Origin of the sequence: Prevotella lacticifex (genome assembly GCF_019973375.1) — a bacterium.
GTDB lineage: Bacteria > Bacteroidota > Bacteroidia > Bacteroidales > Bacteroidaceae > Prevotella > Prevotella lacticifex.
Genome location: NZ_BPTV01000002.1, coordinates 583,585 through 641,255 on the forward strand (window position 1 = coordinate 583,585; position 57,671 = coordinate 641,255).

The following is a 57,671-nucleotide window of genomic DNA, read 5'->3' on the forward strand; positions in this document are numbered from 1 at the left end:
TGTCGCGCACGTAGAGCGGGATAATCGGGCTCTCGGTATCGCCAATCTCGAAGCCCTCCTCACGGAAGCGCTTCAGGGCGTACTTCGTCACGTCCCACAGGTGCTGCTGACGCTCGGGCTCGTTCTCGATGATGTGCAGGGCCTCCATGGCTGCTGCTGTAGCGGCAGGAGTGTCGCTGGCCGAGAAGATGTACGTGCGGCAGTTGTGACGGATGTAGTTGATAGTGTCCTTGTCGCCGGCGATGAATCCACCGACGGAGGCCAGACTCTTCGAGAATGTGCCCATGATGAGGTCGACATCATCGGTGACACCGAAATAGTCGCACACGCCACGGCCCTGCTTTCCGAAGACTCCGAGGCCATGGGCCTCATCGACCATCAGCGAGCAGTTGTATTTCTTCTTCAGTTCCACAATCTCCGGCAGCTTGGCCAGATCGCCCTCCATGGAGAAGACGCCATCGACGACGATGAGCTTCACGGCCTCGTGGGGGAGCTTTTTCAGCACGCGGTCGAGGTCCTCCATATCGTTGTGCTTATAGTGGAGCGAGGTAGCGAAACTCAGCCGGCGTCCGTCGACGATACTTGCATGGTCGCGGTCGTCGCAGATGATGTAGTCGCCACGGCCCACGACAGCGGGTATGACGCCTGCGTTGACGGCAAAACCCATAGAGAAGCACAGCGCGTCGTCCTTATGCTCGAAGGCGGCGAGCTCCTTCTCGAGCTGCACGTGGATGTCGAGGGTACCGTTGAGGAAACGGCTTCCGGCGCATCCCGACCCGTACTTGTCAAGAGCGCGATGGGCCGCGTCGATGACCCGCTGATCATTAGTCAGGCCCGTATACGCATTCGACCCGAACATAAGAATCTTATGCCCATCGATGTCGGTGACCTCCGTACTTTGTTTGCTTGTAATTTCCCGAAAATAAGGATATACACCAGCCTTCATGAATTTCTGAGGCTCGCGGTAATTCTTATACCTTTCTTGTAACTGTCCCATTTTAGTTATGAAAATGCGCAGCCACAGAGTGGCTCCACAATTTTTTAATTAGGCTGCAAAGTTACGAAATATTTGAAATATACGGCAACATTTTTCCGGAAATATTGAAAATCCATGAAATTTTTGCGTGTTTTCGCCTTAATGCGCAAGGATTTTCTTACCTTTGCATTTTCCGAATGGTATAAATCAAACCTATGAAGCACATAACATTCATCCTCAACCCCATATCCGGAACGGTGAGCAAGGCCGGCATTCCGGCCCTCATCGAGGAGCGTGTCGACAGGAGCAAGTTCACTTTCTCCATCGAGGAGACCCAGTATGCCGGTCACGGCACGGAGATAGCAGCTCAGGCTGCCTACCGTGGCGACGACATCGTCGTGGCTGTCGGCGGCGACGGCACCGTCAACGAGGTTGGCAAGGGGCTTATCAACACCGATACTGCCTTGGGAATACTGCCCTGCGGATCGGGGAACGGGTTGGCCCGCCACCTGATGATTCCGATGAACGCGGCGAAAGCCCTCGACATCATCAACGACGGCGAAATCCACAAACTCGACTACGGTACCATCAACGCCATGCCCTTCTTCTGCACCTGCGGCATGGGTTTCGACGCGTTCATAAGCATGAAGTTTGCCGAGGCCGGCAAGCGGGGTCTGGTGACCTACGTGCAGAAGGTACTTGAGGAGACAGCACGCTATAAACCAGAGACTTACGAGATTGTCGACAACGGTGGTTCAAGCCATTACAAGGCTTTCCTCATCAGTGTCGCCAATGCGTCGCAGTATGGCAACAATGCCTTCATAGCCCCACAGGCCTCGATGAGCGACGGTCTGCTGAACGTCATAATCATGGAGCCCTTCGATGCTTTAGAGGCCCCGCAGGTGGCCCTGGAACTCTTCAACAAAACCCTCGACAAGAACACGAAGATAAAGACATTCAAGACCGAGAGCATTCTCATCCACCGTTCTGAGCCGGGCCTTATCCACTTCGACGGCGACCCGAAGATGACCGGTGCCGATGTGGAAATCAGGGTCCATAAGGGTGGCATCAATATGGTGGTGAACAAGAACGCCAACAAGGCCGCGCGGCAGCCCAACGCCCTGCAGACGGCTTTCTCGGAGGTTTTCTACGACATCGACCGACTGCGTTCGTCGGTGGTGGCACAGGGGCGCAGACTCCAGGATGTCGTCCGCCGCACATTACAGATTTAACCCGACGATGTTCACATTCCGACAGTTTGCCGTCGACGACAGCATGACGGCCATGAAGGTGGGCACCGACGGCGTGCTCCTCGGAGCATGGGCCGCCGGCGGGACACGTATCCTCGACATCGGAACGGGCAGCGGTCTCATAGCCCTGATGATGGCGCAGCGATTTCCGCAAGCCCTCGTGACGGCCATCGACATCGATGCCGACGCGTGCCGTCAGGCCGTGGCCAACGCCGCGGCATCGCCTTTCGGCAGCCGGATTACGGTCGTCAACGCGTCGTTGCAGGATTTTGCCGCGACGGCCATGCCACAGTCGTTCGATGCCATCGTGAGCAACCCACCCTATTTTCAGAATTCCCTCCTCTCGCCCGATGCCCGCAGGACGGCCGCGCGCCACACCGCCTCGCTGTCGTTCCGCGACCTTATGGGCGGTGCCCGGAGGCTGTTGGCCGACGGCGGTGTGATGTCGGTCATCGGTCCCGCCGATGCCGAGTCCGACATGGAGGGTGAGGCCATCATCAGCGGGATGTCCGTAGCCGCCACCGTCGCCGTGAGTACCCGCCAAGGCAAGCGTCCCCGCCGTTTCATGGCCCGTCTCGTCAATGGTCCCGCCACCACCTACGACCACTCAGACGTTATCCTCACTGCCCCCGATGGCCGCCGGTCGGAGTGGTACCATGAGCTGACAAAGGAGTTTTATATTAGGTGAGGGGGCAGCGGCAAACGGCATAATGCGTAGAAAATATCCATAACATACATTCACCGTAGGACGGGAATATTCTTTATCTTCTGACAAAAACCAAATAAAATGCGTCGTAAACATTCACCGCAGGGCGGGAATATTCTTTATCTTCTGACAAAAACCAAATAAAATGCGTCGTAAACATTCACCGCAGGGCGGGAACATTCTTTATCTTCTGACAAAAACCAAATAAAACCACTTGCGTTTGCAAGGGCTTCGCCCATTGTCTCTTCTCCGTCACCGCCTTGCTCCGAAGCAAGCTTCGGCAAGCCGGCGACAGAGAAGAAACAGCCTTCGTGCCTCAGGCTTGCAACCGCAAGAAAAACCTGCAAAACCGCTGATGCCGCAAAATTCATACCATGGGAAAAGGTTGAGCTTGTGGACGGGTGAACCTATGAATAAGGATTGTGGACGGCACCTAACCCTGCCTACCCGCCCCTGCAAGTGGGTAGGTGCAGCACATGTAATCGCCGCCAACCGTTTTGCCTCCGTGATCCATTTGCAGGGGCGGCCTTTATGGCCGTCCGGTCGGTCGTCAGACCGAATACACGTCTTCCTTTGCATCTTCGAGGCGACCGAACGACCCCTAACCTGCATACTCTGCAAGGGCATTACGTTGGTAATCTATTGATAACTAATGTGTTGCACGCATCCACCGTAGGGGCGGGGTTTATCCCCGTCCTACCAACAGCGGACAAGATACAAAGCAAATTCCCCGCAGCAGCGAGGGAGGGGATAAGCCCCACCCCTACGGCGACAGAGTGTCGCAAGTGTCTTAGTATCAGCGGTTTACGCAGAATATTACGACTTGTCTAACGTCAGAAATAAATGCAGAGATTCGGTCGTCAGACCGAATAATCGTATTCATTTGTCGATTCGGGGCCAACTAACGGCCTAATCCTGCCCGCCTTTCGAAGGCGTTGGCTTGGTAATCCATTGATAACTAATGTGTTGCACGCATCCACCGTAGGGGCGGGGTTTATCCCCGTCCTACCAACAGCGGACAAGATACAAAGCAAATTCCCCGCAGCAGCGAGGGTGGGGATAAACCCCACCCCTACGGCGACAGAGTGCTGCAAGAGTCTTAGTATCAGAGGTTTGCGCAGTTTCTTAGATAGTGTTGTCATCGTCGGAAATAAATACAGAGATTCGGTCTGACGACCGACCGGACAGCCACGAGGGCCGCCCCTGCAAGCGGATCACGGAGACAAAGGGTAAAACAACGTTTATGGCCGTCCAAGCACCACGAATAAACGATGGCCGTTGGCAGGGCGCGGGTAGGCAGAATTATGGGCCGTTGGCAGCCAACGGGCAATTATCTTTGTAAATATAATTCATTCCTTTAATTTTCTTCCGTCATCATCGTAATTCACTGATTATCAAACCGTTTACAATAGGTATCGTTTTGCATTGCAAAACGGGCCATTTCACAACGCAAAACGGTACCTTTCGCGACGCGAAAAGGACCGTTTTGCAGGGCCAAATGGGCCGAATGGATTTTATGTAAAGATAATTCAGAATAAAACCGCAGTCATTAGAACAATATAGCTGGCTATAGCTCCTATAGTTTCTATAGTGGCTATCGCTCCTATAGTGGCTATTAGTTTCTATAGTGGCTATCGCTTCTATAGCACCTATAGCTTCCCATCAAGCCCTATAGCGCGCCCCGCCAATTTTATATTTATTATCAATAAGATAGGTGGTATTCGGTTTTTTATTTGTACCTTTGCACCCTAATAGAAAATTCAGTATAAACCAAGAAAGGAAAGATATATAACTTCAATGCGAAAGAAACAAAGCATTCAGATGATAGCCGACTACGATGGCGACGCCACCGATCTGCTCACCAGCGGCGGGGGCGGCGAAATGCCAATCCTCACCACGCGCAACGTGGTATTCTTCCCGGGAGTGCTCACCCCACTGCTCATCGGCCGCAAGAAGAGCCTCAACATCATCAAAAAGGCAGAAGACAACACGTTTATGGTCTTCGCCGTCTTCTGCCAGACCAACGAAGATACCGAGGACCCGGGCGAGAAGGACATCTTCCGCACCGGTGTGATGGCACGTCTCGTCAGGGTTATCGATGTGCCCGGCGACGACAACACCCGCACGGCAATCATCCAAGCCCTCGGCCGCTGCCGCCTGAAGTCGGCCAAGAAAGGCCGCAACTACCTCACCGGTGTCGTCTCGCCGGCCACGGAGAAATTCCCCGAAGATGACGACATAGAGTGGCTCACGGCCATCAAAAGTCTCAACACGGCCACGACGGAGTATATCCACAACAACGACGATATGCCCGACGAGGCCGAGATGGCATTCCAGAATATCCACAACCCGATAGTGCGGACCAACTACACCTGTTCGTCGCTGCCCCTGAGCATCAAGGACAAGATGCACCTCATCGAGATCGACAGCATCAAGGACCGCCTCTTCGAGCTGCTGAAGATTATGAGCCGCGAGAACCAGTTCCTCGACATGATGCAGAATATCCGCATGAAAACCCACGAGGAACTCGACGCCCAGCAGCGCGACTACTTCCTCCACCAGCAGATAAAGAACATACAGGCCGAACTCGGCGACGGTTCCGGCAACAGCGACAGCGACGAGCTCACCGAGAAGGCTAAGACGAAGAAGTGGTCGGCGGAGGTGAAGAAGGTCTTCGACAAGGAGATGCGCAAACTCGCCACCCTCAACCAGCAGAGTGCCGACTACAGCGTGCAGCTCAACTACTTGCAGACTATCGTCTCGCTGCCGTGGAACGAGTTTACCACCGACGACCTCAGCCTGCAGCGCGCCCGCCGCATCCTCGACCGCGACCACTACGGCATGGAGAAGGTCAAGGAGCGCATTCTCGAATACATAGCCGTGCTGCAGCTCCGCGGCAATCTCAAGAGCCCCATCCTCTGCCTCTACGGACCACCGGGAGTGGGCAAGACATCGCTCGGAAAGAGCATCGCCGAGGCCCTGAACAGGAAGTACGTCAGGGTGTCGCTCGGAGGACTGCACGACGAGGCCGAGATCCGTGGTCACCGCCGCACCTACATCGGAGCCATGCCGGGACGAATCATCCAGAGTCTGCAAAAGGCAGGGACGAGCAACCCCGTGTTCATCCTCGACGAGATCGACAAGGTGACGCAGAACACCATCAACGGCAATCCGGCATCGGCACTCCTCGAGGTCCTCGACCCCGAACAGAACAAGGCGTTCCACGACAACTATCTCGACATCGACTACGACCTCTCGCACGTGATGTTCATTGCCACCGCCAACGACCTCAACACCATTCCGAGGCCGCTCCTCGACCGTATGGAGATCATTGAGCTCAGCGGATATATCACCGAGGAGAAAGTGGAGATAGCCCGCCGCCACCTCATACCTAAGGAACTCTCCAACACCGGCCTCGACACCGTGCAGCCGAAGGTGACATTCACAAAGAAGGCACTCGAGAAAATAATTGAGAACTACACCCGCGAGAGCGGTGTAAGGCAGTTGGAGAAACAGATAAACAAGGCACTGCGCAAGCTCGCTTACCAGAAAGCCCTCGACGGCGAGATGAAGTACCACAGCGTGACTCCCGACAAGCTCGAGGAGCTCCTCGGCAAGCAGCCCTTCTACCGCGACATCTATCAGGGCAACGACTATGCCGGCGTCGTCACGGGACTGGCCTGGACAAGTGTCGGTGGCGAGATTCTCTTCATCGAGACATCGCTGTCGCGAGGCAACGGAAAACTGACCCTCACCGGCAACCTCGGCGATGTCATGAAGGAGAGTGCCATCATCGCCCTCGAATACGTCAAGGCCCATGCCGATGTCCTCGGCATCGACTACCGCCTCTTCGAGCAGTGGAACATACATATCCACGTGCCCGAGGGAGCCACACCTAAGGACGGACCGTCGGCGGGCATCACCATCGCCACGTCGATAGCGTCGGCTGTCACCCAGCGGAAGGTGCGCAAGAACACCGCCATGACGGGCGAGATAACGCTGCGCGGAAAGGTTATGCCCGTGGGAGGCATTAAGGAGAAGATTCTCGCTGCCAAGCGCGCCGGCATCACCGACATCGTCATGTGCCAGGAGAACCGCAAGGACATCGAGGAGATTCCTGAGAAATACCGCACAGGGGTGACCTTCCACTATGTCGAGAACGTACAGGACGTGTGGAATTTTGCCCTCACCGACGAGATTGTCGACAACCCCGTGCACTTCACCATCGAGGACAAGAAAGACGACAAGGAAAATAAGAAGTAGAGACGAAAAAAAATGACATTCGAACTGCAACACACTGACGATGCCTCCGACGCGCGCGCCGGAGTCATCACCACCGACCACGGACAAATCCTTACACCCATCTTCATGCCGGTGGGCACCGAGGGAGCTGTCAAGGCCGTTCACTTCGACGAGCTGCGCGAGGAAATCAAGGCCCAGATTATCCTCGGCAACACGTATCATCTGTATCTCCGGCCGGGACTCGACGTGCTGCGCGCCGCCGGAGGCCTGCATGGCTTCAACGGCTGGGAACGCCCCATCCTCACCGATTCGGGCGGCTTTCAGGTGTTCTCGCTGACGGGCATCCGCAAACTCTCGGAGGAGGGATGCGAGTTTCGCAGTCATATCGACGGATCGAAACATTTCTTCACACCGGAGAACGTTATGGACACCGAGCGCATCATCGGTGCCGACATCATGATGGCCCTCGACGAGTGTCCGCCGGGACTCAGCGACTACACCTACGCCAAGAACAGCCTCGCCATGACGCAGCGGTGGCTCGACAGGTGCATAAAGCGCTTCGACGCCACAGAGCCGCTCTACGGCTACCGCCAGAGCCTCTTCCCCATCGTGCAGGGATGCACCTACAAGGACCTGCGAGTCGAGGCAGCAAAGTTCGTAGCCGACAAGGGCGCTGACGGCAATGCCATCGGCGGACTCGCCGTGGGAGAGCCCACGGAGGTGATGTACGAGATGATAGAGGTCGTCAACGCCATCCTGCCGAAGGACAAGCCGCGATACCTCATGGGGGTGGGCACCCCGCAGAACATATTGGAGGCCATAGAGCGTGGCGTCGATATGTTCGACTGTGTCATGCCGACACGCAACGGCCGAAACGCCATGCTCTTCACCTACGAGGGAACGATGAACATGCGAAACAAGAAGTGGGAGACCGACTTCTCGCCGCTCGACGAAGGCGGATGCCATATCGACAGGGTGACGACGAAAGCCTACCTCCACCACCTCTTCAAGGCTAAGGAGCTGCTGGCCATGCAGATAGCCAGTATCCACAACTTGGCGTTCTACCTGCGGCTCGTCACCGACGCAAGGCAGCATATCATCGCCGGCGACTTCACGAAGTGGAAGGCTTCGGTCATCGACCAGCTCGGAAGGAGACGGTAAAAAGAAAACGGAAAAACAATGGACTATAGCAAGATTAGAAAATATCGCCGACTGCTGAAGGCCCGCCGACAGGCGCTGCGCGGAGCCCGGAGGTTGGGGAACCACATGCGATGGATGAAACCCGTGGTGAAAATCATGGCATGGATGCTGTCGTGGCTCAACCCGCGGCGATATATCAGTCTGCTCGACTGGTACATTATCAAGAAGTTCATCGGAACATACGTCTTCTCCATTCTCCTCATCATCTCCATAGCCATCGTCTTCGACTTCAACGAGAACCTCTCGAAGTTCACGCAGTACCATGCGCCGTGGAGGGCAATCATCTTCGACTACTACGCCAACTTCATTCCCTACTACTCCAATCTGTTCAGCCCGCTCTTCGTCTTCATTGCCGTCATATACTTCACCTCGAAGCTCGCCGGCAACTCCGAGATAATAGCAATGATGGCTACGGGAATGTCGTTCCGCCGACTCCTCCGGCCGTATATGTTCTCGTGTGTGCTCATAGCCCTGACGACGTTCTACCTCAACGCCTATGTCATTCCCCATGGCACCGTCATACGGCAGCAGTTCGAGAACCGCTATCGCCGAAACAAGGTCACCAACGCCGCCGACAACGTGCAGATACGCCTCTCGAAGAGCACCGTCGTCTACATGCAGCACTACGACGACCAGATTAAGCGCGGCTACGGATTCAGCCTCGACAAGTTTGAGGGCAAGAAGCTCGTAAGCCACATGACAGCCAGCGACATACAGTACGACACCATCGCCGAGTCGAAATACCACTGGACAGCCAACAACTGGAAGGTGCGTACGCTGCGCGGACTGAGGGAGAAAATCCAGATGGGAGCCGTCAAGGACACCGTCATCCCCATGGAGCCCGCCGACCTCATCTACTCGAAGGGGCAGCAGGAGACCTTCACGAGCCCGGAGCTGAAACGGTATATCAGCAAGCAGACGTCGCGAGGGGCGGCTAACGTCAAGCAGTACGAGGTCGAATATCACAAGCGAATAGCCATGTCGTTCGCATCGTTCATCCTCACCATCATCGGAGCATCGCTGTCGGCAAGGAAGAGAAAAGGCGGAATGGGACTGTATCTCGGTGTGGGATTCGCCCTGAGTTTCGCCTACATTATGCTCCAGACGGTCTCATCGGCTTTCGCCGTACAGGCCAACATGCCGCCGCCACTGGCCGCATGGACTCCAAACATTATCTTCGCGGTGATAGCTCTGTTCTGTTACCGCCAGGCACCTAATTAATTAATGAAATGAAATTTGAAGATTTAGACTTAAACGACGACGTGCTCGACGCGCTCTACGATATGCGCTTCGACAACTGCACGCCAATACAGGAAAAATGTATACCCGAAATCCTCAGCGGCCGCGACGTGCTCGGTGTGGCCCAGACGGGAACGGGAAAAACGGCGGCCTACCTGCTGCCGATACTCAGCAAGCTCGCCGACGGCGGCTATCCCGACGACAAGATAAACTGCGTCATCATGAGCCCCACACGAGAGCTCGCACAGCAGATCGACCAGGCCATGCAGGGATTCGCCTACTATCTCGACGGAGTGAGCAGCGTGGCCGTATACGGAGGCAACGACGGCAACCGCTACGACCAGGAACTCAAGAGCCTGCAGCTCGGTGCCGACGTGGTAATTGCCACTCCGGGACGATTCATATCGCATATCTCGCTCGGAAACGTGGACCTCAGCAAGGTGAGTTTCTTCGTTCTCGACGAGGCCGACCGTATGCTCGACATGGGATTCTCGGAGGATATCATGACCATCGCCAAGCACCTGCCGCCGACGTGTCAGACGATAATGTTCTCTGCCACAATGCCTAAGAAGATTGAGGACCTCGCCAAGACGCTCCTCCACAACCCCGTAGAGGTGAAATTGGCCGTGAGCAAGCCTGCCGAGAAAATCCATCAGATGGCATACGTCTGCCACGAGACCCAGAAACTCGGAATCATCAAACATCTCTTCAAGGACAACGACCTGAAGAGGGTCATCATTTTCTGCGGTTCGAAGATGAAGGTCAAGCAGGTCGCCGGGGCCCTGCAACGCATGAAAATCAACTGCGGAGAGATGCACTCCGACCTGGAGCAGGCCGAGCGCGACGATATGATGTTCAAGTTCAAGAGCGGACAGTACGACGTCATCGTAGCCACCGACATCATAGCCCGCGGTATCGACATCGACGACATCCAGATGGTCGTCAACTACGACGTGCCACATGATGCCGAGGACTACGTCCACCGCATTGGCCGTACGGCACGCGCCGAGCGCGACGGCAGTGCCATCACGCTCGTCAGCGACGACGATATGGTCTACTTCAATCAGATAGAGAAATTCCTTGAGAAGGAGGTCGAGAAGCTGCCGCTGCCCGAGGGCCTCGGTGAGGCACCCGAATATCGCAAGTCGTCGGCCAAGAGCCGCCGGCGCAAGGACCGCGACCGTCAGAGCCACAAGGACAAAAAGGAGAGAAACAACGACCGTCCGCGCTCGCAGCGCCGGCCGAAGGGTCAGGGCGATGGCGCAGCACAGCAGACCGCTGACAACGGTCAGAACCAGCCGAACGGCAACGATCGTCAGGAGAATAAGCCAAAGGATAATCAGCGCCGCGGACAGCAGAAGCGTAACGACCGCCGCAACGACCGTACCGAAAACGAGAATCCGGCTGACACACAGCGCAACAGCGAGGGCACAAAGCGTGGCCGCAACCAGAAACGCAACGATAATCCTAACAACGACAACCGCCGCAAAGGAAAGAGTCAGGACCGTAACGCCGCTACCGACAACGGTGGCGACAACAGCCGCAACGGCAGAAAGAACCGCGCTGCCAACAACGACAGCCGCAACGCTAACGGCAAGAACAGCCGTAACGCGAACGGCGAAAAGAACCGCAGTGGCGAGAAGAGCCGCAAGGGTCGCAACGGCCGCAGGAACAGTTCCAAGGACTCTCAGAGCCAGTTCCACTCGACAAAATACGACATCCGCGACGAGTTCGAAATCCCTGAGAAGAAGGAGTCGGGCCTCAAGAAGCTCATCAAGAAGCCTCTCAAGTGGCTCCACATCATCGGCCGAAAGTAGCAGGGCGCCCATAGGCCCCGGCCTATAGTTTCTATAGCTGCTATAGCCTCTATAGTTGCTATAGTTGCTATAGCCCCTATAGTTGCCTATCATCGCCTATAGCTCCTATAGTAGGGGTGGGGGTTATCCGAAGCTGCTGAAAAAGTACCTTTTTCAGAAATGTGCTATATAAATTCAATTCGCATTGCATATTCATACTGCCCATACAGCCCTGACGCCATGCCATTTTTGTACAAGTTTTGGCTTTCGACTAATGAAAAATTAACTGTGTTACGGGGCTTATAGAGCCTCTGTGGCTGTCTATAAGAAAGAAAGACTAAAATGGCTCCCGTTAGCCATTTTTTCGCGTTAATTTCAAAATTCGCATTAAATTATACGCAAAGATGGTCATGGCACCCTGTATTTTCATACTATAGATGCCATATGATAGAGTCTTGCGATAGCCGTATACGTTCTTTAGTATCGCGTTTACTTGTTCTACCTTAAATCGCTCCTTTATTCGTTCTCTAAATTCCGGGGTCTTGCAGAACTTCATTTGCTCTTCCTGTTCTGGGGTCTTTATCGGAATGGAGTAGTATCGCGTCTTTGAGCCTTGCTTGAGGCATTTGTCTTTGAGCTTGCAGCATTCGCACTTATCGGGGTCAAATCTAAACTGTAGTCTGTCATTGCCCTTACCTTTTTTCTTATATCTGATTATTGACTTGCCCACTGCTAAATGCCCGGCAGGACAAGTGTACATTCCAGCGTCCTTGTTGAGTTCAAAACCGTCATCCTTATTCTCATTGCTTTTGTACAGCATAGGATTCGGCCTTGCATAAAGGGTGAATTTCTCTTCCTTGGCAAGTTTCAGATTGTTGTCTCCTCCATAGGCCCCGTCGCCGAGCACGTCATCCACCTTCTTGTCTTCTTCGGTTGCGCCCAGATTGTTCTTGCTCTTTTGCACAAGGGTGCGCAGCTCTTTTCCATCAGCCTTCTCACCGGTAGTTATATTGGCCGCCGTGATTATCAACTCCGGGGTAGTCATAATTTCAGTCTTGTAGCCGAAGAAAGAATCTTCTGATTTATGACCGACACGGGCATCATTATCCTTTACCGATGTCGTAAAGTGGTCCTCGATGTCCTCTATCGTCTCCTCAAGAAGATTAACGTTCTCTACGACAATGGGTATGTCGCTCATGATTTTCTTTTCCCGAATAATGGATATAAGTTCGCGGCTGTACGCCATTTCAGCCTCAAGATTCTTGCCCGACGGCTTCTCCGGAAACATTTTCCGGTATGTGTCAGGCTCTTTAGTGTTGTCATATATGCTTGCTCTGAGCTTCCTGCTTCGAAGCTGGAGAATCTCGACGGGCGCAAATGGATTGTAGGTCGAGCACGTGTGCGTGGCGTCCACAATCAGGGTGCGGGATTTTATTACACCAAGGTCAACAGCCAGCGCAACACTCTTGGTAATCAGGAAATCAAGCAGATTCGAGTCGGCCAGACGCTGGCGACGGAAGACACTCAGCAGGCTGGGGTCTATTACAGGATCTTCAGGAGCGAGGTCAAGGAAATATTTGAATGCCATGTCAGACATACAACGTTCTATCAAACCTCTGTCCGACATGCCGTACAGGCATTTCAGGAACAAATATTTGAACATTCTGACAGGGTCTTCAGCAGCCCGCCCCATTTTGACATTGTATTTCTTTTCCACCTCTTCACGGACAAAATTGAAGTCAATTTTATCTTTCAGAATTCTGAGCTTATGAGTTTTTGGCACAACAACATCGTAAATTGTGCTATAAGAACTCAATTGGAGTTTGGTTTGTCGTGACAGCATATTCAAGTCATCTTAATACGTTGTAAAGATACTAATTTTCAGTCACATAGCCAAATTTTTCAGGGATTATTTTGAGGCCATAATTGCATAAATATAACATAGAGCACACAAATTGGGAGAGTTGCCGGACTTTTTCAGCAGCTTCGGGTTATCCCCACCCTTGCAGCTGCGGGGCGTTTACCTTGAATCTTGTCCGATGCTGGTAGGACGGGGATAAACCCCGCCCCTACGGTGGATACGTGCAACACATTAACTATCAACGGATTAACAACATAATACCTTTGAAGAGAAGGTGGGGTTAGGGGCGGTCGATTGCCCCGAATCGACAAATGAATACGATTATTCGGTCGAAAGACCGAATCTCTGCATTTATTTCTGACGTTTGACAAGTCGTAATATTCTGCGTAAACCACTGATGCTAAGCCGCTTGCAGCACTCCGCCACCGTAGGGGTGGGGTTTATCCCCACCCTCGCAGCTGCGAGGTGTTACCTTGATTCTTGTCCGACGCTGGTAGGACGGGGATAAACCCCGCCCCTTCTATGTTGCAAACCAAATAATTGACTTTTATTTATTTTTCTTTAACTCTGATTATCAGCATTTTAGCATTTGTTGTACTTTCGTATAGGGACACGAAGCCTTGGATAGTGACTTCTGTCCTATCAAGAGAACGCCCAAAGAACGGTTGTCATCAGGCGTAAGATTCATTAAAAAATCCCATCAAACCAACTTCTATCAGTGATACCCATTCGGGTTCACGGTTTACTGCTCAATTAATGACAGGAAAAGCGCCACAAACTACGAGAAAAGTGCAGTCATTAGCTCACCAAGGGGCGGGTAGCAGTCGCTTATATCGAAAGTGTTTTCTAGGATTTCCTTTATGATGTAACCTATTGGCATTCCTTGTAATCTTCGCCGTACTTGAACACGTGCCATAACCTGGTGGCAAGTTTTCTGGCTACGCGTATTACGGCCTGGTTCTTCTTCATGCGCTGACAGTACTTGCCGAAAGCTGAGGCCATTTCCCGGTCATAGCGTATGGTGGTCCATGTACTTTCAACGATCATTCTTCTTATCTTTTGGTTTCCACGGGGTGTTATCTCGCCAGCATTCTCGTTCTCGCCAGAATCATCCATGGTAGGAACGAGTCCGAGATAGCTTATGAATCTCCTCAATCCCGTAAAACGGTCTGGCGTAACGGCTTCCGTAAGGATAGTCATCGCCGTTATCATCCCTATGCCGGGAATAGCTATAAGGCGGTTGTAGGCCTCGGCGTAGGCCTCGCTCTTCGTCAGGATCCTTATCTCCCTGTTGGCCCGGAGAAGCAGCTTTCTATAGTACTCAAGCTCTTCAATCATCATATCAAGGGCAATCCTTTTGCCTGATAGAAGAGTGACTTCCTCCCTAAGCCATTTGATGAAGGCCCGTGTCCAGTGGGAGCGATAAGCGGCGAACGGTTCCGGGTATGAGACGCCGTTGGTATACAGCAGGTGTTTTATGCGGCACTTGACACGGCAGATGTCCTTCATTATCGTCTGTCTGGTCCGCATCAGTTCCCTGTCTCCGAGCTTATCCTTAGGCGGAAGGTAAACGGCTTTCAATTCGCCATTGCTTAACGAACGTGCGAGCTTGGCAGAATCCACCGCGTCCGTCTTCGACAGCCGTTCCTTCTGCGATGTCGGCACATCGGCGGCGTGAGTTATGATGCAGTCAACGCCAAGATCACGAAGCTCGTAGCAGCTTGAGTAACCGCTGAATCCTGACTCGTAGACAGCGTGGTAAATACCTCCTGGGTAATTCTTCTTCAAGTGCTCGAAGAGTGCCTTCGGACTCGCCGGCTGCGTGAAAGTCTTCTTGTAATTGCTGTCTTTCAGCAAAATGGTTACCGACCAAGTCTTTAAATGTACGTCAATTCCTACGTAAATGTTTTGTCCTTTGAAGGAAATTTTGTTACTTTGCAATTTCATAGGGTGATACCGTTTTAATTATTGTTATTTTTTATTTATCTCTGCAAAGATACGATAATTATTCGGTTAGCCCTACTTTTTTTTGCAGAATTAACGTCTCAGAATGTGAAGTCTCAAGGAAAAGGAGTAATCTCAAAACCATGAAAAACACAGAAGCCGAAGCAGCATGTTCTGATGCACGTGAGGGCGTTAGCCGATGCAAACATAGTAACTACGGTGGATGCGTGCAACACATTAGTTATCACTCGCTTAGTCCGGGGTTATTGACGATTCAGCCCCGTCGGGGCTGGTAGCGGATAGTTTGGGAACGTGTATATAATAATGTGGTCGTCAGGAATCAACGGGTAAATAAATCTATTCGGTCTTACGACCGACCGGACGGCCACGAGGGCCGCCCCTGCAAAGGGATCATTAACGCACATCGCAGCACAATGAATCAACAAAATATGTATACGGATTGCACAATGATTCCGTGAAATCTGTGTGACATACTCTCACGGGAGTTTTATTCTCACGGATTAAACAGATTACACGGGTTTTTCTTGAATGATTTTCTTCTGCTAATTAATCTGTGGAGATCCGTGGAATCTGTGAGACCTATTCTCACGGAAGTTTTTATTCTCACGGATTGAACAGATTACACGGATTTTTCGCAATGATTTTCTTCTGGCTGATTAATCTGTGGAGATCTGTGGAATCTGTGAGACATGTTCTCACGGGAGTTTTTATTCTCACGGATTGAACAGATTACATGGATTTTTTTGCAATGATTTTCTTTTGCTTGATTAATCTGTGGGGAGCTGTGGAATCTATGTGACCCTTGTGGCTCGTGAAGGTCACGCGGTGGTGAAATTAAAGAAGTGTTTGCGGATGAGCCATGTGCGGACGATCCAGGCGACGAGGATGGTATCGCTGACAATCTCATAGATAAGGCCCCACGGACTGGGGATGTCGGCGGCGAAGATGGTCTTCAGGAGCCACACCACAAGGTCGATGTTGAAAATCCAGTTCCATAAGCGGTCGCGGTCGGAGTAGATGACGCGGCGGAGGCCGTTGTCAGGGACTTCTACATCGGTCGTGGACTCTAAGAATTTATACATGCTCCTTATCGTTATCGCGTGGTTGCCGGGCGGCATCATGATGACGATGTCACGTCCCTTGGCGATGCCAACCATGCGTCCGTCGATGAGGATATAATGGGGTATGCGAGCCATCAGACTGCCTCTGACAGAGAGGATTACACCCGATTGTTCTGCGATGTTATTATTCATTGTTATTTTTCTGATATGGTGCCGCAAATAGCGTTGAGCGAGTGCGGCGGTTGTGCGGCGGAGGTGCCACGCAATAACAGCATGCCTCGAATTCATTGCCACCGTGATCCCTTTGCATTGGCGGCCAAATGATGGCATACCGCAAATCCATTGCCGTGCAGATTGCGTGCCGCATATATCTCATTATCAACCCATTGCCACCGTGATCCCTTTGCAGGGACGGCCTTTAGCCGTCCGGTCGGTCGTCAGACCGAATCTCATCAGTTCCTTCGGTCGGTCTTAAAGCCCTAATAAACGTTTATTTGCTTTGTTGAGCCAAGCTGACGACAACAGGGGTCGCACCCTGCAAGTGGATCATCAACGCCTGACCGTGGCTCACCGGCCCGCGTTCTAACTCAGTCCTACGATGCGCCCATCGACGACATCGATATTGACGGCCTGAGGAACGTTCGGCAGCCCCGGCATGCGCAGAATGTTTCCGGCTATGGGGACAATCATTCCCGCACCGCTGTTGATGACAATATCGGCGATGTCGAGGTGGAAACCGTCGGTAGGACCGTAGGCTTTCGGGTCGGTGGAGAAACTGTATTGCGTCTTGGCTATACACACCGGCAGATGCTCGAGGCCGAGCTGCTGGATGCGGAGGAGCTGACGGCGGGCCTTGCGCGAATAGCTTATCGTTCCAGCACCATAGATATTCCGGGCTACGGCCTCAATCTTCTGTTCCACGTTTTTGTCATCGTCGTAGAGCATGTGCAACGGCTCCGACGGCCGTTTGTTGATGGTCTCGACGACCTTTCGGGCCAGTGCCTCTGCACCGGCACCACCTTTCATGAACGCCTCGTTGACGGCAAAGGCCACATGGAGGTCCTCCTCGCAGTGGCGGCGCACCTCCTCGATTTCCTCGGCGGTATCACCGGCGTAGAGGTTGAAGGCGACGACGATGCTCTGTCCGAAATGTCGGATATTCGCCACGTGACGGTCGAGATTCCAGAAACCGTTGGCCACACCTGCCACATTCGGCTCCTTAATCTTCTCGTAGGGCACCCCACCATGCATCTTCAGGGCCTGGAGGGTGACAACGACGACGGTGACGTCGGGGGCGAACCCTGCCTTGCGGCATTTGATGTCGTAGAATTTCTCCGCTCCGAGGTCGGCACCGAAACCGGCCTCTGTGACGGCATAGTCGCCATAGGTGAGGGCTAACTTCGTGGCCATGATGCTGTTACAGCCGTGGGCGATATTGGCGAACGGTCCACCATGGACGAACGCCGGTGTGCCCTCGGTGGTCTGCACGAGGTTCGGTTTGATGGCATCGAGGAGCAGGGCCGTGATGGCCCCTTCGACATGCATGTCGCGGACGTAGAAGGGATTGTCGGAATAGTCGAAACCGAGGAGGATATTGCCGATACGCCTTTTCAGGTCGTCGACGCTGGTGGCGAAACAGAGGATGGCCATAATCTCCGATGCCGGTGTGATGTCGAAGCCCGACTCACCGATGATACCGTTGGAGTCGGGACCGAGACCAGTGATAATCTGTCGGAGGTTACGGTCGTTGACATCCATGACGCGCCGCCAGAGCACCGTTTTCAGGCGGAAACCGTCGGCGGCATGCTGATAGATGTAGTTGTCGAGGAGAACCGCAATCATATTGTTTGCCGAGGTGATGGCATCGAAGTCGCCGGTGAAGTGGAGGTTTATCTTCTCCATCGGCAGCACCTGGGCGTAGCCACCACCGCAAGCACCGCCCTTGAGGCCGAAGCAGGGACCGAGCGACGGCTCGCGAAGGGCTACGACGGCCTTCTTGCCGATGGCGTTGAGGCCGAGGGCCAGTCCTACGCTGACCGTTGTCTTGCCGATGCCGGCCTTCGTCGGCGAGATGGCAGTGACGAGAACGAGGTGATGACTGCGCATGCGCTCCTCGTCGATGGCATCGGGCGATACCTTCGCGATGTATTTTCCATAGGGTTCCAAGAGCTCTTCGTCGAGCCCCATCTCACGTGCTACTGAGGATATTGGCACCATCGTCGTCGACTGTGCAATCTCTATATCCGATTTCTGTGTCATTGCGTTTATATTGTTGTAACTGTATATTTCTTGCAAAAATAATGCTTTTCTTCCGTTCCAACAAGATATTTGGCGTCTTTTTGGCTCAGCGGATATATTATGTCACTGAAACAATAATCTCGCAATCAAATATCAGCGTGCTCAATAATCCAAACCAATAAAGCCCTCTGAAGATTACTCGCCTGTCACCTTGATAAATCAGAACCCGCTGTGGATTGGTGAAGGCAGTGACCTTCACCAATCCACGGGTATGCGTTAACCCTAAATCTCTATTCTGATTATCAGCTCATTACAGTTTATCTATGATTTGGTGTGACGCATTGGCAGTGTAACCTCCTTGAAAGAACTGTTGAATAGACAATCATAAATTGAGACCAAAACCAATAAAAAACCTGTTGTCAGCGCCAAGGACTTTCGCCCTTTGCCATTTGGGCTTTGAGGGTTTGTGAGAGGCTGGCCTCTCTCCGCCCTCAAAGCCCAAATGGCAGATCCTCCTCCGTCGGATCTTGGGGCTGACACAAAGGAAAACCATCAAAACAGGCAAACGCGACAGAGATTAGGTCTGTCGACCGACCGGACGGCCACGAGGGCCGCCCCTACAAGTGGGTCTCGTTGGCAACACATTGATAATTAATGTGTTGCACATATCCGCCGTAGGGGCGGGGTTTATCCCCGTCCTCGCAGCTGCGTTATATTTGCTTTGTATTTTGTCCGCTGTTGGTAGGACGGGGATAAACCCCGCTCCTACGGCGGCAGAGTGCTGCAAGAGTCTTAGCATCAGCGTTTGGGCAAGCTATTAGGTAGGGTTATAGGCCTTCAGAAGAAAATATAGCGATTCTTCGCGGCATGGTGCGTTTGCGGAAATATGTTGGCGGAGCGATGATTATGCCATGTCGAATGGAATTGAAATGAAAGAGCCGTTGATGCCGCAGGGAATATTTGGGGCAATCCGTTGGTGGGATGAAAATGTTTTAGTACTTTTGCGTTGTAAAAAACAATAAGAAATGAGAAAACTGACATTAGCCATTGCGGCGCTCTTCGCTTTCGTCATGGAGAGCAGCGCCTGCACCAATTTCATTGCTGCGAAAGGAGCCACCGTCGACGGCTCCGTGCTCTGCACCTATAACGCCGACGATTACGGTATGTTCACCAGTCTGTGCCACTATGCCGCAGGCACTCACCGCAAGGGTGAGATGCGTGAGATTATCGACTACGACACCCATGCCTCCCACGGATTCATTCCCGAGGCTCCGGTGACCTATAATGTCATCGGCAATATCAACGAATATCAGGTGAGTATCGGTGAGACTACCTATGGCGGCCGCGAGGAGTGTGTCGACACTACCGGTCAGATTGATTACGGTTCATTGATGTACCTCGCCCTGCAACGTTCGAAGACGGCCCGCGAGGCCATCGGCGTGATGACATCGCTGGCCGAGAAGTACGGCTACAACAGTGAGGGTGAGACGTTTACAATCTGCGACCCCAACGAGGCCTGGATTATGGAGATGCAGGGTTGCGGTGGCGACAAAAAGCAGAAAGTCGTCTGGGTGGCCGTCCGTATTCCCGATAATGCCATCAGCGGACACGCCAACTGCAGTCGCATCGGACTGCTGAAGGGCTATAACACTGAGGTTCTGCACTCGAAGAATGTCATCAGCTTCGCCCGTCAGAGAGGGTGGTTTAAGGGTAAGGACGCCGACTTCTCGTGGAAGGCCGCCTACTCGCAGATTGGCTTTGGCGACCGCCGCTGGTGTGAGGCCCGTGTGTGGTCGTTCTTCAACCACTTCAAGGATATGAGCCGGTGGACGGCGTGGGCTGCGGGTAAGGATGCGAACGCTGAGGACATGCCTCTGTGGATAGTTCCGAACCGCAAACTCTCCGTTGCCGATATGGAGGCCTGCATGCGCGACCACTACGAGGGCACACCTTTCGCCCTCGACAGCGATGTGGCTCAGGGCAACTGGGCTATGCCTTACCGTCCTACACCATTGGAATATGATGTCGACGGAAAGAAATACTTCAACGAGCGTCCTACGTCGACCCAGCAGACGGGCTTTACCTATGTGTCGCAGCTGCGCGGATGGATGCCCCGTGAGATTGGCGGCGTTACGTGGTGGGGCAACGACGACGGCAATATGATTGCCTATGTGCCAATATATTGCGGCAATACGGTTCAGCCGGAGTGCTTCAATACCCCCGGTGCCGATGCGGTGACATTCTCGGACAAGAATGCTTACTGGGTGTGCAATTGGGTTAGCAATATGGTCTATCCCCGCTACAGTCAGATGTTCCCGGCACTGAAGGCCGTCCGCGACTCGCTGGAGCGCAGTTGGTTCGACGAGCAGGCCGGTGTGGAGAAACATGCCGCTGAGCTCTATGCCACGAACAAGGCTGAGGCCCTGAAGTTCCTCAACTACTACAGCAACCGCCGCGGTGCCGAGATGCTCGACCGCTGGAAGCGTCTGGCCACATATCTTATAGTGAAATATAACGATATGGCCGTGAAACCGGAGAAGGACGGAAAGTTCCTCCGCACCAAGACTGGTATCGGTGTTCCCGTTCAGCGTCCCGGCTACAGCGATTATATGCGCCACGAGATTGTGAAGCTCACCGGAGATAAATATAAGGTGCCGGAGAAATAATAGAGAATAAAAAAGGGCGGGGATGCATCCCCGCCCTTTTTTATAGGTGGCTATAGGAGCTATAGGCGATGATAGGCAACTATAGGAATCATAGGAAGCGGCGGATGTGTGCTACAATGGCCTTAGTATCAGCGTTTTGCGAAGTTTTTTAGATATGGTTGTCATCGTCTGACATTAATGCAGAGATTCGGTCTGACGACCGAGCGGACGGCCCCTAACCCTGCCTACCCGCCCCTGCAACCGCACAGTGCAGCACAAGGGCGGACGGTTGTCATGCCAATCCGCGGCAGGATGGATGAGTGCAACTCATTAATTATCAACGGATTGACAATGCAATCATTTTATCATTAACATATTGTCAGCGGGATCAATTTGCAGGCGCAAATAGGCAGGTTTGAGGTCGGAATAAGGTGTGTTAATTCTCAGCGCATTGCCGCCATGCCCCCACTTTTGAACATTTCAACCCATTGCCAACGGGCTACTTCTTTATTCCGCCCACCATATCGTTGTTCTCGATGGTGGTGTCGACCTTCTTCACCGTGGCCTTGAGGGATCCGAAACGGTAGGAGATGCGTATGCCTAACTGCTGACGATTCCTTATGTCGCGCTGCCATCCGAGGAAATCGCCACGGACGGTGCGGCTCTTGTAGACGCTGTGGCGCTCGAAAGGACTGTCGGCGGCGATGAGCACCGTCAGTCTGTCGTCCTTGAGAAATGACCGCTGGATGCCGAAGAAGTGCCACCAGTAGTTTGAGTTGAGTGAGTAGACTGATGCCGGCGAGTGGCCTGCGTTGCCTCCGAAGCCCGCATTGAGTTGCAGTTTCCACGGCAGCTTTTGGTCGTAGTTAATCCAGTAGTAGACGTTCCATCCGTGGAGGGCGAGGTCGGCGTTAGGGTTTCGGTAGGAGTGGTATGCCGTTCCGCCGTTGAATGTCAGTGTTCCGCCTTTCCACGCGTTTACGGTGGCGTAGATATTCGTGTAGGCATCGCGCTGGCGGTTGATATTGCCGTAGGTGCTGACCGTCTTGTCGTTATCGACGAACATCACTGATGCTATCTGCGAGTTGGTGAAGTAGTATCCCGGATTGATGTTCAGCGTGATATTCTTACCTATATACATATATGTCATCTCGAGACTCTGGTTGCGCGCGCTGTTGAGTGCCGGATTGCCATAGCTCACCGTTGTAGGTGTCTCGATGCGTGTTGGGTTAAGATAGCTGATGCCCGGCCGGTTGATATTCGTCGCGTAGTTCAGCCGTAAGCTGTTGGCATCGTTGATTTTATACTGTACGCTTGCCGACGGGCACCAGTCGCTGAGGCTCTTGCTGAAGCCCTGCTGCGAGCCGTCGGGATAGGTGGCCTTCATGTGGCTGTACTCATAGCGCAGTCCGGCTCGCAGACTCCACTTGCCCATGGCGGCGATGCCCTCGACGTAGGCGGCTGCCACCTGCGTGGTGTGGTTGAAGTCGTTGCCGGTGTTAAGCGATTCGGCGTCGGTGTATTCGACGTGCGTCTTACTCTTGTTCGACCGGTTGATGTATTTTGCTCCCGTCTCCACCTTCAGCACCTTCCCGAATGGTCTGACGTAGTCGGCCTGTGCCGTATGCTCGAAGAACTTCTCGTTCTGCCGCTGTACGTATCCCGTATATGCGAAGGGCACCTGTCCGCTGAAGTTGCTGAAGTCGTGGTCGTTGTCGTTGTTCTGCCTCGTTGTCGACCCCATATAGCTCAGGGTGAGCACCTCGCCGTCGAGATGAGTCTTGTGCTGGTAGTCGAATCGTCCGTTGAAACTGTAGTAGTCGTAGTCGGGCAGGGTGCTGTGGTCGCTGTAGCCGTAGATGAGCTGTCCGGCGGCATCCTCGCGGCGCATGCTGCTGTTGTAGTTCTGGTGCAGCTTGTAGTAGTATCCTCCGGCGGACAGCGATATGAGGTTGAGTGAGTCGAGCTCGTAGCTTGCCGAGATGTCGCCGAAGTGGAAATCGACGGGTCCGTGTCCTGACGACTGTGTGATGTCGCGCTCCCCGCTCTTGACGTAGTCGGTGAGACCGGAGGATTCGCTTTCGCTCTGGCGTTTGCTGACGCGTGCGTAGCCGTAATTGACTGCTACAGTGAGCTTTCCGGTCTGCGTCGTAAGATTGAAGGCTGGCTGAAAGGATCCTATATGGTTGACACCGAGATTCACCGTACCGGCCACACCCTCGAGTCCGGCATTATCCTTCATGACGATGTTCAGGATGGCCGTTGTGCCCTCGGCGTCGTATTTGGCTCCGGGGTCGGTGATGACCTCGATTTTCTTTATCGTGTTGGCGGGGATGGACTTCAGAATCTGGCTCACCGTAGCCCCCTCGAACGACGGGTCGGGGTGTCCATTCTTGTAGATTTTGAACGATGACGAACCTTTAACCTTTATATTGTCCTGTCCGTCGACGGTGACGAGCGGCACCTTGCGCAGCATCTCGAGTACGTTTTTCGTTTTTGAGTCCTCATCGTGGGCTATATCGTATGTGAGTTTGTCGATGTCGGCCTTGACATATTTCCGTCGGGCCACCACCTCCACGCCCTTGAGGTCGTACTCCTTGCCGCCGATAGCGGTGGTGTCGGTGGTCAGGCTGTCGGCAGGTGCCGTTGTCTGTGCCGTAGCTGGTGTGACGAACAGTGCCGCGGCTATGGGTAGAAAAGTCAGTCTCATAATTTTTTTACAGTTTGTCGTTGTTTGTTTGTTGTTCTGTTGCGGCAGAGTAGTCTGCCCAGTGCTTGTCAACCTCGGTGATACTGATGTCGAGGAGACACATCTGGCGGAACACCTCCGGCAGTGCGTCGTGGAAGAAAGCCTTCCGCCGCGACTGCCTTATGCGGTCGGCGGCATTCTCTGCGACGAAGTATCCCAGTCCGCGCCGGTTGTAGATGATGCCGTCCTGGGCCAGGCTGTCGTAGGCTTTTACGGCAGTATTGGCGTTGACACCGAGGCTGACGGCATACTCGCGCACCGACGGTATGCGTTGGTCGGCGAGGAACTCCCCGTTGAGAATGCGGTCGGCGATGCGGTCGGCCATCTGCAGGTATATTGCTTTGTCGTTGCTGAAACTCATAGTCTGTTGGTTGGTTCACTGCTGCGGCCCACGGTGAGGTGGTCGGTATTGATGTCGCCCATACCCGAAATGCTCTTGTCCAGACTCTCAATGTCGCCCGAGAGATGGATATTGCCCATGCCGGCGATGGAGGTGCTGACCTTCTTGCAGTGGTGGAAAACGAAGTTGATGTCGCCCTGTCCGGCAATGTCGACATCGGTATTGTCGACGCCGGTGAGGGTAGCACTAAGGTTGCCCTGTCCGGCGATGGAGCTCTTGAACGTCCTGACACTCAGTTCCTTGAGCTTTACGGTGCCCTGTCCGGCAATATCTATTTCCATGTCGGGGGCCTTAAACGGCTTGTCGCAGGTGAAGGTCGACGAGCCCGCAATCTCGATTGACGACAGGTATGGGGCCTTGACGTAGACGGTGTAGTGAGGAAGACTGTTGTTGGCGAGGAAGAATCCCTTGCTCGGTTTCTTGTCGTATAAGCGCAGAATGCCATTATCTACCTCGATGCCGATACGCTCGCGAAGCTTCTCGGGGGCTTTAACGACGACGCTGAACGTGTCGGAAGGCTGATAATATACCGTTGTAGCCCCTGCGAGGGAGATTCCGCGGAAGTCGTTGACATCAGCTTTCCAACTTGTGGTGTTGCCATAATCAGTGGTGACCTTCTCGACGCGGCAGGCCGACAGCGTTACGATGGACGCAAGAGCTAAGAGCGCGAACAGAATCTTTTTCATAATGCAGTGTGTTAAGTGATTATATAATCTTGAATTTTATTGACTATTTGCCGGTTGATTCCGAACTTTAAAGATTGTGCCATTGATTGTTTACGGCCTGCATGCGGCTGTAGATGCGGAACGCTCCCCAGTAGCTGGCGATGATGCCGGCGACAAGGAAGGCCAAGAAGAGTATTTGGGCGGCAATTTGATAACCGTCGCCGGCGAAGACGACATTGTACTGGTCTGCACCAAAAATCTTGTCCAACGACATTGTTATGGTGAAACCGATGAGGGCAATGACCGTCGATACGATGATGGCTACTACGCCTTGCGCGATCATCGTCTTTATCCATGCGTGGCGGCGGAAAATTGTTCCGCAGAGGAGCATGAAACTATGGCCTAAGAGGAGGAGTAGGAGCGTAATAACGGTAGCAGCGTAGCCCCCGTTGCCGCTCATGAACCAATGGCCCTTGAATAGCGACAGGAACACCGAGTCGCAATTTCCGGCCACAATCAACGAGAAGATGGCCTGGATGGCATCGCCGGCGATAATGCCCAAGAGAGCGGCCAAGGGAATGATGACGACAAGGTGGAGATAGCGCGATAGAAACTTCTCCAACTTTGTGGCTGGCAGGGAGAAGAGGGCTATGCGCTGCCGTTTGTTGCCGATGTTTGAGGCTATGAGGGCTCCGCTCGTCATGAAGTAGACGAAGGCGAAGGCACAGATGAATCCCCCTAAATTGTCGGCATTGAAGGCCGACCGCGTCAGCGAGATGGTGAGCAGGGCCGGAATGATGATCGCGGCAGCACAGCCAGCGACCATGTAGAGGAGCTTCTTCTTCGACCAGGCAAACTGCCACAGGAGGAGGTTGATGAATCGGGTGGTATTGAAATTCTTCATTTTCGTATCGTTATATTATTAATGTGGGACGGAATTGATGTAGAAGGACAAGTCTTCAGCTAACTGTCAGAGTTTCAAGTGGTTGAGCGTTACAGCATCGAAGAGCAGCTCAAGGTTTATCTGCGTCTCGATTTCGTCGTTGTGGCGACGGAGGATGGCCGATTGTCCCATGGCACTCGGCTCAGCATAAACAACATCTGCCGAGTGGCTGTCGCCTTCGCTGATGGTGCGGAAGACGTAGTTGCGCGTAATATCGTCGATACCGGCGTTGAGGAGCACCTTGCTGTTGTCGATAATTATAATATGGTCGAGGAGAATCTCAATGTCGTGTACCTGATGCGTCGAGATGATAAGTGTGCGGTCATCGGTCATATTACGGGCCACAACGCGGCGGAAGAGGGCCTTCGACGGGATGTCGAGACCGTTGGTGGGCTCGTCCATGAGGATGAACCGGGTGCCGGTGGCGAGGGCAAAGCTCATGAACACCTTCTTCTTCTGTCCCATCGAGAGGGCCTTGAGGTTCACGTCGGGGGCTATCTCGAATTCGTCCAGACAGTTACGGAGAATCTCATCGCTGAACCGTGGATAGAATTTCCTGCTTACGGCGGCATATTCAGGCAGCCGCACATCGGGCATATCGTACTCCTCGGGAACGAGAAACATCTCCTCGAGCATCTCCGGCGAACGGTCGAAACTGCGGTAGCCGTCGACGTTGACGGTGCCCGCTGTGGGGCGGAGGAGTCCGTTGATGAGATAGAGCAGCGTCGACTTGCCGGTTCCGTTCTTGCCGAGAAGGCCGTAGATGTGGTTGCCCTCAATTCTCAGGTCGAAGTCGTTGAACACGCGGTGGCCTGAGCCAGGGTAGTGGTAGCCAAGATTGGTTATTTCAATCATAATCTTTTGTCGTTTTAATGATGCGTAATGGTGTACTATTTGAGTAATACACCGCAAAGGTAGTGGTAAATATTTGAGACTACAAAATATTTGCCGATTATTTAATTTACATTAAGGAATGAACGGTGATAATTTACGTTTATTAAGGTTTTTGTAATGAAATCAAAGGATTTTTGCGTTTGACAGACAGGAGCATAGAACCGATAGATACCCATAGCTGCTATAGAAACTATAGAATCTATAGCAACTATAGAATCTAAAGAGACTATAGTAACTATAGAGAACTATGGAAATCTAAAGAAAGCCACACGCCTCCCAGGCATTTCCGATGCTGCGGACTGCTGTCAGCCGTTGACGTCGTGGTCGGTCATGGCACAGACGCAGGAGTCGGACCATACATTCTCGGCAGTCTCAATCATGTCGAAGATGGTGTAGGCGGGAAGGATGATTCCCATTATTCCGACCGGTGCCCCGGTGCCCGTCATCAGCGACAAAGTGAGGAAATAGCATCCCATCGGCACTCCGGCATTGCCGACGGCGGCGATGACGGCAATGAAAAGCCATAGAATCATCTGTGCGAGGGTGAGCGTGGTGCCCCCGTTCTGCATGACGAAGAGCGACGTAACGAGGATGAACGCCGCACAACCGTTCATATTTATTGTCGTACAGATGGGCAGAACGAAGCGCGATACCTTCTGCGACACGCCTAAGCGTTTCTCGGCCGACGCCATCGTCACGGGCAGTGTCGCTGCCGAACTCTTGGTGAAGAAGGCCATCAGCACCGCCGGCGACATCCTTCCGAAGACGTGCAGCGGGTTCAGACCGCGTATAATGAGGAACAGGGGCAGGACGATGACCATCTGGATGAGATTGCCGCCGACGATAACCGCGATATACTTGCCCAACGACTCAGCAGCGATGCCTGCCGACACCTGGGCCGTCAGCTGGGCCGAGAAGGCCACGATGCCCAAGGGCAGGGCCCAGATGAGGGCGCGGATGAGCAGGAATAGGAGGTCCTGGAGACCGCCGATGACGTTCAGCAGGGCCGTCTTGCGGTCGCTCTTAGGGAGCTTTGCCAGTGCTATGCCCACGGCGAAGGCAATGATGAGCAACGACAGCACATTGCCGTCGAGGAACGGTTTGACGATATTATTGGGTATGACACCGAGGATATGGTCGTAGTAGCTCTCGCTGCCGAGGTCCTTGGGAATGGCACTGTTGCCCTGGGTGACCATTGCCGCAGGCAGGTTGCCGGGCTGAATGACGTTGAAGAGGATGAGACCGACAGCCGCCGCCACCGTGGTGGTGAGCAGCGTGTAGGTGACGGCATGGGCGAAGATGCGGCCGGTGTCCTTCTGCTCGCCAAACTTCGCTAATGTCGTTATCACGGCGAGAACGATTGTCGGAACGGCCACAAGCTGGAAAAGCCGCGTGAAAATGGTGGCTATGAACGTCATCAGCTCGTCGAGCCACACGACATGGAGGAGTCCTAACGCACAGCCTGCCACCGAGGGCACCTATCCACAGGGCGAGCTGACGCTTCTGCCGTAATTTTGCGTTGCTGGTATCGTTGTTTGTCGTTATGTTCTGTGCCATTTTTTCAGTATCTGAAACAAATATTTTTCCGCATGCAAAGGTACGAAAATTGTCAGCATCCACAATACCACCGTCGTGGTATTTTCGTCTGCCGATGATGTGGAATGCCTATCGCGAAAGGTTAATTATTCATAAAAACACAATATTCCGCCGGTTGTAACGCATCAGGAGAACAAAAAATCACTATCTTTGCATCGAAGCTTCAATTAATTAAAGATATACGTATATGAGGAAAAAATACATAGCATTATTCTTTGTCGCAGCACTGTCGATGGGCATGCCGATGGCATCGCGGGCTATGGCCAGCATCGAAATCATCGAGCAGGTCATGCAGTCGGTCGACATTTCGGTATCGGGCAGTGTGCTCCACGTTACCGGCGCTGCCGGCCTCGACCTTAAAGTATATAATGTGACGGGCGTGCTCGTCAAGAGTCTGCGTGTCGACAGCGACGACAAGCGTTACGACCTCAATCTGCCGAAAGGATGCTACATCGTGAAGGTGGGAAAAACGGTCAGAAAAATCTCCATAAGATAAACAATATTCATTCATCGTGAGACGAACATCAGTAGTGACCGCCTTCGTGGCGGCCATCATGGCTCTGTGCGCCTTATCGGCACAGGCAGCAAAAACGTCCAAGCGGGAGTTCCGTGCCGCTTGGATTCAGTGTGTCAACGGACAATTCCAGGGACTCTCGAAGGACGATATGCAGCGCACGCTGTCGTATCAGCTCGACGAACTGCAGAAGGACGGTGCCAACGCCATCATCTTTCAGGTGAGGGCTGAGTGCGACGCCCTCTACCGCAGCAGCTACGAGCCGTGGAGCAAGTTTCTCACCGGCCGCCAGGGACAGGACCCGGGGTGGGACCCGTTGGCGTGGATGATTGCCGAGTGCCACAAGCGAGGAATGGAACTGCACGCGTGGATAAACCCCTACCGTGCAAAGACAAAGACGACATCGGCGCTGGCACCGAACCATATTGCCGTCGTACACCCCGAGCGCGTCTTCAGCTACGACGGACAGTATATCCTCAATCCGGCGTTGGCCGTGAACCGCGAATATATATGTAAGGTTGTCGACGATATCGTCAGGCGCTATGATGTCGACGGACTGCACATCGACGACTATTTCTATCCCTATCCCGTGGCGGGCATCGCCATCCCCGACCGCGACAACTACGCTGCCGACAGCCGCGGAATGACTATCGGCGACTGGCGCCGCGACAATGTGAATAAGTTTATCAAGCAGCTCGGCGACTCCATCCACCACACTAAGCCGTGGGTGAAATTCGGTGTGTCGCCCTTCGGCATCTACCGCAATGCGGCCTCGTGGCAGCAGGGCAGCAACACCCGTGGCTTGCAGAACTACGACGACCTCTATGCCGACGTGCTGAAATGGGTCGACAACGGATGGATAGACTACTGCGTGCCGCAGCTCTACTGGCAGATAGGCCATAAGGCTGCCGACTACGCCACGCTCATCCGCTGGTGGAACGCTCATGCCGCTAACCGTCCGCTGTTTATCGGTGAGGACGTGGAGCGCACGGTAAAATATGCCGATGTCGACAATCCTTCAACCAATCAGGTGGCTGCCAAGCACCGCCTGCACGAGGAGTGCACGAATGTCGGAGGCACCGTGCTGTGGTATGCCAAGGCCGCTGTCGACAACTACGACCGCTACGGCGTATTCCTCCGCAACTACTACTGGAAGTATCCGGCCCTACAGCCACGCATGCCGTTCATCGACGATAAGGCTCCGGAGAAACCCCGTAAGCTGAAAGCACATAAGAACGATGCCAACGTGCTGCTCACGTGGCAGGCTCCTAAGGGCAGCGGCTGGCAGGACGAGGCCGTGAAATATGTCGTCTATCGCTTTGATGCTAAGGAAGATATCGACCTCGACGATGCATCGCATATCGTGGCCGTAACGCCCCATCCGTATCTCGAAACCGCCAAGCCGCAGGCTAAGGGCAAGTATGTCTATCTCGTCACTGCCCTCGACCGTATGAGCAACGAGAGCCTGGCGGCGAAGAAGAAGGTTAAGGTGAAGCGATAAGGGCCATTGGCGCCTAATTACGGTTCATCCGACAAATCGTGTGATAAAGTGTGGATGATGTAAAGAAAATAGCTGGAAATCCATTACCTTTGTAAGTGATTAAAAAAAACAAGACAAATGGACACCAGCTATATCTATTATGCATACGGAATCAGGGACTTCGAATGCACTAAGACTGAGTACAAAGGTAATACTATTATTCATCATATCCAAAAAAGAGATGTAAAAACTCGATGTGAATGTTGCCATAGTCACGTTGTCGTACGCAACGGGTTCAAGATTCGTAAAATCCGCAGTGTCAACATTGGTACCAAGCAATCAATCTTACATGTAAAGGTGCGTCGTCTAAAGTGTAAGACATGTGGTGCTGATGTCTATGAGGATCTTCATTTCGTTACCGGCAAGCAGCGCTATACACATCGTTTGGCAAGGCTCGTGATAGAACTGCTTCATAGAATGACGATAAAAGATGTAGCCCACTATCTCGGTCTGAGTTGGGATACGGTGAAGGATATCCACAAGAACTATCTCAATCATAAGTTTTCTCATATAGATATCAAGGATGTCAAGCACATTGGTATTGATGAGTTCGCTTTGAGGAAGGGACACGTCTATCTGACTATTGTGGTCGACATGTTGAGTGGTGCCATTATACATGTCGGAGATGGCAAAGGAATCGATTCTTTGAAGAAGTTCTGGCCCAAATTGAAGAGAAGCGGCGCGAAGATAGAGTCCGTGTCTTCAGACATGTCCGCTGCGTTCATCTCTGCGATTAAGAAAAACCTACCTGATGCCATTCACGTTTTCGATCACTTCCATGTGCAGAAACTGGCAGGCGAAGCCTTGGACAAAGTCAGAAGAGAGGTCTATAATCAAGAGAAGGACTTAGAAAAAAGAAAAGTCATAAAGGGAACGCGCTGGCTGTTGTTGCGCCATGATAAGGATATTTTTACAGAGGATGAAAAGAAGAGATTGGATAACGTAATCAAGATGAACGAACCTCTGAGCAAAGCCTACATTCTCAATGAATACTTGCAAGAAGTATGGAAGCAGGACTCATATAAAGAAGGAGAAGCTGTGCTGGATGACTGGATAAAACAGGCTCGGGAATCAAAAGTTCCCACCCTTGAAAAGCTGGGTAATTCCATCGCCGCTTACAGAACTGGAATCCTGGCTTATTACAAATGTAGGACAAGCAATGCAAAAGTAGAAGGGATCAACAATAAAATAAAAGTCTTGAAGAGAAACGCCTATGGCTACCGGGACATTGACTATTTTAAGTTAAGACTTTTCAATTTGCATAATGACAAAATCACACGATTTGTCGGATGAACCCTAATTACGTCAATGGCATACACGTGGCTCGCTGCGTTCAAATTTCATCAAAAGGGCCGTTGGCGCCTAATTTCGTCAATGGCATACACGTGAATGAATTATTTTAGTAAGTCCGCGCAATGTAAATAGGTGCATGCAACACACTGATAATTAACATGTTGCTGCATTCATTCAAGTAGGGGTGGGGGTGTCCCCATCCTACTGTCACACTCCGCCAACGAAAAGCCCCGAGGGGGCTTAATTCTCAATAACCCCAGGCTAAGTGAGCGCAGTGACCGCAGCCTGGGGTGAAACGCGGCCGCAAGATATCCACGACCAGTCTCGAAGAGGTTGAATAGCGGTACGCGCATAATTATCACTCCATCAGAACTTTGCGCCCTGAGTGCTATTGTGCGTCTTCGAGGCACTGAGTACTTATACCCCGCATTCGTGTTCCCCGGACTGCGCTCGTTATCACTCGCTTAGTCCGGGGTTATTGACGATTCAGCCCCGCTGGGGCTGGTAGCGGATAGTTTGGGAATTTATATATAATGTGGCCGTCGGCATTCAACGGGTAAATAAATTTATTCTGTCGTCAGACCGAATATTTTCATCAGGCTTTCGGCAAACTAATGGCCACATTATTATTTGTTCGCTGGTTGCGGGTCTGGGTTAAGAACCGTCATAAGAATAAGAAATTCGGTCTGACAACCGAGCGGACGGCCACGAGGGCCACCCCTGCAACCGCACAGTGCAGCACAAGGGCGGCAAGGCGTCACGCAAATCCACCGTGGGTGGATATGCGCAACTAATTAGCTGTCAACATATTGTCGGCATGATCATTTCATCATAACTACTTCTTTATCTCGCTTGTAAACTCCTCAGGCAACTTAGGCATCGCGCCGTTCTGCGTACAGACATAGGCACTTACCTTCACGGCGAGCTCGTGGGCCTTCTTCACCGACATGCCGCTGAGGATTGCCGCCGTGAAAGCACCCGTGAAGCTGTCGCCGGCGCCGACGGTATCGGCAACATTGACCTTCGGGGTCTCCTGGAACGACAGGTCACCGTGGGTGAACACGTAACTGCCGTTGGTGCCGCAGGTGAGGACAAGCATCTTCAAGTTGTACTTGCCGAGGATAAGCCAGCACTTATTCTCGATGTCGAGACCGGGATACCCAAACATACGGCCGATGGTGACAAGCTCTTCGTCGTTGATTTTCAGGACATCGCAGCGTTTCAGACTCTCTTTGATGATATCCTTGGTATAGAAATTCTGTCTGAGGTTGATGTCAAAGATTTTCAGACAGTCGTCGGGTGTGGCATCGAGGAAACGGTAGATGGTGTTCCGCGACACCTCATTGCGCTGGGCCAGCGATCCGAAGCATACCGCACGGCACTCCTGAGCCACCATCTCCACATCGGTGGTGAAAGGGATATTATCCCAGGCCACACCCTGCTTTATGTCGTAAGTGGGTATTCCCTCCTCGTCGAGTTCGACAGCCACGGTACCCGTCGGGTAGTCGACACGCGGCATGATATATTCCAGACCTTTCTTGTCAAATTCTTTCAACGTCTCGTCACCGAGGGCATCGAGGCCTACCGCGCTCACAGCCACGGCATCGAAGCCGAATTGTGCCGCATGGAACGCGAAATTTGCCGGTGCTCCACCGAGTTTTCTGCCCTCCGGCAGACAGTCCCAAAGAGCCTCGCCGAGGCCTACAATCATTCTATTCATAAGTTTATCGAGTTTAGTTATTGTTATTCTTTTTTATTTTTCCACCGACACCCGCAGGGCGGTGGTGCGCCGTTCGTCTACGGGTTGTCAGTCGCTGATACGACGGATGTATGTTGCGAGGTAGACCACGCCGACAGCCATGACGACGGCGGCAGCGGCTACGGTTCCGCTCCAGTCGGTGGCAAAGCCCATAACGAGTGGGAAAAGGGTGCCGCCGAAGAGACCCATAATCATCAGTCCGCTAACCTCATTCTGCTTCGTGGGAACACTCTTCAGTGCTTGAGCGAAGATCAGCGAGAAAACGTTGCTGTTGCCGTAGCCTACGAGGGCGATACTGATATATAGTATCCACTTGTCGTGACCGACGATGAGACCAAGCATCGACAGGGCCATCATTGTAACGGAGATGGCGAAGAACAGGCGGTTGTTGATTTTCCGCAGGATTATCGAGCCCGTCAGACAGCCTATCGTACGGAAGATGAAGTAGAGCGATGTGGCGAAGGCCGCGTCGTCGAGCGATATCGACAGCCGTTCCATGAGAATCTTCGGTGCCGTAGTATTCGTGCCTACATCGATGCCCACATGGCACATGATGCCGATGAAGCTCAGCAGCACTATCGGCGTGCCGAGGAGACGAAAGCAGGCGGCAAACTGACTGCCCACGCCGGGCAGGTCGCTGTCGGGGTTCGCCTCGTCGATATGTGTGGCGAAGAGGAGCAGCGTAGCCAGGATGCCGATGGTCATATATATGGGGAAGAGGACGCGCCAGCCCAATCCGAGGTCGGGGATAACGTGTGTCGATCCCCATGCGGCGATATACGGTGCCATGAACGACGCTATAGCCTTGATAAATTGTCCGAAGGTGAGTGTCGAGGCCAGATGGCCTCCGTGCATGACGGTGGAGACGAGCGGGTTCAGCGATGTCTGCATAAGGGCGTTGCTGATGCCGAGGAGTGAGAACGACAGGAGCATAACATAGAAATTCTCGCTGAAGATTGGCAGTGCCAGTGAGACGGCAGTGACGACGAGCGACAGCAGAACGGTGTTCTTGCGCCCAATCTTGTTCATCATTACGCCCGTAGGCACACTGAAGATGAGGAACCAGAAGAATACGAGTCCCGGCAGTGAGTTGGCCATCGAGTCGGACAGCCCCAAGTCGTGCTTGACATAGTTCGACGCAATGCCGACGAGGTCGACAAAGCCCATAGCGAAGAAGCAGAGCATCACCGATGACAGTGCCAGTTTGTTTACTTTGTTATTTTCCATTACTTTAGGTTTTACGTATCGTTTTAGAATTGATTCGCTGGCAAAGTTACGCTTTCCCCATTATTCTGTCTGTCATTTTCCGTTCATTGGGCATAATAATTATTTCATGAAACAAATTTGATATAATATGAACGATTTTTGATAGTTTCCGACAGTTACGACGGATGCGTGCAGCACATTAATTGTCAACGGATTGTCAACATGACTATGTCATTGTAATCACATTGACAATATGATTCCTTTGCAGGGCGCGGATAAGCAGGTAGCGGGACCAACGGGCGATGCGTTAATGATCCCTTTGCAGGGGCGGGTAGGCAGGGTTAGGGGCCGTCCCTGCAAAGGAATCATTAATGCACATCACAGCACAATGAATCTACAAAATCTGTATACGGATTGCCCAAAGGATCTGTGGAATCTGTGAGACCTATTCTCACGGAAATTTTAATTCGCACGGATTGAACAGATTACACGGATTTTTCGCAATGATTCTCTTCTGCTTGATTTATCTGTGGAATCGCGAGAGAGAGGACAAACGTGTCGATCCGCGTGAGGATTAAATAGCACGCAGATACCGTAGATTTATTAGGTAGAGGGCCGGCGGTACAATGCGGCTTTACGTTTCTGCTGCTACTCCTTATCGGTGGCCTTGACATCGGTGGGATACTTCCCGAACTGTTTCTTGAAACACGACGAGAAGTAGCCGGGGGTGGCGAACCCGACCTCGTAGGCCACCTGCGCCACGGTGAGGTCAGTGGTCTGGAGCAGTTTGTGGGCTCTCTGCAGACGCACCTCGCGGAGGAGTTCCACCGGTGACAGTCCTGTGAGGGCTTTCACCTTCCGGTACAGCTGCACGCGGCTCATGCCCATGGCAGCGCCGAGGTCGTCCATCTTCAGATTGCTGTCGGCCATCCGGCTGTCGATGGCTTTCTTCAGTGATGTCATGAAATTGCGGTCGGGGGTGGAGAGCGTTGTCTCCTCCTCCTTTTCCCGTCCGTCGAAGAGATGCCGCAGTTTCTGCCTTGATATCAGGAGGTTGCTGATGCGCGCCAAGAGCAGCTCAGCGCTGAACGGTTTGGTCATATAGGCGTCGGCACCCGAGTCGAGTCCCTCCACCTGCTGATGCTCGGTGCTGCGCGCGGTGAGCAGGATGACGGGAATGTGACTCGTGATGTTGTCGTCTTTTATCTTCCGGCAGAACTGCAGTCCGTCCATGACGGGCATCATCACGTCGGAGACGATAATATCGGGGACGCTCTCACGGGCCAGTCGCAGTCCACTCTCGCCGTCGGCGGCCTCTACAACATAGTATTTGTCGGCGAGGATGGTACGCAGATACTGCCGCATATCGTCGTTATCGTCGACGACGAGCACCGACGGCAGCATATCGCTGTTCTCCGTCTTGAGCATCTCCACGCGTCCCTTGCGTATCGACGTTCGCGCCATCTCCTTCTCTTTCTCCGTTGCCGCCGAGCTGTCGTCGACGGTTGCGGCCACCTCGTTGCGGAAGGTGAGTACATCGTTGACGATCCGGCTCAGCTGGCTGACGTTGCGGGCGAGGATGTCGACGAGCCGGCGGTCGTCGTCGTGGAGCGTCGTCCGTGCGGCAAGTTCGTGGAGCGGTCCCTCGATGAGTGTCAGCGGCGTACGCAGCTGGTGACGCGCATTGGTGTAGAAGAGCGTCTGCTCCCGGTTCAGACTCCTTATCTTCCTTCCGGCGCGGCGCAGCTGCACCACGGCGCGCCAGATGAGCACGAGGGCTATGCAGAGCATGAGTATGGCCCCGATAGCAACGACGAGCACCGTGCGCTGGGCGTGGTAGAGGCCGAAATAGTCGTCGAGTTTCTCCTGTAGTGTCATCAGGTCGTTGCTCTGCCGTTGCAGTTCGGCACTGCTCTGCATGAGTATCGGTGCGTTATCGGGTGTGACGATGACGCTGTGCATGATATTATTACGCTTGAAGGGCTCACCTTTGAGGACACGCAGGGCCAGGGCGATGATCTCGTCGCCGTGGGTAGGATAGATATACGTTCCGGCGAGGAGGCCTTTGTCGACGGCATCGATGCCCTCACCCTTCCCCGGCAGTCCGTCGATACCGAGGAATCGTATGCCGTCGGCGCAGTGGAGATCGGTGGCTGCTCGGCGTGCGCTGAAGGCTGCCAAGTCGCTGTGACAGAAGACAATATCGGGTGTGGGGTGGGTGGTGAGCCACTGGCGCATGGCTTTATATACCTCCTCTGTCGTCCAGTCGGTGTTGACGAACGAGTAGTCGATGTCGGTGTGACCGCTAATGACACTGCTGAAACCGCGGTGGCGGTCGATGGCCGGCGACGACGATGTGCCGCCGGTAATCTCCAAGACCCGTGGACGGTGGTCGTAGCTGCGCTCGCGGAGCAGAGAAAGGGTGTAGTTGCCCATGGCTCGTCCGGCCTCGATATTATCGCCGCCGATATAAGCGGTGTAGTCGGTGCCCGCGGCCTTGCGGTCGAAGAGTATGACGGGGATGCCGGCTCGCCGCGCTCGCTCGATGGCCGGCGACACCGTCGACTGCTCGTTTGGCGATATCACGAGGAGGTCGACTCCCGCCGCGACGAGACTGTCGATCTGGCGCACCTGGCGGCGAGAGTCGTTATTGGCCGATACGATGTCGACTTTCACCTCATGATTGGAGAGGTGCTGGGCCGTAATCATCTCCTGGTTGGCCTTCTCGCGCCATTTCCCGCCAACGCACTGCGACACGCCGATGTGCCAGCGGTAGCTGTTGTCGGACGAGCAGCCCGCAAGGAGTATCGCGATGAGAGGAAGGATAATGAGTAGTCTTATCTTGTTCATGTAAGGTCGTGTTGTTAATATGATTGACAGTCGTGGTGCAAACTTACAACTTTTTTTCCAAATTATTTAGTTTTTAAGTCGAAAAATCGCTTGCCATTGTTGCTTTTTGGCGGAAAATGGTGCGACGGTTCCACTAATGTGACTGTGGAAGACAACCAGGCTGTCAGCGATGCAGATCACACAGAGCGACGGCTCCACTAATGTGACTATGGAAGGGGTATAGATTCGAGAGTTCCACGGGTTCCCCGAGCTCGTCAATAATACGAATAATATTCACGTGTGAACGGAGGCTGGAAAATTGTATTCATGGGTCCTTCGAGGCAAGCGGAAGGCCACGAGAACTGTCCCTGCAAAGGAAGAGAGACGGAACATATATTTGATTTTTATTAAGAAACTGAAGAAGTTCGGAGTGGCCATGCGGAATAAAATATGGAGGCCCCGCAACAGCCGCTGCTGCCACGAGGCCTCCCGTTGATACAATATGACCTATTTAAGTATGGACCCTACTTTATTCCATAGATGACGGGAATCCCTCCTTTCGCTGTCAACTACTTTATTTCATAGATGACGGCCTTTCCTCCTTTCACTGTCAGCTTGTTGTAGGGCTCGGTTGGGAAGACGAGGTTTGTCATGGCCATCTTTCCGTCGGCGTCGAAGGCCTCAATGCTCGAGGCATCGACGAAGATGCGCAGGGCGTTGATGCGTCCGTGGGTAGGAGCGGTGGTGACACACGGGAAGGCATCGCTGAAGTCGACCTTTCCGCTTGTGCGGCGGTCCATAGCGAACGCCTTGTTCTTGGAGCTGTATTTCATGGTGACCTTCTCGCCTTTGCCGTTGCTCAGGACGATGGTGGCCCCGTCGCGGAGTTTGCTGACGACAATCTCACATTTCGTCGACGGTGATGCCAGACGGCGGCCGCGGGCGGCGGTCATCTCCGGCGACGGCACCACGCTGACATAGTCCTCGCCACCGTCGGTGAAGATGCCGAGGTCGCGGGGTATGGAGTTGGCCGAACGGTACTGCTGTGTGGGCACCTGTGTGGCATACTGCCAGTTGCTCATCCATGCTATCGCCACATGACGGCCGTCGGGGGCGTTGTCGAAGGTCACGGCGGCATAATGGTCCTTGCCGTAGTCCATCCATTTCGTTACTTCCGGATTGCTCTCGCAGGTGAACTTATGACCGTCGAAATTGCCGACGAAATACTGCGTTGCGCTTCCGCCGAAAGGACCGCCGGGGTTGATGTTGCAGACGAGCACCCACTTGCCGTTGCTCATCTTCATAAGGTCGGGACACTCCCACACGCCCTCGTGACAGCCGTAGCCCTCGCCGAAAGAGCTCTCGAAGGTCCATGTCTTGAGGTCGTCGGACGAGTAGATATTCATCTTCTGTCCGCACGACACGATGACGTAGTACTTCTTGAAGTCGGGAGCGTAGAAGAGATGCGGGTCGCGGAAGTCGGGGGCCTTCGCCGTGATGACGGGGTTGCCGGCGTACTTCGTGAATGTGGTGCCGTTGTCGGTGCTGTAGGCCATGCTCTGGGTCTGTCCCTCTCTTGCCGAGGTATAGTAGGCCACGACGGCCTCCTTGCCATATCCCGCCACACCGTCGTGGTCGACGATTGACGAACCGCTGAAGATTGTCCCCCAGGCGTCGGGCTCCACGGGGTCGCCTTCGAACGTCCAGTGTACGAGGTCGCGGCTTGTGGAGTGGCCCCACGACAGGTTGTCCCACAGCGATCCATAGGGATTGTGCTGATAGTAGAGATGCCACACCCCGTCCTTATAAAACATGCCGTTGGGGTCGTTCATCCATCCCCATGCCGGAGTATGGTGGTATGCAGGACGGTACTTCTCCTTGTTTGTGACATCGAAAGAGTCCGACTCCTTCATATATTTCCAGCACGTGAAACTCTCGATGTTTCCCGATGAACGCCGGTTGGCCGGGAAGATGATGTCGAGCAACACCGGTTCCTTCGTGCCGAGGGCCTGCAGGTCGAGAGGCACTAGATAGTCGGGCTTACCGACGGCGAGTCTCACGCGCAGGCTTTTCAGACAGTGGTTGCCGGCGATGACCCTTATCTCGGCAGCGTCCTCCTTCTCCTCTACGGGCAGGAGGAGGTAGCGGTGGGCCGATGCCACGGCTGTGATGGCGTGGTTGTCGCTGATGAACCGTGTGGCCTTGATGGCATCCTGAGCTGTAGCCACGCCGATATTCACCAGTAAGGCTATGACGATGGTGAGAGCCTTGCGGAGTCGCGGCGCGAGCGTGCGGCTGCGTTCCGTCTCTGCCATGTCACATACAGATGGAATGTTATTGAAGATTTTTTTCATCGTTGGTTCGTTGTTATTGAAGTTTCCGTTGACTATTCGTATCCCTTGTTCTGCTTGTAGAGTCCGGGGATGTAGTAGAGCTGGTTGTACGGTATGGGCCAGAACTCGTTCTTTCCCGCCGTGAAGTGTGCGTCCTTATAGTACTGAGCGTAGGACTGTCCGTCGTAGACGTCGTTCTGCTCGTGCTTGAAGAAGTTGTTCAGCGTCTCCGAGGCCACACCCCAGCGGCGCAGGTCGAAGAATCGTTCGTTCTCCATTCCGAGTTCGAGACGGCGCTCCCAGCGCAGGCACTTGCGTGCTGTCTCCTTATCCTGGAAGTAGCTTTCGGGGTAGAGTGCAATGTCGCACTGGTCGGCAGCATACTCTATGTGCTTGGCAATGGAGTTCTTGGCTCTCTGCCTGATGTCGTTGATGATGGTGCGTGCGTCCTCGAGGCGGCCGAGCTCTATGAGTGCTTCGGCCCTCATGAGCATCACGTCGGAATAGCGGAAGACGTAGTCGTTCATATCGAAGGCCTGCCATGGGCGGTTGAAAGTCTCACCCTTAGAGCGCTGTGGCACCTCCTTGAGCGATGTGTAGTAGCCGTAGGTATTCGGTGTGCGGCTGTTGGCCTTTGTCATCGTGTATTCGCTCTCATACTTATATGGGAATGTGGGCATTCCGACGGTGTGGAAGAGCCGCGGGTCCCATTTCTGTGCTGTGGGATGTCCGTTGACGGGATAGTCGTCGGTCTTGTTGTAGTCGTCGAACTCCGGCAGACCATTGCGGGTCTTGAAGGCGTTGACGAGGTCCTGCGACGGTTTGTGGAAATCCCATCCGCACGACCACATTCCCCAGCAGCCGTTGAGTGTGTTCGACCAGTTGGCGCGTCCGTAGTGTGTGTGGTCGGCACTGTAGTCGGAGGACTGGACGGCGAAGATGCTTTCCTTGCTGTTCTTATACTCGGGGAGGAAGATGTCGCCGTAGTCGGCGAGGTAGCCGTAGTCGGGGTCGCTGATGACCTCATCGGTATAGTCGACTACCTTCTGCATATATTCCTTGTTAATGTGGGCCACACCGTCGGTAGCCTCGTAGCCGTCGCCCCAGGCGAGTGTCAGGTAGCACTTGGCGAGATAGCTGGCCGCCGCCTCCTTGTTGGCGCGTCCGCCGTCCTTCTGCTTCACTGGCAGGTTGTCGTATGCAAACTGGAAGTCGTCGATGACTTTCTGGAAGAGCTGCTCATAGGTGAGCTCGGTGTTCGACACCTTCTCTGTGGCCTTGTCGCGGTATGCCTGCTCGTCAATCCATGGCACCTGGCGGAAGACGCTTATAAGCTTGAAGTAGAAGTGTGCGCGAAGGAAGCGCACCTCGGCCTCGCGCTCCTTGGTCGTCTCGGTGCCGAGGGTGCTCTCGCCGTTGTCCTCGAGGGCTACGAGGGCTACGAGGGCGCGGTTGCAGCGCGACACGGCACAGTAGAGGCGGTACCAGAGCTCGTCGAGTTCACCGCGTGTGGACGTCAGCGACGACCATATCTCGATGTCGTGATATCCGGTATCACCGGTGCCGCCACCACCTTTGAGGCAGTCGTCGGACGACAGGTCGCCGTAGGGCCATAGGTTGAACGGATAACTGTACCAGCAGTCGCCGAGCATGGCGTAGGCGCTGTTGACCATTTTCTCCGGATCGCTGAACGCCTTGTCCTCGTCGACGACAGCCGTGGGCTTATAGTCGAGGAAGTCGTTACAGCTCGTGAAGCCCATTGTCATCATGGCTGACAGGGCAAGAATATATATTTTTTTCATCGTTGTAGCGTTTATATATAAAATAGGTATAGTCTCGTTAGAAGCCCACCTGAAGGCCGAAAGAGAGTGAAGTAGGTATAGGATAGTTCCAGTTCGGGTTCTCCGGGTCCTGGCATGTGAGGCTGCTGCTCTTGATGGTCAGCAGATTCTGTCCGGAGACGTAGAAGCGTACTTTGCTGAGACGGATCTTCGAGATGAGGCTCAGCGGCAGACTGTAGCCCAGCTGCAGCGTGCGCAGCTTGAGATATGAGCCGTTCTCGACGAAGTATGACGATGCGCGTCCCTCGTCGGCACGGTTCTCGGTGCTCAGCCGTGGTATCGTGGAGCCGGTGTTGTTGGTGTTCCAAGCACCGAGCAGACGGCTGCCCTTGTTCGATCCCGGGTCGGTGATGGCGTAGAAGTCGGTCTGGAATTTCTGGTTGTTGTACACGTCCTGGTCGGCGACGCCCTGCCAGAACATCGTGAAGTCGAATGACTTATAGTTCAGGGCCACGTTGATGCCGTAGGAGAAAGCCGGTACCGGGTCGTAAATCCACGTCTGGTCGTCGCTCGTAATCTTGTGGTCGCCGTCGAGGTCGCGGTATTTGAGTCCGCCGACACGTGCGTTGGCCTGTCCTGAGGCATCGACCTCCTCCTGAGTCTGGAAGAGTCCGTCGCAGACATATCCTACTATCGATCCGTAGCTCTTGCCGCTCTCTACGAGGTTCTGCTTCGATGTGTGGGCATAAGCACCCTTCGTCGACGATGGCAGGTAGGTAACCTTATTGCGAAAGAAGTCGAGGTTGCCGCTGACATCGATGCCGAGACCGTTGTCGAGGGTTGTGCGGTAGCCGAGGCTGAACTCCATACCGGTGTTGCGCAGCGACGGTCCGTTCTGCCAGCTGTTGCCGCCCTCACCGGTGGCACCGAGGTATGCGGGGCTGATGAGCATGTCCTTGACGTTCTTCGTGTACCAGTCGATGGTGCCGTAGATGCTGCTGCGGAGGAGCATGAAGTCGAGACCGACATCATACTGTGTGGCTGCCTCCCACTTCAGGTGGTCGTTGGCGAGCTGTGTGGCACGGTAGCCTGATGGGAAGGTGCCCGAACCGGCGAGGGTGAGGTCGTAGGCTGTCGACGTGACACGGTCGAGGCCGTAGTCGACGACATAGAGTCCGAACTGCGCGTTGTTGTCGATGGCCTGGTTACCGGTCTTACCCCATGAGAGGCGGAGCTTGGCATCGCTGAGCCATTTGGCCTGCGGCAGGAGCTGCGAGAAGCGGAATCCGAGTGATGCTGCGGGGAAGGTACCCCAGCGGTTCTTGCGTCCGAAGCGTGATGAACCGTCGCGGCGTACGGTGAATGAGGCCAGCAGGAGGTCGCGCCAGTTGTAGTCGGCCTTGCCGAAGAATGATGCTAAGCGGTAGCCGAACTTAGCACCGGCGTTGCTCATAGTGCCCGTGGCGGCGTTAGGCCACATATAGTTGACATCCTCGAGGGCATAGCCTTCGGAGTAGGCCGAGAAGTCGATGACGCTCTGCTTTGAGAGCTCGCTGCCGAGAAGGATATTGAAGTGGTGCTGGTCGGCGATGGTGAAATTGTAGTCGGCCGTGTTCGACCATACCCAGTTTGTCTCGTTGTTGTTCGTCAGGGTAGTCTTGGCGATGGAGTTCTTCACCACGTCCGACTCGTATGTGTGGGTCAGGGCGTTGATGAACGATGTCTTGTAGTCGATACCGAAATTCGACTTCAGGGTGAGACCCTTGATGGGCTTGAGTTCTACGTATGCATTGCCGAAGACACGCCAGTAGTCGAGGTGGTTGTCGCGGTTGTCATACTGCTCGCGGGCGGGATTCTCGCGGTCCGACATTGATCCTACAGGACCGGCAAAGGTCTTTCCGTCCTTCTCGTAGACAGGTACTACCGGCGGCATCTTCAGTGCGTCCTCCATAGGATGGCAGTCGACCTGCGACGAGTAGGTGAGGGTGAGATTCTCGCCGACGGTGACAATTTTATTCAGATTCCACGAAGTATTCAGACGTGCCGAGAGATTCTTGAAGTCGGTGTATTTAAGGATACCGTTGTTGTCCTTGTATCCCACGGAGAACATTGCGCTGTGCTTGTCGTTGGCATGCGACAGCGAGAGGTCGTAGCCCTGTGAGAATCCGGTGCGCGAGATGGCATCCACCCAGTCGGTATCGGAGAAGGGCATCGTCTGCTTCTGGTTGATGAATCCGTTGTAAAGGCCGTTGGCCGTGTAGGTTACGTAATCGTTGGTAGCCGGGTTCCACACCTTGATGGGTGTGCCCGAGGCTGCGTTGAGGTCGATACCGTAGTTCTGGGCGTAGGCCACGGGGTCCTTACCGTCGTTGAGGGCGGCCTGGGCCATGGCGGTGATATACTGCTCAGTGTTGCAGAGTTTCATCTTCGACTGCGAGGTATAGAACTGAGCGGTGAGGTTCGACGAGAAGTCGATGGCGATCTTGTTGCCTTTCTTTCCTTTCTTTGTGGTGATGATGATAACGCCGTTCGACGCACGGCTACCGTAGATTGATGCCGAGGCAGCGTCCTTGAGCACCTGCATGCTCTCAATATCGTTGGTATTCAGCGAGTTGAGTGCCATCGTCGTCGGTACTCCATCGATGATGAACAGCGGGTCCTGCGACGAGTTGATGGAGCCGATGCCACGGATGCGAACCGTTCCCGTACCCTGTGGCGAACCGTCGGTGGTGATGGTCATTCCCGGCACGTGACCCTGGAGGGCACGCATGGGGTCGGTGTCGGCCGTCGTCTTGAGGTCCTTGGTGTTGACCACAGCCACCGAACCGGTGAGGTCGGCCTTGCGCTGGGTGGTGTAACCGGTGACGACAACCTCGTTGAGCTCCTTGGAGTCCTCCTTGAGCTGAATCTTCATGCCGGAGGCGGCCTTCACCTCTTGTGGGGCATAGCCGACATAAGAGACGACAATGGTGGAGCCTTGTGGGGCCGTGAACGAGAACTGTCCGTCGAGGTCAGTGACGGAACCGTTGGATGTACCTTTCTGTACGACGGAGGCTCCGATAATCGGTTCGCCCGAAACGTCGGTGACGGTACCGCTGACAGTGATGTCCTGTGCCAGCGCTGCTGCTGAAATCATGGTTGCCATGATCGCGAGCAAGAGAAATCTCAGATGTTTCATCTTCTTGCTGAGTTTTTAGTTATACTTGATAAGAATTGTTATAAATTCCAGTTCATAAGATTGAGTGCCAATGTCTTTTCGACGTTGCAAAGATATATAAAGGTAGAGGGAACAGTGTCGAAATATCGTTCCAACCTGTCGAAATTTGTTTCATGAACTATATTTTAACTCTTATGTCGCATTTGTGGAGCACAGGAGCAGCGACCCTGATGATTGTATCAGCAAATGTAAAAAGTAGACCCGTATTTCGTGACGTTCGTGCGGCATAGATGGCATTGGTTTCATGCACGAACAACACGAAGAATACGATTTTCGGCAGGCCGATAGCACAATTATCGGCAACGTCAAGGAGGGCAACCGCGTGACCTTCACCGTCGACGCTTATCCCGACGATACCTTCGAGGGCACCGTCACGCAGGTGCGCCAGGAGGCCACAACAACGAATAATGTTGTCACCTACGAGGTCGTCATCAGTGCCGACAACAGCGATCTGAAACTGAAACCGGGCCTCACGGCCAATGTCACCATCTTCACCAGTGAGATTTCGGGCGTGCTGAACGTCCCCGCAAGGGCCCTGCGCTTCACACCGACAAAGGAGACGGCACCGGGATACAAGATTGTCGAAACACGGGCAAAGAACAAGGTGTGGATTGTCGACGGCAATACCGTCAGGGCCGTGGCCGTGAATATTGGTCAGAGCGACGGCACCAATACCGAGATACTGAGTGGACTGAAGGAGGGACAGAAGGTCGTCGTGGCCGTGAAGTCGTCGACACCCGACGGCGGCGATGCCGACGACGCGGCGCAGGAGAGCAGTCCGTTCGCTCCGGGACCGAAAAACAATAAGAAGAAAGGATAGTATGGACAGAAAGGTTGTCATTCAACTCGACGACGTCAGACGCGATTTCGAGGTGGGCGGCAAGACCGTCCACGCTCTCCGCGGGGTGTCGTTCAAGATCTATGAGGGCGAGTTCGTCACCATCATGGGAAAATCGGGCTCCGGAAAGTCGACGCTCCTCAACCAGCTCGGATGCCTCGACACGCCGACGAGCGGTGAGTACTACCTCGACGGGGTGTCGGTGCGGCAGATGTCGAGGAGCGAGCGAGCCGTTCTGCGCAACAGGAAGATTGGGTTCATATTCCAGAACTACAACCTCCTGCCTAAGACGACAAGCATCGAGAACGTCGAACTGCCGCTGATGTACAATCCCAATGTCGGCGCACAGGAACGCTTCGACAGGGCCGTGGCCGCACTGAAGGCCGTCGGACTCGGCGAGCGCCTCTACCACAAGAGCAACCAGATGTCGGGCGGACAGCAGCAGCGAGTGGCCATAGCCAGAGCCCTCGTCAACGACCCGGCGGTGATTCTCGCCGACGAGGCCACGGGAAACCTCGACACGCGCACGTCGTTCGAGATTCTCGTCCTCTTCCAGAAACTCCACGCCGAGGGCCGGACGATAATCTTCGTCACCCATAACCCGAATATTGCACACTACGCCAGCCGGAATATCGAGCTCCGCGACGGTCACATCATCTCCGATGAAGTCAACGACAATATCCTCTCGGCTGAGGAGGGACTGGCCGCCATTCCGGCCGACACCGACGAATAAAGGAAAAGGATATGAACTACACCAACTTATTCAAGATTGCCGTACGCGCCATTGCCGCCAACAAGATGCGGTCGTTCCTCACGGCCTTGGGCATCATCATGAGTTTCGCCGTATGCTCCTTCACCGGCATCTTCTTCGGATGGTATCCAGCCAAGAAAGCCGCCATGCTCGACCCCATCGAGGCCATAAGGTATGAGTGATGCCCCGCCGAAATCAATGATGCCCCGCAGCTAACTGCAAAACTCCACGAATTCGCGCCGCTAATCAGCCGGTTCCATTTCCCTTTAGCATTCATAGCTACTATAGCTCCCCTATATTTCCCTATAGGCCTCTATAGTTCCTATGGATGCTAAAGGGAATCCTATATCTCAATAGCTCCCCATTCTCTCCTATTATCCCTATAGCCTTCTACCATATCCTATCCCCTCCTATTAATCCCTATCCTCTCCTATAAACCCCTATTGTCTCCTATCATTCCCTATCCTCTCCTATAATTCCCTATAGCTTCCTATAAAATCCCTATAATGTCCTATCGCCCCCTATAAAGCGCCTCCTGAGCGCCACATTTCCGCTGTGTGCGCAAACTGCGCAAATCTTGCAAACGTTTGCATTTGGTGAAATGTTAAATCTGAAATTTTTCTAACCAACATAAAGATAAATATCCTATCTTTGCCACAATGATTGGAATCTAAGAATCTGATGTCCACATTTGCGACAAACGCGGGCCTCAGCGATCCTAACTAAATAAATTCAAATAATAAATAACTTATATATATAATATGCAACCAAATATCTTTTCCATGCATGTGCGACTGCGCATTGTTTGCATGACTCTTGCACTGATGATGGTGACACCGGTTCTGAGGGCCACCGACTATTATCTTGTCGGCGACTTCAACAAGTGGACCCCCGGCGACACTTACAAGTTCTCGGTCAACGAAACAGGAACAACAGCCACGCTCTCGCTCACGGGGGCGCAGATAAACCTGGCCTCTACCAAGTTCCTCATCCAGGCTGTCGAGAGCTCATCAAATTCCTGGTATCTCAAGAACAGCACCGCTACGACGGTAATCGTCAACGGCGACGCTGTCACGGCCCCATCATCGAACAACAAAAAGGACGCCGACTACACCGTCAGCGGACTTTCTACATTATCGTCGACAACCTACACCTTCACGCTTACAGCCAACTCTAACGATATCAACGACAGCAAGCTGAAGATTACCAGTTCCTCCACTGGGGGGGGCACGTCATCGTCGGTTAACCAGCCGGGCATCTATCTCTTAGGAGAGAACTTCGGAGCCACCGACCCGGCGAAGCACCTTACTTATAAGTTCATCCGTAAGAACGACAGCGAGTATCACTTTGCCCTCTACGCAGGTTCCATGCCCATGAGCGTGGAGCAGCATGGCGCAAACAAGACCGACATTACGCCGTCGTGGAACGGCTATACATTCCGTATAGAGTATGTCGATGCCGAAGGCAATACAACCGTTTACAGTCCGTCGGCCAGCGACGGCTACACCCTCACCGGCACTGACACCAATTCCGGCAAGGAGAAAGACCTCGGCAATGGTTCTAATACCTGGAAAATTGAAGACAACGGTGGAATTTACGACCTTGTCGTAACCGTCGACAACGACGGCAAGCCTGAAAAGTGGTACTACAGCAGCGACCCAAACAGAATCGTGGCCTACAAGGCCAGCTCGTCGAGCAACTGGACTACAGAGGGATTCCTCTACTGCGTGAAAGACAAGAACAGCGAAGCCACGGCTTACTGTAAGAATTTCTTCGGCACCATCCCTATGGTCAAGGACGAGGAGTTTAAGTTCATCCTTGGCAACTACTGGTTCGGCAAAAAGGAAGACAGCGAAATCTACGACCAGAACGTCAGCATCAACGGCGCCACCGAAGCACCGAACCTCAAGAATTACTACGACGGTATCTATCCCGTGGAGTTCAACCCCGACCGCACCGACTACCAGCTCAGCGGCAAGGACACCACGCCCCTGCGCATATTCATGATAGGCTCGGCGCTGAACAGCAGTCTCAGCAACACCTTCACCGACTGGAATCCGGCCGGTGCCACCGAGCTCGTCTACGACGATGACGAGCAGTGCTACAAGGGTACCGTGGCCCTGAACAAAAACGGCCACTTCCGCTTCCTGCGCGACAAGAACGCATCGGGACCCGCCACATCGCTCGAACTCAACTTTGGCGAGGATGCCAACGTGCCCGGCAAGGGCGGCGATACCGACGCCAACAACCACGTGGCCTACAACTCAAAGACAAGCGGCACCGATGTAGTCTTCAACCCCGACAACAATATATATAATGTGAGATTCTACATCGAGGCAGGAACGGCTATGGATGGATTCAACTGGGACAACGGCAAATACCGCTACACCATAGAGCTGCCGACACGCCTCAACGCCACAATCACCCCGACGACGGCCACCGTCGACTACGCAGCATCGCTGACGCCGAAGGTCAGCGTGGTGGGCACTACCAGCGACGAACAACGCACATACGCCTTCACCATCGACGGCACCAACCCGACCATCGACCCGGCAACGGGCAAGGCCACCGGCACGACGGTCGTGAGGCCCTACAAGTACGATAAGGTCGTACCGACCGATGACGTGTACACATTCTTCATGTCGTCAGACAACAAACTCACATATATCGGCACCGACAAAAAGGAGCACACCCTCGACGGCAACACCGTCACCGTGAAGGCGCAGGCCGTGCAGACCGTCACGAAGGGAAGCAAATACCGCCTCGAAGGAGACATTGCCACAGGAACTTACGTCTTCAAGACCGCAGGCACTGCGCCGGCGGCAAGCTACACCATCAGTGTCGTCAACGACAACAAAACCGACCTGGCGTCGATAAACAAGGCTACGGCTACCGTCACCGTGCTCAACAAGGCGACAAACAGCGACGATGGTGTCGATGTCTACTACACCACCAACGGCTCAGACCCCGTGGCAGCGGAAAATCCGAACTCACGCCTCGTGCGCGACCGGAAGATTACGGTATATTCCATCGGCAATCCTGACGACATAAACCGAATCCGCGTGGCCATAGCCGGCTCGAAGGAATCAGATGAGGATGACGGTACCACTCATGCATCGTGCACATACGATGTGACATGCAGTACATCGGAGGGAGGATACATCAACTACCGCGACGGATACAGCGATGGAAAGACCCTCGGCGGCGACGGACACATCGTCGTATACGTGCAGCCATGGTCATCGGACGACAAGGTGAGCGTTGCGACTGGGGACAACCCCGGAGAGGGCCGCGTACCATACATCTACGCTTACGAGAATATCGACAAGGACGGTGTGGAGGTATCGAAGAGCCTCACCAACGGCCACCACATCATTGACGTAACAAAGGATTTTGCACTTGTTCAGACCGTTAACCCCGACGAGCAGTGGTATTATGTCGACCTCGTCCCCGACAAGGGCTATAAGGAGGTGAACGTCTGTATGGGGTATTGCGACCAAGACAATAGCAATACCTATACGCTCACGGCCGCTACCGTGGCCAACGCCCGCAACGATATGTTCCTGAAATACGATGTGGCCACAGGAAAGATAGAGGATGTCACCCACGCCTACACCGGCGACCACTTCTACACCACCGGCGCGGGAGGCACGAAGAGCGAGAATGCCAACCCGGGAATCGGCGAGCACTTCTTCTTAGCTCAGGTGCCGGTGGCATGGGTCATCAACGGCAACGAGGTGAAGGTGGAGAAAGACAATACCGTCTATAGCGATGCCACGGTCGTAACGCAGGGCGCCGCCGAGACATCCGACCTCTCGAGGGTCTGCAAGATTACCGTCCCGACAACGCTGCCCGAGAACACCCCACTCACCATCCGCCCGTATAACGGCAGCGAGGCCAGCAATGTGGGCTTCGAGGTCAACTACAAAAACGGAGGATACTATTTCTATGAGTCGGCAACACACAATACAAAGGACGCTATGCTCGTCTTCGCTGCCGATACCAAAGACGACAGCGACAAACGCGAATACGGTCATCGTGATGTCAACCACGTCCTTGATACGTATTACGGAGACGTCACACAATATCTTACTCCGAACTGGACCTACAGCCCCGACACAAAGACAAAGGAGATAACTGTCAACAACAACTGGAACGGCAAGACGGCAACGGTAAACACCATCGATGCCGGTACTACCATCTCGCAGGACGTCGAGGGACTTGACCCTGGTGTCTACACCGTACAGATGATCGTCAGGGGCAAGAGCAACGCCATTGGAACTCTTCAACTCCAGGGCAGTGAGTATACTGATGAGAAAGGCAAAATTGTGGGCAGCACGACAGGCTCCGACAGCAAGACCTTCGCAGGATACGACGCACAGGGTACCATAACTACCGACGGACGTGTGGAGCGGCTCCTGAAGACGGAGACGGAGAAAAAGAACGGATGGCAGAAACTCGAGACGACAGCGACTGTGGGCGACGAGGGAAAGCTGACGGTAAGTCTGAAAGCCGAGGGCGAAGAATTGCAGCTCTCCGACGTGACACTACTCTGTAATGCCAACAATCCTTCTGAATTCCCGACAGTATGGACAAAGGCACCGACGAGCAGCACCGTCACGGAATATAACCTCACCGACCGGAAAAATGCCAACGACTTCAGCTTCTTCGACCGCGGCGACAACAGTAATGCTGTCATCTACGCCGACAAGAACACCGTGCTCGGAATGAGCCCGAATACGTACAATGTGGCAGTGCCGACTGAATATAGATCAGCGAAAGGCGGAATAGTTTTCCATTCGGTAGGTAAAGGTACTCCTAATGCCAAAGATTTCGATAATGCAACAGGCCACAAATTGGCATTCGACGACAATCCTGGTACGGACAACTGGACCAACGATAACACATGGGGTACATCTAAAGGAATATCGTGGAGCAGTTTCTCATGGAACAGACAATTCACCGGTACAGCCTCAGGCTCAGGCGAAAGAAACACTATCTTTCTGCCGTTCAAGATGAGCGCTGAACAGATCAAAGGTATCTTCGGCGAAAACGCAAAGGTATACAAAATCAAGTCGGTCAACACGGATAAACTCACCGTAGAGGGAACAGAGGTGACCGAGACTAATCCGAACACCCCGTACATCCTCGAACTGCCGGAGGCAAAGGATGGCGTATCGTACGATGGCACGCTGAATACCTGGATTTCGAATGTTGAATCCATTCCGACAGAGATAGAAGGCACTCAGGACTATTTCGTGGGAGTGTATAAGTACACCAAATTCACGTCAAAGAGTGACGGAACTTACGATTACTATGGCTATGATGCCGAGCGCAACGGCATATTTAACTTCTTCAGTGATGATGGCGCCGATTTCAAACCATGGCGGGCTTATCTGAGAATCAAAACGAGTGCCGGGTCGAAACCATACTACTACTTCGTTATCGACGAAGGAGGCACGACGGCCATCGACAGTGTTAGTGCCGCTGCACTCACCGACGACGCCCCGGTCTACAATCTCCAGGGTCAGCTCGTAAGGAGAGCCGGACAGCACACTCAGCTGCCGAAAGGCCTTTATATTCAGAAAGGTAGAAAATTCGTTCAGCAGTAAAGGAGGATAGTCATGAAGAAGAAGAAATATATTAAGCCTGTAACGGAGGTTATAGTGACAAGCGCAGGACATCTGTTGGCAGGGTCAGATCCCGGAATGCGTCATGGCAATTCCAAGGAGAACACATCCTTTGGCGATGAGTCCGACGATACCGAGAGTGCGCCCACCACGGGATGGGCGAAGGTCGGCACTGCCTGGGACGATGAACTCTAAAGCTGATAATGAATGCGGTGAGCCTCGCCACCGTGTTGATAATACATTGATTATGAATGCGCTGCACTTGCCACCGTATTGATAACACATTGAATATGAATGCGCTGCACATCGCCACCGTAGGGGCGGGGTTCATCCCCGCCCTACCAACTGCGCGGTAATAACACAGTGGAAATCTGTGGCATCATGTTGCGAATCATAATATTACACCGCTGCTGCGAGGGCGGGGATAAACCCCGCCCCTACGGCGGGTGGGTGCCGCGAATTGCTGCTATGATGCCGAACTACGTTGATTGCTCTATATCTGCACGCTGCTGCGAGGGCGGATGCGTGCCGCACATCGTTACCAACGATGCCGCAAGGCCTCCACGGCGACCCGTCCATACGGCGGATGCGCGCTGCACATCACTGGTCAGCGGGCTGCACGAATGTAAAAACATTTCGCACCACGCTAATCATTGCGTCACACCGGTATATTATTGATTTACAGGAGGTTGCTGATATGTATCTTTTGGCTTTATAAAACGGTACTTTTTAGAACGCAAAACGGTCCATTTCATGAGCTGAAATGGACCGTTTCGCAATGCGAAATGAGGTTCATCCGACAAATCGTGTGATTTTGTCATTATGCAAATTGAAAAGTCTTAACTTAAAATAGTCAATGTCCCGGTAGCCATAGGCGTTTCTCTTCAAGACTTTTATTTTATTGTTGATCCCTTCTACTTTTGCATTGCTTGTCCTACATTTGTAATAAGCCAGGATTCCAGTTCTGTAAGCGGCGATGGAATTACCCAGCTTTTCAAGGGTGGGAACTTTTGATTCCCGAGCCTGTTTTATCCAGTCATCCAGCACAGCTTCTCCTTCTTTATATGAGTCCTGCTTCCATACTTCTTGCAAGTATTCATTGAGAATGTAGGCTTTGCTCAGAGGTTCGTTCATCTTGATTACGTTATCCAATCTCTTCTTTTCATCCTCTGTAAAAATATCCTTATCATGGCGCAACAACAGCCAGCGCGTTCCCTTTATGACTTTTCTTTTTTCTAAGTCCTTCTCTTGATTATAGACCTCTCTTCTGACTTTGTCCAAGGCTTCGCCTGCCAGTTTCTGCACATGGAAGTGATCGAAAACGTGAATGGCATCAGGTAGGTTTTTCTTAATCGCAGAGATGAACGCAGCGGACATGTCTGAAGACACGGACTCTATCTTCGCGCCGCTTCTCTTCAATTTGGGCCAGAACTTCTTCAAAGAATCGATTCCTTTGCCATCTCCGACATGTATAATGGCACCACTCAACATGTCGACCACAATAGTCAGATAGACGTGTCCCTTCCTCAAAGCGAACTCATCAATACCAATGTGCTTGACATCCTTGATATCTATATGAGAAAACTTATGATTGAGATACGGTTCTTTCATTTAAATTTAGACTGACATGGCATGATTGTTGCTCAGTCTCCGCTTTACCGCAGAAATGCTATTTGTAGTAAAGGTCTGATGACCAATGGATAAAGTATCCCCTACCCAAGCTGGATGTAGCTTAGGGCTTATTATATATCCCTCAAAATTAACGACCTCTACAGACTGAGAAGAGAAATAGCATAGGCCAAGCTGTTCTTGGCGTAAGATGCAATGGCTGAGAACTTGACTTTAAAGAGTTCTTTCCTCTTTCTGATGGTCTCTGGCAGGTGCTTTTTGGAGGCTATGGTGTAGATGATATAAACAAGCTTCTGGATCGAGTCCAAGTTTCTGGCCGACTTTGTTTCTTTTCTCTTTGTGCGGTCCTGGCGCATTCTTGCATCCAGCGTCCAATGGAGATTGTTCTCGATTCCCCAGTGCATGCGGCTGATTCGATCCAAAGTCTGTGCCCTTTCTTCCAAACTGGTTATATAGTACCTCGTCTGTTTTTGTTCCGTTCCGCTTTTCTTTTCAATCGTATGCGTGTCTATGGCAATCACAGCCTTGACATTGAGGAATTTTTCAAGCGCCTTGATACCGGATATGTCTGAATATACACGGCATCGGCGTTGGTACAGCCTCCCGTGGGCAAGTTCCCACTCCGTCTTCCATTCGTCGTTAGGATGCAGCGTAGGCACAGCGTCCTCTACCGACCATCTTGCTGCTTTCTGGTTGGCTTTCAGCGCAATAAGATAGTCAGCTCCCTTCCCGACGATGCCTTTGATGATAGAACTTTGGCACGACATGGCATCCGCAGTTATAACGCATCCATTCATGTAGTCAGCCCGCTCTATGATTTTGGGCACAGCCTTTATCTCATTGCTTTTCACCTCACACATTTCAGTGTCAAGCGGCAACCGGTCGGTCACGCTGAAAGCAGTCACAACATCAGGAGAGCGTCCGTCGCCAATTTTCGTACCCAGCATGAACTTGCCGTCAATTGCAATGTGCCGTCTGTTTGCTCCATCATGCTCCGACACGTATTTTCGTGATAATGTCGAAACCAAAGAGGCCAAAGTAATGTCGTCGATTCCACCTTCCATCCTGCAAAGTGTGGGCTCGGACGGACATCCCTTAGCAAGAATGCCGAGGTGGTCTTGCAAGTAGCTCAAATGGATCGTTCCAAAGGCCACAATGTCCTTGCGAGTCTCGCAGCCGCATGCCCTGGCCAAAATAACCAGCAGAAGCATGTCGGACAACTTGTGTTTACAGTTGCCTTTGTTCATCCTACGATAATCTGGTACTGAGTGGATAAAATTTAACAAATCTCGGCTCAGCAAATGCGGTTTTTCAACCGCCAAACTCTTAATCCCTTATAGGGAAGAAAAAGTTGCATCCGAGATGATAAAAGTGCGTAATTGTTTGGTTATTAGCTAATTATTTTGTATCTTTGCAGTGTAAAAAGAAGAGGGGGCACAAAGTGCACTAATCGCACAAATACCATAAACCCCCTCTTCAAAAATAAAAATATATGACAAAAGGTATTAAGAGCCTGGCGGTTGAGAAACCGCCTTCGGGCGTTTGTGCCTATCGTCACATTCATTTAAACGGATTACATTGTGACATATTGTCTTCTATGTCGGCTTAAATGAAAGAGCCCTTTGATTGAGATAGTTCTTGTGGATATCCTTCACCGTATCCCAACTCAGACCGAGATAGTGGGCTACATCTTTTATCGTCATTCTATGAAGCAGTTCTATCACGAGCCTTGCCAAACGATGTGTATAGCGCTGCTTGCCGGTAACGAAATGAAGATCCTCATAGACATCAGCACCACATGTCTTACACTTTAGACGACGCACCTTTACATGTAAGATTGATTGCTTGGTACCAATGTTGACACTGCGGATTTTACGAATCTTGAACCCGTTGCGTACGACAACGTGACTATGGCAACATTCACATAAGGGCTCTTTCATTTAAGCCGACATAGAAGACAATATGTCACAATGTAATCCGTTTAAATGAATGTGACGATAGGCACAAACGCCCGAAGGCGGTTTCTCAACCGCCAGGCTCTTAATACCTTTTGTCATATATTTTTATTTTTGAAGAGGGGGTTTATGGTATTTGTGCGATTAGTGCACTTTGTGCCCCCTCTTCTTTTTACACTGCAAAGATACAAAATAATTAGCTAATAACCAAACAATTACGCACTTTTATCATCTCGGATGCAACTTTTTCTTCCCTATAAGGGATTAAGAGTTTGGCGGTTGAAAAACCGCATTTGCTGAGCCGAGATTTGTTAAATTTTATCCACTCAGTACCAGATTATCGTAGGATGAACAAAGGCAACTGTAAACACAAGTTGTCCGACATGCTTCTGCTGGTTATTTTGGCCAGGGCATGCGGCTGCGAGACTCGCAAGGACATTGTGGCCTTTGGAACGATCCATTTGAGCTACTTGCAAGACCACCTCGGCATTCTTGCTAAGGGATGTCCGTCCGAGCCCACACTTTGCAGGATGGAAGGTGGAATCGACGACATTACTTTGGCCTCTTTGGTTTCGACATTATCACGAAAATACGTGTCGGAGCATGATGGAGCAAACAGACGGCACATTGCAATTGACGGCAAGTTCATGCTGGGTACGAAAATTGGCGACGGACGCTCTCCTGATGTTGTGACTGCTTTCAGCGTGACCGACCGGTTGCCGCTTGACACTGAAATGTGTGAGGTGAAAAGCAATGAGATAAAGGCTGTGCCCAAAATCATAGAGCGGGCTGACTACATGAATGGATGCGTTATAACTGCGGATGCCATGTCGTGCCAAAGTTCTATCATCAAAGGCATCGTCGGGAAGGGAGCTGACTATCTTATTGCGCTGAAAGCCAACCAGAAAGCAGCAAGATGGTCGGTAGAGGACGCTGTGCCTACGCTGCATCCTAACGACGAATGGAAGACGGAGTGGGAACTTGCCCACGGGAGGCTGTACCAACGCCGATGCCGTGTATATTCAGACATATCCGGTATCAAGGCGCTTGAAAAATTCCTCAATGTCAAGGCTGTGATTGCCATAGACACGCATACGATTGAAAAGAAAAGCGGAACGGAACAAAAACAGACGAGGTACTATATAACCAGTTTGGAAGAAAGGGCACAGACTTTGGATCGAATCAGCCGCATGCACTGGGGAATCGAGAACAATCTCCATTGGACGCTGGATGCAAGAATGCGCCAGGACCGCACAAAGAGAAAAGAAACAAAGTCGGCCAGAAACTTGGACTCGATCCAGAAGCTTGTTTATATCATCTACACCATAGCCTCCAAAAAGCACCTGCCAGAGACCATCAGAAAGAGGAAAGAACTCTTTAAAGTCAAGTTCTCAGCCATTGCATCTTACGCCAAGAACAGCTTGGCCTATGCTATTTCTCTTCTCAGTCTGTAGAGGTCGTTAATTTTGAGGGATATATAATAAGCCCTAAGCTACATCCAGCTTGGGTAGGGGATACTTTATCCATTGGTCATCAGACCTTTACTACAAATAGCATTTCTGCGGTAAAGCGGAGACTGAGCAACAATCATGCCATGTCAGTCTAAATTTAAATGAAAGAACCGTACATTCACATCGAGTTTTTACATCTCTTTTTTGGATATGATGAATAATAGTATTACCTTTGTACTCAGTCTTAGTGCATTCGAAGTCCCTGATTCCGTATGCATAATAGATATAGCTGGTGTCCATTTGTCTTGTTTTTTTTAATCACTTACAAAGGTAATGGATTTCCAGCTATTTTCTTTACATCATCCACACTTTATCACACGATTTGTCGGATGAACCCGAAATGATACGTATCAAGATGATGTAAATATATTTCAATGCCAATCGCCGATGCATTGGACTTTCTGCCACCTCAGGAAATCACCCTTTTATCTTCCTCAGCCACATCATAAGTAAGACCCA

General features: G+C 52.8%; 36 protein-coding genes and 1 pseudogene (1 of these 37 running past the window's edge). 16 read left to right on the forward strand and 21 right to left on the reverse strand.

What is annotated here, in order from left to right; genetic code table 11:
- Window positions 1–997, reverse strand: the 5' portion of a protein-coding gene (spt, locus tag LDN30_RS12755; RefSeq protein WP_223927449.1) for a serine palmitoyltransferase. Its footprint begins 197 nt before the window's first position; only the first 997 of its 1,194 coding nucleotides appear in the window; the start codon lies at window positions 995–997; the stop codon falls past the left edge of the window.
- Between the two features lie 194 nt (window positions 998–1,191).
- On the opposite strand from spt, the gene LDN30_RS12760 reads away from it, so the two are divergent.
- Window positions 1,192–2,208 (forward strand): diacylglycerol/lipid kinase family protein, encoded by a 1,017-nt coding sequence (locus LDN30_RS12760; protein WP_223927447.1) that lies wholly within the window; start codon window positions 1,192–1,194, stop codon window positions 2,206–2,208.
- Between the two features lie 7 nt (window positions 2,209–2,215).
- Window positions 2,216–2,914 (forward strand): tRNA1(Val) (adenine(37)-N6)-methyltransferase, encoded by a 699-nt coding sequence (locus LDN30_RS12765; protein ID WP_223927445.1) that lies wholly within the window; start codon window positions 2,216–2,218, stop codon window positions 2,912–2,914.
- Between the two features lie 137 nt (window positions 2,915–3,051).
- On the opposite strand, the gene LDN30_RS12770 is transcribed toward LDN30_RS12765, so the two are convergent.
- A complete protein-coding gene (locus LDN30_RS12770) occupies window positions 3,052–3,303 on the reverse strand; it encodes a hypothetical protein (protein ID WP_223927443.1) in 252 nt (83 codons plus the stop codon).
- Window positions 3,304–4,729: 1,426 nt separating this feature from the next.
- Here LDN30_RS12770 and lon point away from each other — a divergent pair.
- The 4 genes from lon (at window position 4,730) to LDN30_RS12790 (ending at window position 11,430) form a co-directional block, all read left to right on the forward strand.
- A complete protein-coding gene (lon, locus tag LDN30_RS12775; protein ID WP_223927441.1) occupies window positions 4,730–7,195 on the forward strand; it encodes an endopeptidase La in 2,466 nt (821 codons plus the stop codon).
- A gap of 12 nt (window positions 7,196–7,207) precedes the next feature.
- Window positions 7,208–8,335 (forward strand): tRNA guanosine(34) transglycosylase Tgt, encoded by a 1,128-nt coding sequence (gene tgt / locus LDN30_RS12780; RefSeq protein WP_223927439.1) that lies wholly within the window; start codon window positions 7,208–7,210, stop codon window positions 8,333–8,335.
- A 135-nt stretch (window positions 8,336–8,470) separates the two neighbouring features.
- Window positions 8,471–9,595: an LptF/LptG family permease gene (locus LDN30_RS12785; protein WP_373316566.1), complete on the forward strand. Its 1,125-nt coding sequence runs from the start codon at window positions 8,471–8,473 to the stop codon at window positions 9,593–9,595.
- Window positions 9,596–9,603: 8 nt separating this feature from the next.
- Window positions 9,604–11,430 carry a DEAD/DEAH box helicase gene (locus tag LDN30_RS12790; RefSeq protein WP_223927437.1) on the forward strand — a complete coding sequence of 609 codons (1,827 nt, stop codon included), beginning with the start codon at window positions 9,604–9,606 and terminating at the stop codon, window positions 11,428–11,430.
- Between the two features lie 331 nt (window positions 11,431–11,761).
- On the opposite strand, the gene LDN30_RS12795 is transcribed toward LDN30_RS12790, so the two are convergent.
- From LDN30_RS12795 to LDN30_RS12810, 4 genes are all read right to left on the reverse strand, one after another.
- Entirely contained in the window at window positions 11,762–13,252 is a 1,491-nt protein-coding gene (locus tag LDN30_RS12795) for an IS1182 family transposase (protein ID WP_223927435.1), read from the reverse strand.
- An 888-nt stretch (window positions 13,253–14,140) separates the two neighbouring features.
- A complete protein-coding gene (locus tag LDN30_RS12800; RefSeq protein WP_223926469.1) occupies window positions 14,141–15,217 on the reverse strand; it encodes an IS110 family RNA-guided transposase in 1,077 nt (358 codons plus the stop codon).
- A gap of 836 nt (window positions 15,218–16,053) precedes the next feature.
- Window positions 16,054–16,488: a hypothetical protein gene (locus LDN30_RS12805; RefSeq protein WP_223927433.1), complete on the reverse strand. Its 435-nt coding sequence runs from the start codon at window positions 16,486–16,488 to the stop codon at window positions 16,054–16,056.
- Between the two features lie 390 nt (window positions 16,489–16,878).
- Complete coding sequence (locus tag LDN30_RS12810) at window positions 16,879–18,555, reverse strand: formate--tetrahydrofolate ligase (protein ID WP_223927432.1); 1,677 nt, start codon at window positions 18,553–18,555, stop codon at window positions 16,879–16,881.
- Between the two features lie 1,004 nt (window positions 18,556–19,559).
- Here LDN30_RS12810 and LDN30_RS12815 point away from each other — a divergent pair.
- Window positions 19,560–21,200, forward strand: coding sequence for a dipeptidase (locus LDN30_RS12815; protein WP_223927430.1), 1,641 nt, complete (start codon window positions 19,560–19,562; stop codon window positions 21,198–21,200).
- Between the two features lie 478 nt (window positions 21,201–21,678).
- On the opposite strand, the gene LDN30_RS12820 is transcribed toward LDN30_RS12815, so the two are convergent.
- The 6 genes from LDN30_RS12820 to LDN30_RS12845 all read right to left on the reverse strand — a co-directional run bounded on the left by LDN30_RS12820 (window position 21,679) and on the right by LDN30_RS12845 (window position 28,299).
- Window positions 21,679–23,889: a TonB-dependent receptor domain-containing protein gene (locus tag LDN30_RS12820; protein ID WP_223927428.1), complete on the reverse strand. Its 2,211-nt coding sequence runs from the start codon at window positions 23,887–23,889 to the stop codon at window positions 21,679–21,681.
- 7 nt (window positions 23,890–23,896) lie between these two features.
- On the reverse strand, window positions 23,897–24,289 hold the full coding sequence (locus LDN30_RS12825; protein ID WP_223927426.1) for a GntR family transcriptional regulator: 393 nt from the start codon (window positions 24,287–24,289) through the stop codon (window positions 23,897–23,899).
- On the reverse strand, window positions 24,286–25,014 hold the full coding sequence (locus tag LDN30_RS12830; protein WP_223927419.1) for a head GIN domain-containing protein: 729 nt from the start codon (window positions 25,012–25,014) through the stop codon (window positions 24,286–24,288). Before LDN30_RS12830 ends, LDN30_RS12825 begins: the two co-directional genes overlap by 4 nt.
- A 67-nt stretch (window positions 25,015–25,081) precedes the next feature.
- On the reverse strand, window positions 25,082–25,897 hold the full coding sequence (locus LDN30_RS12835) for a hypothetical protein (protein WP_223927418.1): 816 nt from the start codon (window positions 25,895–25,897) through the stop codon (window positions 25,082–25,084).
- A 66-nt stretch (window positions 25,898–25,963) separates the two neighbouring features.
- On the reverse strand, window positions 25,964–26,791 hold the full coding sequence (locus LDN30_RS12840; protein ID WP_223929697.1) for an ATP-binding cassette domain-containing protein: 828 nt from the start codon (window positions 26,789–26,791) through the stop codon (window positions 25,964–25,966).
- A 344-nt stretch (window positions 26,792–27,135) separates the two neighbouring features.
- The gene (locus LDN30_RS12845) at window positions 27,136–28,299 is read right to left on the reverse strand and encodes a dicarboxylate/amino acid:cation symporter (protein WP_223929698.1); all 1,164 of its coding nucleotides are present in this window, start codon (window positions 28,297–28,299) and stop codon (window positions 27,136–27,138) included.
- Window positions 28,300–28,613: 314 nt separating this feature from the next.
- Here LDN30_RS12845 and LDN30_RS12850 point away from each other — a divergent pair, with 314 nt between their 5' ends.
- The 3 genes from LDN30_RS12850 to LDN30_RS12860 all read left to right on the forward strand — a co-directional run bounded on the left by LDN30_RS12850 (window position 28,614) and on the right by LDN30_RS12860 (window position 31,773).
- Complete coding sequence (locus LDN30_RS12850; RefSeq protein WP_223927412.1) at window positions 28,614–28,922, forward strand: T9SS type A sorting domain-containing protein; 309 nt, start codon at window positions 28,614–28,616, stop codon at window positions 28,920–28,922.
- A gap of 58 nt (window positions 28,923–28,980) precedes the next feature.
- On the forward strand, window positions 28,981–30,441 hold the full coding sequence (locus LDN30_RS12855) for a glycoside hydrolase family 10-like protein (RefSeq protein ID WP_223928311.1): 1,461 nt from the start codon (window positions 28,981–28,983) through the stop codon (window positions 30,439–30,441).
- Window positions 30,442–30,558: 117 nt separating this feature from the next.
- The gene (locus LDN30_RS12860) at window positions 30,559–31,773 is read left to right on the forward strand and encodes an ISL3 family transposase (protein WP_223926253.1); all 1,215 of its coding nucleotides are present in this window, start codon (window positions 30,559–30,561) and stop codon (window positions 31,771–31,773) included.
- An 835-nt stretch (window positions 31,774–32,608) separates the two neighbouring features.
- On the opposite strand, the gene LDN30_RS12865 is transcribed toward LDN30_RS12860, so the two are convergent.
- The 6 genes from LDN30_RS12865 to LDN30_RS12890 form a co-directional block, all read right to left on the reverse strand.
- Entirely contained in the window at window positions 32,609–33,493 is an 885-nt protein-coding gene (locus tag LDN30_RS12865; RefSeq protein ID WP_223927410.1) for a carbohydrate kinase family protein, read from the reverse strand.
- An 87-nt stretch (window positions 33,494–33,580) separates the two neighbouring features.
- Complete coding sequence (locus tag LDN30_RS12870; protein ID WP_223927409.1) at window positions 33,581–34,759, reverse strand: MFS transporter; 1,179 nt, start codon at window positions 34,757–34,759, stop codon at window positions 33,581–33,583.
- Between the two features lie 627 nt (window positions 34,760–35,386).
- Window positions 35,387–37,588, reverse strand: a complete 2,202-nt coding sequence (locus LDN30_RS12875) for a substrate-binding domain-containing protein (protein WP_223929699.1) — start codon at window positions 37,586–37,588, stop codon at window positions 35,387–35,389.
- A 548-nt stretch (window positions 37,589–38,136) separates the two neighbouring features.
- Window positions 38,137–39,882: a glycoside hydrolase family 32 protein gene (locus tag LDN30_RS12880; RefSeq protein ID WP_223929701.1), complete on the reverse strand. Its 1,746-nt coding sequence runs from the start codon at window positions 39,880–39,882 to the stop codon at window positions 38,137–38,139.
- Between the two features lie 71 nt (window positions 39,883–39,953).
- Entirely contained in the window at window positions 39,954–41,702 is a 1,749-nt protein-coding gene (locus LDN30_RS12885) for a RagB/SusD family nutrient uptake outer membrane protein (RefSeq protein WP_223929703.1), read from the reverse strand.
- Between the two features lie 37 nt (window positions 41,703–41,739).
- Entirely contained in the window at window positions 41,740–44,859 is a 3,120-nt protein-coding gene (locus tag LDN30_RS12890; protein WP_223929704.1) for a SusC/RagA family TonB-linked outer membrane protein, read from the reverse strand.
- Between the two features lie 283 nt (window positions 44,860–45,142).
- On the opposite strand from LDN30_RS12890, the gene LDN30_RS12895 reads away from it, so the two are divergent.
- The 5 genes and pseudogenes from LDN30_RS12895 to LDN30_RS12915 all read left to right on the forward strand — a co-directional run bounded on the left by LDN30_RS12895 (window position 45,143) and on the right by LDN30_RS12915 (window position 52,312).
- A complete protein-coding gene (locus LDN30_RS12895) occupies window positions 45,143–45,718 on the forward strand; it encodes an efflux RND transporter periplasmic adaptor subunit (RefSeq protein WP_373316548.1) in 576 nt (191 codons plus the stop codon).
- Window position 45,719: 1 nt separating this feature from the next.
- On the forward strand, window positions 45,720–46,469 hold the full coding sequence (locus tag LDN30_RS12900; protein ID WP_223929705.1) for an ABC transporter ATP-binding protein: 750 nt from the start codon (window positions 45,720–45,722) through the stop codon (window positions 46,467–46,469).
- A 98-nt stretch (window positions 46,470–46,567) separates the two neighbouring features.
- Window positions 46,568–46,669, forward strand: a pseudogene (locus LDN30_RS16540) (ABC transporter permease); the annotation flags it as partial.
- 579 nt (window positions 46,670–47,248) lie between these two features.
- A complete protein-coding gene (locus LDN30_RS12910) occupies window positions 47,249–52,099 on the forward strand; it encodes a hypothetical protein (protein WP_223929707.1) in 4,851 nt (1,616 codons plus the stop codon).
- 12 nt (window positions 52,100–52,111) lie between these two features.
- Complete coding sequence (locus LDN30_RS12915; protein WP_223929708.1) at window positions 52,112–52,312, forward strand: hypothetical protein; 201 nt, start codon at window positions 52,112–52,114, stop codon at window positions 52,310–52,312.
- A gap of 597 nt (window positions 52,313–52,909) precedes the next feature.
- On the opposite strand, the gene LDN30_RS12920 is transcribed toward LDN30_RS12915, so the two are convergent.
- From LDN30_RS12920 to LDN30_RS12930, 3 genes are all read right to left on the reverse strand, one after another.
- Window positions 52,910–53,728, reverse strand: a complete 819-nt coding sequence (locus tag LDN30_RS12920; protein WP_223929709.1) for an ISL3 family transposase — start codon at window positions 53,726–53,728, stop codon at window positions 52,910–52,912.
- Window positions 53,729–53,886: 158 nt separating this feature from the next.
- On the reverse strand, window positions 53,887–55,068 hold the full coding sequence (locus LDN30_RS12925; protein ID WP_306421494.1) for an ISAs1 family transposase: 1,182 nt from the start codon (window positions 55,066–55,068) through the stop codon (window positions 53,887–53,889).
- A 273-nt stretch (window positions 55,069–55,341) separates the two neighbouring features.
- Window positions 55,342–55,686: a helix-turn-helix domain-containing protein gene (locus LDN30_RS12930; protein WP_223929710.1), complete on the reverse strand. Its 345-nt coding sequence runs from the start codon at window positions 55,684–55,686 to the stop codon at window positions 55,342–55,344.
- A gap of 323 nt (window positions 55,687–56,009) precedes the next feature.
- On the opposite strand from LDN30_RS12930, the gene LDN30_RS12935 reads away from it, so the two are divergent.
- Entirely contained in the window at window positions 56,010–57,155 is a 1,146-nt protein-coding gene (locus LDN30_RS12935; protein WP_223925317.1) for an ISAs1 family transposase, read from the forward strand.
- Window positions 57,156–57,671: the final 516 nt, after the last annotated feature.

Bases quoted from the DNA above. Each gene is read 5' to 3' on its own strand.
- lon (WP_223927441.1), top strand. From the start codon at position 4,730: ATGCGAAAGAAACAAAGCATTCAGATGATAGCCGACTACGATGGCGAC.
- LDN30_RS12875 (WP_223929699.1), bottom strand. From the start codon at position 37,588: ATGAACAAGATAAGACTACTCATTATCCTTCCTCTCATCGCGATACTC.
- LDN30_RS12885 (WP_223929703.1), bottom strand. From the start codon at position 41,702: ATGAAAAAAATATATATTCTTGCCCTGTCAGCCATGATGACAATGGGC.
- LDN30_RS12930 (WP_223929710.1), bottom strand. From the start codon at position 55,686: ATGAAAGAGCCCTTATGTGAATGTTGCCATAGTCACGTTGTCGTACGC.
- LDN30_RS12770 (WP_223927443.1), bottom strand. From the start codon at position 3,303: ATGAATTTTGCGGCATCAGCGGTTTTGCAGGTTTTTCTTGCGGTTGCA.
- LDN30_RS12900 (WP_223929705.1), top strand. From the start codon at position 45,720: ATGGACAGAAAGGTTGTCATTCAACTCGACGACGTCAGACGCGATTTC.
- LDN30_RS12800 (WP_223926469.1), bottom strand. From the start codon at position 15,217: ATGAAATTGCAAAGTAACAAAATTTCCTTCAAAGGACAAAACATTTAC.
- LDN30_RS12920 (WP_223929709.1), bottom strand. From the start codon at position 53,728: ATGAAAGAACCGTATCTCAATCATAAGTTTTCTCATATAGATATCAAG.
- LDN30_RS12805 (WP_223927433.1), bottom strand. From the start codon at position 16,488: ATGAATAATAACATCGCAGAACAATCGGGTGTAATCCTCTCTGTCAGA.
- LDN30_RS12815 (WP_223927430.1), top strand. From the start codon at position 19,560: ATGAGAAAACTGACATTAGCCATTGCGGCGCTCTTCGCTTTCGTCATG.
- LDN30_RS12870 (WP_223927409.1), bottom strand. From the start codon at position 34,759: ATGGAAAATAACAAAGTAAACAAACTGGCACTGTCATCGGTGATGCTC.
- LDN30_RS12860 (WP_223926253.1), top strand. From the start codon at position 30,559: ATGGACACCAGCTATATCTATTATGCATACGGAATCAGGGACTTCGAA.
- LDN30_RS12865 (WP_223927410.1), bottom strand. From the start codon at position 33,493: ATGAATAGAATGATTGTAGGCCTCGGCGAGGCTCTTTGGGACTGTCTG.
- LDN30_RS12760 (WP_223927447.1), top strand. From the start codon at position 1,192: ATGAAGCACATAACATTCATCCTCAACCCCATATCCGGAACGGTGAGC.
- LDN30_RS12910 (WP_223929707.1), top strand. From the start codon at position 47,249: ATGCAACCAAATATCTTTTCCATGCATGTGCGACTGCGCATTGTTTGC.
- LDN30_RS12835 (WP_223927418.1), bottom strand. From the start codon at position 25,897: ATGAAGAATTTCAATACCACCCGATTCATCAACCTCCTCCTGTGGCAG.
- LDN30_RS12765 (WP_223927445.1), top strand. From the start codon at position 2,216: ATGTTCACATTCCGACAGTTTGCCGTCGACGACAGCATGACGGCCATG.
- LDN30_RS12880 (WP_223929701.1), bottom strand. From the start codon at position 39,882: ATGGCAGAGACGGAACGCAGCCGCACGCTCGCGCCGCGACTCCGCAAG.
- LDN30_RS12890 (WP_223929704.1), bottom strand. From the start codon at position 44,859: ATGAAACATCTGAGATTTCTCTTGCTCGCGATCATGGCAACCATGATT.
- LDN30_RS12850 (WP_223927412.1), top strand. From the start codon at position 28,614: ATGAGGAAAAAATACATAGCATTATTCTTTGTCGCAGCACTGTCGATG.
- LDN30_RS12830 (WP_223927419.1), bottom strand. From the start codon at position 25,014: ATGAAAAAGATTCTGTTCGCGCTCTTAGCTCTTGCGTCCATCGTAACG.
- LDN30_RS12785 (WP_373316566.1), top strand. From the start codon at position 8,471: ATGGCATGGATGCTGTCGTGGCTCAACCCGCGGCGATATATCAGTCTG.
- tgt (WP_223927439.1), top strand. From the start codon at position 7,208: ATGACATTCGAACTGCAACACACTGACGATGCCTCCGACGCGCGCGCC.
- LDN30_RS12825 (WP_223927426.1), bottom strand. From the start codon at position 24,289: ATGAGTTTCAGCAACGACAAAGCAATATACCTGCAGATGGCCGACCGC.
- LDN30_RS12855 (WP_223928311.1), top strand. From the start codon at position 28,981: ATGGCTCTGTGCGCCTTATCGGCACAGGCAGCAAAAACGTCCAAGCGG.
- LDN30_RS12895 (WP_373316548.1), top strand. From the start codon at position 45,143: ATGCACGAACAACACGAAGAATACGATTTTCGGCAGGCCGATAGCACA.
- LDN30_RS12840 (WP_223929697.1), bottom strand. From the start codon at position 26,791: ATGATTGAAATAACCAATCTTGGCTACCACTACCCTGGCTCAGGCCAC.
- LDN30_RS12810 (WP_223927432.1), bottom strand. From the start codon at position 18,555: ATGACACAGAAATCGGATATAGAGATTGCACAGTCGACGACGATGGTG.
- LDN30_RS12795 (WP_223927435.1), bottom strand. From the start codon at position 13,252: ATGCTGTCACGACAAACCAAACTCCAATTGAGTTCTTATAGCACAATT.
- LDN30_RS12790 (WP_223927437.1), top strand. From the start codon at position 9,604: ATGAAATTTGAAGATTTAGACTTAAACGACGACGTGCTCGACGCGCTC.
- LDN30_RS12915 (WP_223929708.1), top strand. From the start codon at position 52,112: ATGAAGAAGAAGAAATATATTAAGCCTGTAACGGAGGTTATAGTGACA.
- LDN30_RS12820 (WP_223927428.1), bottom strand. From the start codon at position 23,889: ATGAGACTGACTTTTCTACCCATAGCCGCGGCACTGTTCGTCACACCA.